At 59.9% G+C, this 53,270-nt stretch carries 58 protein-coding genes and 5 tRNA genes; 61 read left to right on the top strand and 2 right to left on the bottom strand.

What is annotated here, in order from left to right; all coding sequences use genetic code 11:
* Positions 1 to 129 precede the first annotated feature (129 nt).
* The 50 genes from birA to bfr all read left to right on the top strand — a co-directional run bounded on the left by birA (position 130) and on the right by bfr (position 36,636).
* Positions 130 to 1,089, top strand: coding sequence for a bifunctional biotin--[acetyl-CoA-carboxylase] ligase/biotin operon repressor BirA (gene birA, locus ACQ4OD_RS17820; protein ID WP_430944679.1), 960 nt, complete (start codon positions 130 to 132; stop codon positions 1,087 to 1,089).
* Entirely contained in the window at positions 1,079 to 1,828 is a 750-nt protein-coding gene (locus tag ACQ4OD_RS17815; RefSeq protein WP_139668113.1) for a pantothenate kinase, read from the top strand. The genes birA and ACQ4OD_RS17815 overlap by 11 nt, the downstream gene beginning before the upstream one ends.
* A gap of 11 nt (positions 1,829 to 1,839) precedes the next feature.
* Positions 1,840 to 2,265: a hypothetical protein gene (locus ACQ4OD_RS17810; protein ID WP_110703880.1), complete on the top strand. Its 426-nt coding sequence runs from the start codon at positions 1,840 to 1,842 to the stop codon at positions 2,263 to 2,265.
* 152 nt (positions 2,266 to 2,417) lie between these two features.
* Positions 2,418 to 2,501: transfer RNA gene (locus ACQ4OD_RS17805), tRNA-Tyr, on the top strand.
* Positions 2,502 to 2,525: 24 nt separating this feature from the next.
* Positions 2,526 to 2,599: transfer RNA gene (locus ACQ4OD_RS17800), tRNA-Gly, on the top strand.
* A 28-nt stretch (positions 2,600 to 2,627) separates the two neighbouring features.
* Positions 2,628 to 2,703, top strand: a tRNA-Thr gene (locus ACQ4OD_RS17795).
* A 79-nt stretch (positions 2,704 to 2,782) separates the two neighbouring features.
* Positions 2,783 to 3,976, top strand: a complete 1,194-nt coding sequence (tuf, locus tag ACQ4OD_RS17790; RefSeq protein ID WP_038707241.1) for an elongation factor Tu — start codon at positions 2,783 to 2,785, stop codon at positions 3,974 to 3,976.
* Between the two features lie 54 nt (positions 3,977 to 4,030).
* Positions 4,031 to 4,106, top strand: a tRNA-Trp gene (locus tag ACQ4OD_RS17785).
* 44 nt (positions 4,107 to 4,150) lie between these two features.
* The gene (secE, locus tag ACQ4OD_RS17780) at positions 4,151 to 4,519 is read left to right on the top strand and encodes a preprotein translocase subunit SecE (protein ID WP_023628745.1); all 369 of its coding nucleotides are present in this window, start codon (positions 4,151 to 4,153) and stop codon (positions 4,517 to 4,519) included.
* Positions 4,520 to 4,528: 9 nt separating this feature from the next.
* The gene (gene nusG, locus ACQ4OD_RS17775; protein WP_023628746.1) at positions 4,529 to 5,062 is read left to right on the top strand and encodes a transcription termination/antitermination protein NusG; all 534 of its coding nucleotides are present in this window, start codon (positions 4,529 to 4,531) and stop codon (positions 5,060 to 5,062) included.
* A gap of 119 nt (positions 5,063 to 5,181) precedes the next feature.
* Positions 5,182 to 5,613, top strand: a complete 432-nt coding sequence (gene rplK, locus ACQ4OD_RS17770) for a 50S ribosomal protein L11 (protein ID WP_011531881.1) — start codon at positions 5,182 to 5,184, stop codon at positions 5,611 to 5,613.
* Positions 5,613 to 6,308, top strand: coding sequence for a 50S ribosomal protein L1 (gene rplA / locus ACQ4OD_RS17765; RefSeq protein WP_023628747.1), 696 nt, complete (start codon positions 5,613 to 5,615; stop codon positions 6,306 to 6,308). The genes rplK and rplA overlap by 1 nt, the downstream gene beginning before the upstream one ends.
* A 198-nt stretch (positions 6,309 to 6,506) precedes the next feature.
* Positions 6,507 to 7,007, top strand: coding sequence for a 50S ribosomal protein L10 (rplJ, locus tag ACQ4OD_RS17760; RefSeq protein ID WP_023628748.1), 501 nt, complete (start codon positions 6,507 to 6,509; stop codon positions 7,005 to 7,007).
* 77 nt (positions 7,008 to 7,084) lie between these two features.
* A complete protein-coding gene (rplL, locus tag ACQ4OD_RS17755; RefSeq protein WP_003255496.1) occupies positions 7,085 to 7,450 on the top strand; it encodes a 50S ribosomal protein L7/L12 in 366 nt (121 codons plus the stop codon).
* A 220-nt stretch (positions 7,451 to 7,670) separates the two neighbouring features.
* A complete protein-coding gene (gene rpoB, locus ACQ4OD_RS17750; protein WP_430944678.1) occupies positions 7,671 to 11,744 on the top strand; it encodes a DNA-directed RNA polymerase subunit beta in 4,074 nt (1,357 codons plus the stop codon).
* A gap of 62 nt (positions 11,745 to 11,806) precedes the next feature.
* Entirely contained in the window at positions 11,807 to 16,006 is a 4,200-nt protein-coding gene (rpoC, locus tag ACQ4OD_RS17745) for a DNA-directed RNA polymerase subunit beta' (protein ID WP_046857349.1), read from the top strand.
* A 211-nt stretch (positions 16,007 to 16,217) separates the two neighbouring features.
* On the top strand, positions 16,218 to 16,589 hold the full coding sequence (rpsL, locus tag ACQ4OD_RS17740; protein WP_003255492.1) for a 30S ribosomal protein S12: 372 nt from the start codon (positions 16,218 to 16,220) through the stop codon (positions 16,587 to 16,589).
* 106 nt (positions 16,590 to 16,695) lie between these two features.
* A complete protein-coding gene (rpsG, locus tag ACQ4OD_RS17735; protein ID WP_023628750.1) occupies positions 16,696 to 17,166 on the top strand; it encodes a 30S ribosomal protein S7 in 471 nt (156 codons plus the stop codon).
* 30 nt (positions 17,167 to 17,196) lie between these two features.
* Complete coding sequence (fusA, locus tag ACQ4OD_RS17730) at positions 17,197 to 19,341, top strand: elongation factor G (RefSeq protein ID WP_139668115.1); 2,145 nt, start codon at positions 17,197 to 17,199, stop codon at positions 19,339 to 19,341.
* A gap of 31 nt (positions 19,342 to 19,372) precedes the next feature.
* On the top strand, positions 19,373 to 20,566 hold the full coding sequence (gene tuf, locus ACQ4OD_RS17725) for an elongation factor Tu (RefSeq protein ID WP_038707241.1): 1,194 nt from the start codon (positions 19,373 to 19,375) through the stop codon (positions 20,564 to 20,566).
* 141 nt (positions 20,567 to 20,707) lie between these two features.
* Complete coding sequence (gene rpsJ, locus ACQ4OD_RS17720; RefSeq protein ID WP_003186070.1) at positions 20,708 to 21,019, top strand: 30S ribosomal protein S10; 312 nt, start codon at positions 20,708 to 20,710, stop codon at positions 21,017 to 21,019.
* A gap of 80 nt (positions 21,020 to 21,099) precedes the next feature.
* Positions 21,100 to 21,735 carry a 50S ribosomal protein L3 gene (gene rplC, locus ACQ4OD_RS17715; RefSeq protein WP_011531887.1) on the top strand — a complete coding sequence of 212 codons (636 nt, stop codon included), beginning with the start codon at positions 21,100 to 21,102 and terminating at the stop codon, positions 21,733 to 21,735.
* A 12-nt stretch (positions 21,736 to 21,747) separates the two neighbouring features.
* Positions 21,748 to 22,350, top strand: coding sequence for a 50S ribosomal protein L4 (gene rplD / locus ACQ4OD_RS17710; protein ID WP_003255485.1), 603 nt, complete (start codon positions 21,748 to 21,750; stop codon positions 22,348 to 22,350).
* Positions 22,347 to 22,646, top strand: coding sequence for a 50S ribosomal protein L23 (rplW, locus tag ACQ4OD_RS17705; protein ID WP_003255484.1), 300 nt, complete (start codon positions 22,347 to 22,349; stop codon positions 22,644 to 22,646). The genes rplD and rplW overlap by 4 nt, the downstream gene beginning before the upstream one ends.
* 14 nt (positions 22,647 to 22,660) lie before the next feature.
* Complete coding sequence (gene rplB / locus ACQ4OD_RS17700) at positions 22,661 to 23,485, top strand: 50S ribosomal protein L2 (RefSeq protein WP_003255483.1); 825 nt, start codon at positions 22,661 to 22,663, stop codon at positions 23,483 to 23,485.
* A gap of 16 nt (positions 23,486 to 23,501) precedes the next feature.
* Positions 23,502 to 23,777: a 30S ribosomal protein S19 gene (gene rpsS, locus ACQ4OD_RS17695; protein WP_010486981.1), complete on the top strand. Its 276-nt coding sequence runs from the start codon at positions 23,502 to 23,504 to the stop codon at positions 23,775 to 23,777.
* A gap of 11 nt (positions 23,778 to 23,788) precedes the next feature.
* Entirely contained in the window at positions 23,789 to 24,121 is a 333-nt protein-coding gene (gene rplV / locus ACQ4OD_RS17690) for a 50S ribosomal protein L22 (RefSeq protein ID WP_003103908.1), read from the top strand.
* Between the two features lie 13 nt (positions 24,122 to 24,134).
* Complete coding sequence (gene rpsC, locus ACQ4OD_RS17685) at positions 24,135 to 24,821, top strand: 30S ribosomal protein S3 (RefSeq protein WP_011531889.1); 687 nt, start codon at positions 24,135 to 24,137, stop codon at positions 24,819 to 24,821.
* Between the two features lie 12 nt (positions 24,822 to 24,833).
* A complete protein-coding gene (gene rplP / locus ACQ4OD_RS17680) occupies positions 24,834 to 25,247 on the top strand; it encodes a 50S ribosomal protein L16 (RefSeq protein ID WP_009397508.1) in 414 nt (137 codons plus the stop codon).
* The gene (rpmC, locus tag ACQ4OD_RS17675) at positions 25,247 to 25,438 is read left to right on the top strand and encodes a 50S ribosomal protein L29 (RefSeq protein ID WP_002555481.1); all 192 of its coding nucleotides are present in this window, start codon (positions 25,247 to 25,249) and stop codon (positions 25,436 to 25,438) included. The genes rplP and rpmC overlap by 1 nt, the downstream gene beginning before the upstream one ends.
* Positions 25,439 to 25,440: 2 nt before the next feature.
* Complete coding sequence (gene rpsQ, locus ACQ4OD_RS17670; protein ID WP_003255478.1) at positions 25,441 to 25,707, top strand: 30S ribosomal protein S17; 267 nt, start codon at positions 25,441 to 25,443, stop codon at positions 25,705 to 25,707.
* Between the two features lie 23 nt (positions 25,708 to 25,730).
* Positions 25,731 to 26,099 (top strand): 50S ribosomal protein L14, encoded by a 369-nt coding sequence (gene rplN, locus ACQ4OD_RS17665; RefSeq protein WP_008089810.1) that lies wholly within the window; start codon positions 25,731 to 25,733, stop codon positions 26,097 to 26,099.
* A gap of 11 nt (positions 26,100 to 26,110) precedes the next feature.
* Positions 26,111 to 26,425: a 50S ribosomal protein L24 gene (gene rplX / locus ACQ4OD_RS17660; protein WP_023629180.1), complete on the top strand. Its 315-nt coding sequence runs from the start codon at positions 26,111 to 26,113 to the stop codon at positions 26,423 to 26,425.
* Between the two features lie 20 nt (positions 26,426 to 26,445).
* On the top strand, positions 26,446 to 26,985 hold the full coding sequence (rplE, locus tag ACQ4OD_RS17655) for a 50S ribosomal protein L5 (protein ID WP_003255474.1): 540 nt from the start codon (positions 26,446 to 26,448) through the stop codon (positions 26,983 to 26,985).
* A 13-nt stretch (positions 26,986 to 26,998) separates the two neighbouring features.
* Positions 26,999 to 27,304 (top strand): 30S ribosomal protein S14, encoded by a 306-nt coding sequence (gene rpsN / locus ACQ4OD_RS17650; protein WP_023629181.1) that lies wholly within the window; start codon positions 26,999 to 27,001, stop codon positions 27,302 to 27,304.
* 210 nt (positions 27,305 to 27,514) lie between these two features.
* Entirely contained in the window at positions 27,515 to 27,907 is a 393-nt protein-coding gene (gene rpsH, locus ACQ4OD_RS17645; RefSeq protein WP_046857345.1) for a 30S ribosomal protein S8, read from the top strand.
* A 12-nt stretch (positions 27,908 to 27,919) separates the two neighbouring features.
* Positions 27,920 to 28,453, top strand: coding sequence for a 50S ribosomal protein L6 (gene rplF / locus ACQ4OD_RS17640; RefSeq protein ID WP_046857344.1), 534 nt, complete (start codon positions 27,920 to 27,922; stop codon positions 28,451 to 28,453).
* 10 nt (positions 28,454 to 28,463) lie between these two features.
* Positions 28,464 to 28,814, top strand: coding sequence for a 50S ribosomal protein L18 (gene rplR / locus ACQ4OD_RS17635; RefSeq protein WP_023629183.1), 351 nt, complete (start codon positions 28,464 to 28,466; stop codon positions 28,812 to 28,814).
* A gap of 3 nt (positions 28,815 to 28,817) precedes the next feature.
* The gene (rpsE, locus tag ACQ4OD_RS17630) at positions 28,818 to 29,318 is read left to right on the top strand and encodes a 30S ribosomal protein S5 (RefSeq protein ID WP_046857343.1); all 501 of its coding nucleotides are present in this window, start codon (positions 28,818 to 28,820) and stop codon (positions 29,316 to 29,318) included.
* Positions 29,319 to 29,320: 2 nt separating this feature from the next.
* The gene (gene rpmD / locus ACQ4OD_RS17625) at positions 29,321 to 29,497 is read left to right on the top strand and encodes a 50S ribosomal protein L30 (RefSeq protein WP_011531895.1); all 177 of its coding nucleotides are present in this window, start codon (positions 29,321 to 29,323) and stop codon (positions 29,495 to 29,497) included.
* A 3-nt stretch (positions 29,498 to 29,500) separates the two neighbouring features.
* Positions 29,501 to 29,935 (top strand): 50S ribosomal protein L15, encoded by a 435-nt coding sequence (gene rplO, locus ACQ4OD_RS17620; RefSeq protein WP_011531896.1) that lies wholly within the window; start codon positions 29,501 to 29,503, stop codon positions 29,933 to 29,935.
* Positions 29,936 to 31,267, top strand: a complete 1,332-nt coding sequence (gene secY, locus ACQ4OD_RS17615) for a preprotein translocase subunit SecY (RefSeq protein ID WP_003257108.1) — start codon at positions 29,936 to 29,938, stop codon at positions 31,265 to 31,267.
* Positions 31,268 to 31,297: 30 nt separating this feature from the next.
* Complete coding sequence (gene rpmJ, locus ACQ4OD_RS17610) at positions 31,298 to 31,414, top strand: 50S ribosomal protein L36 (RefSeq protein ID WP_011531897.1); 117 nt, start codon at positions 31,298 to 31,300, stop codon at positions 31,412 to 31,414.
* Positions 31,415 to 31,545: 131 nt separating this feature from the next.
* Entirely contained in the window at positions 31,546 to 31,902 is a 357-nt protein-coding gene (rpsM, locus tag ACQ4OD_RS17605; protein WP_003255457.1) for a 30S ribosomal protein S13, read from the top strand.
* An 18-nt stretch (positions 31,903 to 31,920) separates the two neighbouring features.
* Complete coding sequence (gene rpsK / locus ACQ4OD_RS17600; RefSeq protein WP_012270237.1) at positions 31,921 to 32,310, top strand: 30S ribosomal protein S11; 390 nt, start codon at positions 31,921 to 31,923, stop codon at positions 32,308 to 32,310.
* Positions 32,311 to 32,325: 15 nt separating this feature from the next.
* Entirely contained in the window at positions 32,326 to 32,946 is a 621-nt protein-coding gene (gene rpsD / locus ACQ4OD_RS17595) for a 30S ribosomal protein S4 (RefSeq protein WP_023629185.1), read from the top strand.
* Positions 32,947 to 32,968: 22 nt separating this feature from the next.
* The gene (locus tag ACQ4OD_RS17590) at positions 32,969 to 33,970 is read left to right on the top strand and encodes a DNA-directed RNA polymerase subunit alpha (RefSeq protein WP_003255452.1); all 1,002 of its coding nucleotides are present in this window, start codon (positions 32,969 to 32,971) and stop codon (positions 33,968 to 33,970) included.
* A gap of 42 nt (positions 33,971 to 34,012) precedes the next feature.
* A complete protein-coding gene (rplQ, locus tag ACQ4OD_RS17585; RefSeq protein ID WP_003255451.1) occupies positions 34,013 to 34,399 on the top strand; it encodes a 50S ribosomal protein L17 in 387 nt (128 codons plus the stop codon).
* 170 nt (positions 34,400 to 34,569) lie between these two features.
* Entirely contained in the window at positions 34,570 to 36,009 is a 1,440-nt protein-coding gene (locus ACQ4OD_RS17580) for a catalase (protein WP_139668117.1), read from the top strand.
* A 162-nt stretch (positions 36,010 to 36,171) separates the two neighbouring features.
* The gene (gene bfr, locus ACQ4OD_RS17575; protein WP_028690240.1) at positions 36,172 to 36,636 is read left to right on the top strand and encodes a bacterioferritin; all 465 of its coding nucleotides are present in this window, start codon (positions 36,172 to 36,174) and stop codon (positions 36,634 to 36,636) included.
* A gap of 73 nt (positions 36,637 to 36,709) precedes the next feature.
* Here bfr and uvrA read toward each other — a convergent pair whose 3' ends face one another.
* A complete protein-coding gene (gene uvrA, locus ACQ4OD_RS17570) occupies positions 36,710 to 39,544 on the bottom strand; it encodes an excinuclease ABC subunit UvrA (protein ID WP_430944677.1) in 2,835 nt (944 codons plus the stop codon).
* A gap of 129 nt (positions 39,545 to 39,673) precedes the next feature.
* Here uvrA and ACQ4OD_RS17565 point away from each other — a divergent pair, with 129 nt between their 5' ends.
* The gene (locus ACQ4OD_RS17565; RefSeq protein WP_198754391.1) at positions 39,674 to 41,068 is read left to right on the top strand and encodes an MFS transporter; all 1,395 of its coding nucleotides are present in this window, start codon (positions 39,674 to 39,676) and stop codon (positions 41,066 to 41,068) included.
* 9 nt (positions 41,069 to 41,077) lie between these two features.
* On the top strand, positions 41,078 to 41,626 hold the full coding sequence (locus tag ACQ4OD_RS17560; protein ID WP_023629920.1) for a single-stranded DNA-binding protein: 549 nt from the start codon (positions 41,078 to 41,080) through the stop codon (positions 41,624 to 41,626).
* 88 nt (positions 41,627 to 41,714) lie between these two features.
* Here ACQ4OD_RS17560 and ACQ4OD_RS17555 read toward each other — a convergent pair whose 3' ends face one another.
* A complete protein-coding gene (locus tag ACQ4OD_RS17555; RefSeq protein ID WP_430944676.1) occupies positions 41,715 to 42,218 on the bottom strand; it encodes a GlcG/HbpS family heme-binding protein in 504 nt (167 codons plus the stop codon).
* Between the two features lie 337 nt (positions 42,219 to 42,555).
* Between ACQ4OD_RS17555 and ACQ4OD_RS17550 the strand changes: the two genes are divergently transcribed.
* From ACQ4OD_RS17550 to ACQ4OD_RS17510, 9 genes are all read left to right on the top strand, one after another.
* Entirely contained in the window at positions 42,556 to 42,699 is a 144-nt protein-coding gene (locus ACQ4OD_RS17550; RefSeq protein ID WP_430944675.1) for a hypothetical protein, read from the top strand.
* A 339-nt stretch (positions 42,700 to 43,038) separates the two neighbouring features.
* On the top strand, positions 43,039 to 43,908 hold the full coding sequence (locus tag ACQ4OD_RS17545) for a DMT family transporter (RefSeq protein ID WP_430944674.1): 870 nt from the start codon (positions 43,039 to 43,041) through the stop codon (positions 43,906 to 43,908).
* Between the two features lie 153 nt (positions 43,909 to 44,061).
* A complete protein-coding gene (gene fdnG / locus ACQ4OD_RS17540) occupies positions 44,062 to 47,130 on the top strand; it encodes a formate dehydrogenase-N subunit alpha (RefSeq protein ID WP_430944673.1) in 3,069 nt (1,022 codons plus the stop codon).
* Positions 47,130 to 48,080, top strand: coding sequence for a formate dehydrogenase subunit beta (fdxH, locus tag ACQ4OD_RS17535; RefSeq protein ID WP_038707246.1), 951 nt, complete (start codon positions 47,130 to 47,132; stop codon positions 48,078 to 48,080). Before fdnG ends, fdxH begins: the two co-directional genes overlap by 1 nt.
* Positions 48,077 to 48,733 carry a formate dehydrogenase subunit gamma gene (locus ACQ4OD_RS17530; RefSeq protein WP_102684367.1) on the top strand — a complete coding sequence of 219 codons (657 nt, stop codon included), beginning with the start codon at positions 48,077 to 48,079 and terminating at the stop codon, positions 48,731 to 48,733. Before fdxH ends, ACQ4OD_RS17530 begins: the two co-directional genes overlap by 4 nt.
* A gap of 4 nt (positions 48,734 to 48,737) precedes the next feature.
* On the top strand, positions 48,738 to 49,664 hold the full coding sequence (fdhE, locus tag ACQ4OD_RS17525) for a formate dehydrogenase accessory protein FdhE (RefSeq protein WP_430944672.1): 927 nt from the start codon (positions 48,738 to 48,740) through the stop codon (positions 49,662 to 49,664).
* A gap of 153 nt (positions 49,665 to 49,817) precedes the next feature.
* Positions 49,818 to 51,245 carry an L-seryl-tRNA(Sec) selenium transferase gene (gene selA / locus ACQ4OD_RS17520; RefSeq protein WP_430944671.1) on the top strand — a complete coding sequence of 476 codons (1,428 nt, stop codon included), beginning with the start codon at positions 49,818 to 49,820 and terminating at the stop codon, positions 51,243 to 51,245.
* Entirely contained in the window at positions 51,242 to 53,164 is a 1,923-nt protein-coding gene (gene selB / locus ACQ4OD_RS17515) for a selenocysteine-specific translation elongation factor (protein WP_430944670.1), read from the top strand. Before selA ends, selB begins: the two co-directional genes overlap by 4 nt.
* Before the next feature lie 6 nt (positions 53,165 to 53,170).
* Positions 53,171 to 53,266 (top strand) — tRNA-Sec (locus ACQ4OD_RS17510).
* Positions 53,267 to 53,270: the final 4 nt, after the last annotated feature.

Below are 53,270 nucleotides of genomic sequence, written 5' to 3'. Positions count from 1 at the left end.
TGTGCTTTTGGCAAGTCGATGCGCTCCCTTGTAGGAGCGCGTCGCCTGCAATGCCAACGGTAGCCCTTTTCCTATGCAAGCCCTCGGGGCGTGGCTATCATGCCAGCCTTATTTCGAGTCGAGATTGGCATGCTGAAGTTGTTGAACCTCCTCAAGGATGGCCGGTTCCATTCCGGAGAAGCCCTGGGGGCCGCCCTTGGGGTGAGTCGCAGCGCCGTTTGGAAGCAGCTGCAGCACCTGGAGAGCGAACTGAACCTGACCATTCACAAGGTCCGTGGCCGCGGCTATCAGCTGGCGGCGCCGTTGAACCTGCTCGAAGCGCAGGCGATCGCCAAGTTCTCCCAGGGCGAGCCATGGCCGGTGTTCATTCACGAAACCATCGACTCCACCAATGCCGAAGGGCTGAGGCTGGTCGCGCGAGGGCAGGCTGCGCCGTTTCTGGTGCTGGCCGAACGCCAGAGTGCAGGTCGCGGTCGGCGCGGGCGCCCGTGGGTCAGTCCTTTTGCCGAAAACCTCTATTACAGCCTGGTCTTGCGCATCGATGGTGGCATGCGTCAGCTCGAGGGTTTGAGCCTGGTGGTCGGCCTGGCGGTAATGCGTACACTGCAGGCGTTCGGGCTAAAGGATGTGGGGCTCAAGTGGCCCAACGATGTCCTTGCCGGCGGGCGCAAGATCACCGGGATCCTCCTGGAGCTGGTCGGGGATCCTGCGGACGTCTGCCATGTAGTGCTGGGTATTGGTATCAATGTAAACATGCAAGGCAACGAACAGATCGATCAGCAATGGGCCTCTATGCGCGGCGAAGCTGGGCAATTGGTGGATCGCAACCACCTGGTGGCGGTGCTCAGCCAGCAGTTGCAACACGAGCTTGGTCGCCATCGCCGCTATGGTTTCGCTGCGTTCCAGGAAGAATGGGAACAGGCGCATCTTTGGCAGGGGCGTAAAGTTTCACTTGTCGCGGGCACCTCGCGTATCGAAGGCGTCGCGCTGGGGGTGGATGGCCAGGGCGGCTTGCGTCTGGAGGTCGATGGTGTGGAGAAGAGCTTCAGCGGCGGCGAGCTGAGCCTGAGGTTGCGTGATGATTCTTGAGCTCGATTGTGGAAACAGCTTTATCAAGTGGCGCGTCATCCATTCAGCCGACGCCACCATCAATGGAGGTGGCATCGTGGACTCCGACCAGGCATTGGTCGCAGCTGTCGCGGGGCTCTCGAGCCTGCGTCTGACTGCTTGCCGCATGGTCAGTGTACGCAGTGAAGAGGAAACTTCATCGCTGTGTGCGCTGATCCAGGCCTCGTTCGGTGTCGAGGCAAACGTGGCCCAGCCTGTGAGGGAAATGGCTGGCGTGCGCAATGGCTATGACGATTATCAGCGCCTGGGCATGGACCGCTGGCTGGGGGCGCTGGGCGCCTATCACCTGGCCAAGCGTGCTTGCCTGGTCATCGATTTCGGCACTGCGGCCAAGGCCGATTTCGTCGCGGCCAATGGTGAGCACCTTGGTGGCTACATCTGCCCGGGCATGCCGCTGATGCGTAGCCAGTTGCGTACCCATACCCGGCGTATTCGCTATGACGATGCGTCGGCCGAGCGCGCCCTGAACAGCCTGGCGCCGGGGCGCTCGACCGTCGAGGCGGTCGAGCGTGGTTGTGTGCTGATGCTCCAGGGCTTCGCCCGTACCCAGGTCGAGCAGGCCAGGGCGATGTGGGGTGAGGACTTCACTGTCTTTCTGACTGGTGGAGATGCGCCCTTGGTGCAGGAGGCGGCGCCGAAGGCTCGGATCGTGCCGGACCTGGTATTCGTCGGTTTGGCCATGGCCTGTCCATTGAACTGAGGTGACTGACTATGCGCTGGTTGTTTCTGCTGTTGGTTGTGCTCAACGTCTTTTATTACGTGTGGCATCAGCAGGAAGCTCCCCTGAGGGTCAAGGAAGTCGCCCCGTTGGCTTTGTACAAAGGTTCCCAGCAGGAAATCCGCCTGTTGCGTGAAACCGGAGTTGCGGCGCCCGCCCGACGCCGTGACGAATGTCTGGTTGTTGGGGGGATGACTGCGCCCGAGCAACTCGAGGCCTTGCGTCAGCGGCTGGTCAGTCTGGATATCGCTGCCCTGCCAGTGGTTGGTCAGCTCCCGGGTGCCGAGGGGCTATGGCTCAAGGTTGCCCCGGAAAGCGAGCGTTTGCTGGACCCAGCTGTGCTCTCGACTCTTTCCAAGGATTTCAAAGACTTAAAACACAAAATTATTTTGTGCGAGGGTATTGCAACTGCTGAATAGCTTGATAGAATGGCGCCCGCTTCACAGGGAACATCACTTAGGTGGTAGATCTGGAGGCAGTGTCAAAGCAGCTAAGTTTCAGATTTGATTGAAAAAATTTGAAAAAACGCTTGACACTGGGGCGGCAGCCAAATAGAATGCCGGCCACATCTGGAGGGATTCCCGAGCGGCCAAAGGGGACGGACTGTAAATCCGTTGCGAGAGCTTCGAAGGTTCGAATCCTTCTCCCTCCACCAGTTTTAGCGAGAGCTGCAAGCTCCGCGGGTATAGTTTAGTGGTAGAACCTCAGCCTTCCAAGCTGATGATGCGGGTTCGATTCCCGCTACCCGCTCCAAGTTTGCTGTTGTTGCACAAAGTGTTTCGCTCTTGTAGCTCAGTTGGTAGAGCACACCCTTGGTAAGGGTGAGGTCAGCGGTTCAAGTCCGCTCAAGAGCTCCATATAAACAAGGCAGATATGAAAATATCTGCCTTTGTTTTATCAGCGGTATGACTATTTCTTCTGCGGAGGACTGTATCGATGGCTAAGGAAAAGTTTGATCGTTCGCTACCTCACGTTAACGTCGGCACTATCGGCCACGTTGACCACGGTAAGACCACTCTGACTGCAGCGCTGACCCGCGTCTGCTCCGAAGTTTTCGGTTCGGCCGTCGTTGAGTTCGACAAGATCGACTCGGCTCCGGAAGAAAAAGCTCGCGGTATCACCATCAACACCGCGCACGTCGAGTACAACTCGAACATTCGTCACTACGCTCACGTTGACTGCCCAGGTCACGCTGACTACGTGAAGAACATGATCACCGGTGCTGCCCAGATGGACGGCGCGATCCTGGTTTGCTCGGCCGCCGATGGTCCGATGCCACAAACCCGTGAGCACATCCTGCTGTCCCGTCAGGTTGGCGTTCCGTACATCGTGGTCTTCCTGAACAAGGCTGACCTGGTAGACGACGCTGAGCTGCTGGAACTGGTCGAGATGGAAGTTCGCGACCTGCTGTCCACCTACGACTTCCCAGGCGACGACACCCCGATCATCATCGGTTCGGCTCGTATGGCGCTGGAAGGCAAAGACGACAACGAAATGGGCACTACCGCTGTCAAGAAGCTGGTAGAAACTCTGGATGCCTACATCCCTGAGCCAGTTCGTGCCATCGATCAGCCGTTCCTGATGCCAATCGAAGACGTATTCTCGATCTCGGGTCGTGGTACCGTTGTTACCGGTCGTATCGAGCGTGGTATCGTCCGCGTTCAGGACGCCCTGGAAATCGTTGGTCTGCGTGACACCACCACCACCACCTGCACCGGTGTTGAGATGTTCCGCAAGCTGCTGGACGAAGGTCGTGCTGGCGAGAACTGCGGCGTTCTGCTGCGTGGTACCAAGCGTGACGACGTTGAGCGTGGCCAGGTTCTGGTCAAGCCAGGTTCGGTCAAGCCGCACACCAAGTTCACCGCAGAAGTCTACGTCCTGTCGAAGGAAGAAGGCGGTCGTCACACTCCGTTCTTCAAAGGCTACCGTCCTCAGTTCTACTTCCGTACCACTGACGTGACCGGTAACTGCGAACTGCCGGAAGGCGTTGAAATGGTAATGCCAGGTGACAACATCCAGATGACTGTCACCCTGATCAAGACCATCGCAATGGAAGACGGTCTGCGTTTCGCCATCCGTGAAGGCGGTCGTACCGTCGGCGCCGGCGTCGTAGCAAAAATTATCGAATAAGTAGTTGATTTACTTGATCAGGCCGGTATAATGGCCGGCCTGATACAGCGTTACAGGTCAGTAGCTCAATTGGCAGAGCGACGGTCTCCAAAACCGTAGGTTGGGGGTTCGATTCCCTCCTGACCTGCCATTCACCTCGGTGTGATTGGCTTTCTTCTTACAGGATCCTCCCCGATGACTCCCAAAACTGAAGCCCAAGAATCGCGTTTCGACTTGTTCAAGTGGCTGGCTGTAGTGGCTTTGGTGGTTGTCGCCGTTGTGGGTAATCAGTATTACTCCGCCTCGCCGATCCTGTACCGCGTTCTTGCACTTCTCGCCCTGGCTGCGGTTGCAGGCTTCGTTGCCTTGCAGACTGCGAAGGGTAAGTCGTTCTTCACGCTGGCGAAGGAAGCGCGGACCGAGATCCGTAAAGTCGTGTGGCCGACCCGCCAAGAAACCACTCAGACCACGCTGATTGTCGTGGCTGTTGTTCTGGTTATGGCACTGCTGCTGTGGGGTCTCGACTCCCTGCTCGGTTGGGCGGTCTCCTTGATTGTTGGCTAAGGGTGTCCCGTGGCTAAGCGTTGGTACGTAGTGCATGCTTACTCGGGTTACGAGAAGCATGTGATGCGCTCCCTGATCGAGCGCGTCAAGCTGGCTGGCATGGAAGACGAATTCGGCGAGATCCTGGTCCCGACCGAAGAAGTCGTTGAAATGCGTAACGGCCAGAAGCGCAAGAGCGAGCGCAAATTCTTCCCTGGCTATGTATTGGTCCAGATGGAAATGAACGAAGGGACTTGGCACCTTGTCAAGGATACCCCTCGGGTCATGGGTTTCATTGGTGGTACCGCAGACAAGCCTGCGCCGATCACTGATAAAGAGGCCGAGGCAATCCTCCGTCGCGTTGCCGATGGTAGTGACAAGCCGAAGCCGAAGACGTTGTTCGAGCCGGGTGAAGTGGTTCGAGTCGTTGATGGTCCGTTTGCTGACTTCAATGGCACCGTCGAAGAGGTTAACTACGAAAAGAGCCGCCTGCAGGTTGCAGTGCTCATTTTCGGTCGCTCTACTCCGGTGGAGCTCGAGTTCGGCCAGGTCGAGAAGGTCTAGCAGGACGAAGCATCCCATACCCCGCAGCCCTATGTGCTGCGGGGTTTTGTCGTCACTGGGATAAAACGCAAGTCATCCGGGGAGCCATCTGGCGTTTGTACCCGATTTTGGAGTAGCTCATGGCTAAGAAGATTCAGGCTTACATCAAGCTGCAAGTAAAGGCCGGCCAGGCCAACCCAAGCCCACCCGTTGGTCCAGCACTGGGTCAACACGGTGTGAACATCATGGAATTCTGCAAGGCCTTCAACGCCCGTACTCAGGGTCAAGAGCCAGGTCTGCCGACTCCAGTGATCATCACTGTCTACAGTGACCGTAGCTTCACCTTCGAAACCAAGAGCACCCCTGCCTCGGTTCTGCTGAAGAAAGCTGCTGGCCTGACCAGTGGTTCGGCTCGCCCGAACACCGTTAAAGTCGGTACCGTTACCCGCGCTCAGCTGGAAGACATCGCGAAAGCCAAACAGGCTGACCTGACTGCCGCTGACCTGGACGCTGCTGTACGCACCATCGCTGGCTCTGCCCGCAGCATGGGCCTGAACGTGGAGGGTGTGTAATGGCTAAGCTGACCAAGCGCCAAAAGGCAATCGCCGAAAAAATCGAAGCAGGCAAGGCCTACAACTTCGAAGAAGCGGCAACTCTGCTGGCCTCGCTGCCTGCTGCCAAGTTCGTCGAGTCCTACGACATCGCCGTCAACCTCGGTGTTGACCCGCGTAAATCCGACCAGGTCGTACGTAGCGCTACCGTGCTGCCGCACGGCACTGGCAAGACCGTACGTGTTGCCGTCTTCACCCAGGGCCCGGCTGCTGAAGCCGCTCTGGCTGCCGGCGCTGACCGCGTAGGTATGGACGATCTGGCTGCCGAAATGAAAGGCGGCGACCTGAACTATGACGTCGTCATCGCATCGCCTGATGCCATGCGTGTTGTAGGTCAGCTGGGTCAGGTTCTGGGTCCTCGCGGCCTGATGCCTAACCCGAAAGTCGGTACCGTTACCCCAGACGTAGCCACTGCCGTGAAAAACGCCAAGGCTGGTCAGGTTCGCTACCGTACCGACAAGAACGGTATCATCCACACCTCCGTTGGCAAGATCGGCTTTGAAGCTGGCAAGCTGAAGGAAAACGTTGAAGCCCTGATCGCTGATCTGAAGCGTATCAAGCCGGCTTCCTCGAAAGGTATCTACGTCAAGCGCGTTACCCTGAGCACCACCATGGGCCCAGGTCTGATCATCGATCAGAGCTCGCTGGACGTGTAAGACCATGCCGGCGGGTGTAAGCTCGCCGGCAGCAAAAATTGGGGTCCCTGCCTGGCGGGGGCTATCCAAGACCGTAGGCGGCGCAAGCCTTAAACAACCAGCCTACGCAGATGGTGCTCCCGGTTCCTTACCGAATCAGACACCAAAACGACATCCGGCTTCGGCCAGATGAAACGGTAACAAGCAGGAGTTTTACCCGTGGCAATTAAACTCGAAGACAAGAAGGCCATCGTCGCTGAAGTCAACGAGGCTGCCAAAGTCGCTCTGTCCGCTGTCGTGGCTGATGCCCGTGGTGTGACTGTAGGCGCAATGACCGGACTCCGTAAAGAGGCTCGTGAAGCTGGCGTATACGTACGTGTCGTACGTAACACCCTGCTCAAGCGCGCTGTTGCCGACACTGAATTCAGTGTCCTCAACGACGCCTTCACTGGCCCGACCCTGATCGCTTTCTCCAACGAACACCCGGGCGCCGCTGCTCGTCTGTTCAAGGAGTTCGCCAAGGGTCAGGACAAGTTCGAGATCAAGGCAGCTGCGTTTGACGGCAAGTTCATTGCAGCGAACCAGATCGACGTGTTGGCTACCCTGCCGACCCGCGACGAAGCCATCGCGAAGCTGATGAGCGTGATTCAAGGCGCTACCAGCAAGCTGGCCCGTACCCTGGCAGCCATTCGCGACCAGAAAGAAGCCACCGCTGCCTAAGGCACCGGAAACTCTTTCAAATCATACGTTTAATTTGATAGCTGCGTAGGCTGTCACCCCAATACAGGATTTAAGTCATGTCTCTGACTAACGAGCAAATCATCGAAGCAATCGGCCAGAAAACCGTTCTGGAAGTTGTTGAGCTGATCAAAGCAATGGAAGAAACCTTCGGTGTTACCGCTGCTGTTGCCGCTGCCGGCCCAGCTGCTGCCGCTGCCGTTGTTGAAGAGCAAACCGAGTTCAACGTTGTTCTGGTTGAAGCCGGCGACAAGAAAGTAAACGTGATCAAGGCCGTTCGCGAGCTGACTGGTCTGGGCCTGAAAGAAGCCAAAGAGAAAGTCGATGGCGCTCCTCAGGTTGTAGCTGAAGGCGTTTCGAAAGAAGCCGCTGAAGACGCTAAGAAGAAGCTGGAAGAAGCAGGCGCTAAAGTCGAGCTGAAGTAATTTCGACTTTGCGATGCCAGCCCGAGCGTCAAGCGAAGGGCTGATGGCTGGTGGCTTATGCCACCGGCCTTTTTCCGTTATTGGTGGCCGATCAGGTCGGCCCCGATAACGAGCTGCAAGACACCCAAGAGGGTGGCGCAAACCAAAGGGTTTGCACGATTTTCTGGCTGCTCCCGCCGGGAGATGCCAAACAAGCAGGTGACCAAGCTGGGGAATGCTGATGGCTTACTCATACACTGAGAAAAAACGTATCCGCAAGGACTTTAGCAAGTTGCCGGACGTCATGGATGTGCCGTACCTCCTGGCCATCCAGCTGGATTCGTATCGCGAATTCCTGCAGGCGGGAGCATCCAAGGATCAGTTCCGCGACGTCGGTCTGCATGCGGCCTTCAAATCGGTATTCCCGATCATCAGCTACTCCGGCAATGCTGCCCTGGAGTACGTCGGCTATCGCCTGGGCGAGCCGGCTTTCGATGTGAAGGAATGTGTCCTGCGCGGTGTGACCTTCGCGGTCCCGCTGCGGGTGAAGGTGCGCCTGATCATCTTCGACAAGGAATCGTCGAATAAAGCGATCAAGGACATCAAAGAGCAAGAAGTCTACATGGGTGAAATTCCCCTGATGACTGAAAACGGTACCTTCGTTATCAACGGTACCGAGCGTGTGATCGTCTCCCAGCTGCACCGTTCGCCTGGTGTGTTCTTCGACCACGACCGTGGCAAGACGCACAGCTCCGGTAAGCTGCTGTACTCCGCGCGCATCATCCCTTACCGCGGTTCGTGGCTGGACTTCGAGTTCGACCCGAAAGACTGCGTGTTCGTACGTATCGACCGTCGCCGCAAACTGCCGGCCTCGGTACTGCTGCGTGCCCTGGGTTACAGCACCGAAGAGGTTCTGAACATCTTCTACACCACCAACGTGTTCCACCTTTCCGGCGAGAAGCTCAGCCTGGAACTGGTGCCTCAGCGTCTGCGTGGTGAAGTTGCGGTCATGGATATCCATGACGACAGCGGCAAGGTCATCGTCGAGCAAGGCCGCCGTATTACCGCGCGCCACATCAACCAGCTGGAAAAGGCTGGCGTGAAAGAGCTCGACGTTCCGCTGGAGTACGTACTGGGTCGCACCACCGCCAAGGCGATCGTGCATCCGGCTACCGGCGAGATCATTGCCGAGTGCAACACCGAGCTGACCACCGACCTGCTGGTGAAGATCGCCAAGGCCCAGGTCGTTCGCGTCGAGACGCTGTACACCAACGACATCGACTGCGGTCCGTTCATTTCCGATACGCTGAAGATCGACACCACCAGCAACCAACTGGAAGCGCTGGTCGAGATCTACCGCATGATGCGTCCAGGCGAGCCGCCAACCAAGGACGCCGCCGAGACCCTGTTCAACAACCTGTTCTTCAGCGCCGAGCGTTACGATCTGTCCGCTGTTGGCCGCATGAAGTTCAACCGTCGTATCGGTCGCACCGAGATCGAAGGTTCGGGCGTGCTGAGCAAGGAAGACATCGTCGAGGTCCTCAAGACCCTGGTCGATATCCGTAACGGCAAAGGCATCGTCGACGACATCGACCACCTGGGTAACCGTCGCGTCCGTTGCGTCGGCGAGATGGCCGAGAACCAGTTCCGCGTTGGCCTGGTGCGTGTTGAACGCGCGGTCAAAGAGCGTCTGTCAATGGCTGAAAGCGAAGGCCTGATGCCGCAGGACCTGATCAACGCCAAGCCGGTTGCGGCGGCGGTGAAAGAGTTCTTCGGTTCCAGCCAGCTTTCGCAGTTCATGGACCAGAACAACCCGCTTTCCGAGATCACCCACAAGCGCCGCGTCTCCGCACTCGGCCCGGGCGGTCTGACCCGTGAGCGTGCTGGCTTCGAAGTCCGTGACGTACACCCGACCCACTACGGCCGCGTGTGCCCGATCGAGACTCCTGAAGGTCCGAACATCGGTCTGATCAACTCCCTGGCGGCCTATGCCCGCACCAACCAGTACGGCTTCCTGGAAAGCCCGTACCGTGTGGTGAAGGAAGGCGTGGTCAGCGACGACATCGTGTTCCTGTCCGCCATCGAAGAGGCCGATCACGTGATCGCCCAGGCTTCGGCCGCGATGAACGACAAGAAGCAGCTGATCGATGAGCTGGTAGCTGTTCGTCACCTGAACGAATTCACCGTCAAGGCGCCGGAAGACGTCACCCTGATGGACGTTTCGCCGAAGCAGGTAGTTTCGGTTGCCGCGTCGCTGATTCCGTTCCTCGAGCACGACGACGCCAACCGTGCGTTGATGGGTTCCAACATGCAGCGTCAGGCTGTACCGACCCTGCGCGCCGACAAGCCGCTGGTAGGTACCGGCATGGAGCGCAACGTTGCCCGTGACTCCGGTGTCTGCGTGGTTGCTCGCCGCGGTGGTGTGATCGACTCGGTCGACGCCAGCCGTATCGTCGTGCGCGTTGCCGACGACGAAGTCGAGACTGGTGAAGCAGGTGTGGATATCTACAACCTGACCAAATACACCCGCTCCAACCAGAACACTTGCATCAACCAGCGTCCGCTGGTCAGCAAGGGTGACAAGGTTGCGCGTGGCGACATCATGGCCGACGGCCCGTCCACCGACATGGGTGAACTGGCACTGGGTCAGAACATGCGCATCGCGTTCATGGCGTGGAACGGCTTCAACTTCGAAGACTCCATCTGCCTGTCCGAGCGTGTGGTTCAGGAAGACCGCTTCACCACGATCCACATCCAGGAACTGACCTGTGTGGCCCGTGACACCAAGCTTGGCCCAGAGGAAATCACCGCGGACATCCCGAACGTCGGTGAAGCTGCGCTGAACAAGCTGGACGAAGCCGGTATCGTCTACGTGGGTGCCGAAGTCGGCGCTGGCGACATCCTGGTCGGCAAGGTCACTCCGAAAGGCGAGACCCAGCTGACTCCGGAAGAAAAACTGCTGCGTGCGATCTTCGGTGAGAAGGCCAGCGACGTCAAAGACACCTCCCTGCGTGTGCCGACCGGCACCAAGGGTACCGTCATCGACGTACAGGTCTTCACCCGTGATGGCGTCGAGCGCGACAGCCGCGCCCTGGCCATCGAGAAGATGCAGCTGGACGAGATCCGCAAGGACCTCAACGAAGAGTTCCGCATCGTCGAAGGCGCGACCTTCGAGCGTCTGCGTTCGGCTCTGAACGGCCAGGTGGTTGACGGTGGCGCGGGCCTGAAGAAAGGCACCGTGATCAGCGACGACGTGCTGAACGGTCTGGAGCACGGCCAGTGGTTCAAACTGCGCATGGCCGAAGATGCACTGAACGAGCAGCTGGAAAAGGCTCAGCAGTACATCGTCGATCGCCGTCGCCTGCTGGACGACAAGTTCGAAGACAAGAAGCGCAAGCTGCAGCAGGGCGATGACCTGGCTCCGGGCGTACTGAAGATCGTCAAGGTCTACCTGGCAATCCGCCGTCGCATCCAGCCGGGTGACAAGATGGCCGGTCGTCACGGTAACAAGGGTGTCGTCTCGGTAATCATGCCGGTCGAAGACATGCCGCACGACGCCAACGGTACTCCGGTCGACGTCGTACTGAACCCGCTGGGCGTACCTTCGCGTATGAACGTCGGTCAGATCCTTGAAACCCACCTGGGCCTCGCGGCCAAGGGCCTGGGCGAGAAGATCGACCGCATGATCGAAGAGCAGCGCAAAGCCGCTGAACTGCGCACCTTCCTCACCGAGATCTACAACGAGATCGGTGGTCGTCAGGAGAACCTGGAAGAGTTCACCGACGAAGAGATCATCGCCCTGGCGAACAACCTGAAGAAGGGCGTGCCGATGGCCACTCCAGTCTTCGACGGTGCCAAGGAGCGTGAGATCAAGGCCATGCTGAAACTGGCAGATCTGCCAGAGAGCGGCCAGATGGTGCTGTTCGATGGCCGTACCGGCAACAAGTTCGAGCGTCCGGTGACCGTTGGTTACATGTACATGCTCAAGCTGAACCACTTGGTGGACGACAAGATGCACGCGCGTTCCACTGGTTCCTACAGCCTGGTTACCCAGCAGCCGCTGGGTGGTAAGGCGCAGTTCGGTGGTCAGCGTTTCGGGGAGATGGAAGTGTGGGCGCTGGAAGCATACGGCGCGGCATACACCCTGCAAGAAATGCTCACAGTGAAGTCGGACGACGTGAACGGCCGTACCAAGATGTACAAGAACATCGTGGATGGCGATCACCGTATGGAGCCGGGCATGCCCGAGTCCTTCAACGTGTTGATCAAAGAGATCCGTTCCCTCGGTATCGATATCGATCTGGAAACCGAATAACACGTGACGCGAGGGGAGTGGGCAGGTAATGCCCGCTCCCTGCTCCGCCAGGAGGAAAGGCCTTGAAAGACCTACTGAATTTGCTGAAAAACCAGGGTCAAGTCGAAGAGTTCGACGCCATCCGCATCGGTCTGGCGTCGCCTGAAATGATCCGTTCGTGGTCGTTCGGTGAAGTCAAGAAGCCGGAAACCATCAACTACCGTACGTTCAAGCCTGAGCGTGACGGCCTGTTCTGCGCCAAGATCTTTGGCCCAGTCAAGGACTACGAGTGCCTGTGCGGCAAGTACAAGCGCCTCAAGCACCGCGGCGTGATCTGCGAGAAGTGCGGCGTTGAAGTTGCCCTGGCCAAGGTTCGTCGTGAGCGCATGGCGCACATCGAACTGGCCTCGCCGGTTGCCCACATCTGGTTCCTGAAGTCGCTGCCGTCCCGTATCGGCCTGCTGATGGACATGACCCTGCGTGACATCGAGCGCGTGCTCTACTTCGAGAGCTACGTGGTGATCGATCCGGGCATGACCACCCTCGAGAAGGGCCAGCTGCTGAACGACGAGCAGTACTTCGAAGCGCTGGAAGAGTTCGGTGACGACTTCGACGCCCGCATGGGTGCCGAGGCTGTCCGCGAGCTGCTGCACGCTATCGACCTGGAGCACGAGATCGGCCGCCTGCGCGAAGAAATTCCGCAGACCAACTCGGAAACCAAGATCAAGAAGCTGTCCAAGCGCCTGAAGCTGATGGAAGCTTTCCAGGGCTCGGGCAACCTGCCTGAGTGGATGGTCCTGACCGTCCTGCCAGTACTGCCGCCGGACCTGCGTCCGCTGGTACCGCTGGATGGCGGCCGCTTCGCGACCTCCGACCTGAACGACCTGTATCGTCGGGTGATCAACCGTAACAACCGTCTGAAGCGCCTGCTCGATCTGTCGGCGCCGGACATCATCGTGCGCAACGAAAAGCGCATGCTGCAGGAAGCGGTCGACGCCCTGCTCGACAACGGCCGTCGCGGTCGCGCCATCACTGGCTCGAACAAGCGTCCGCTGAAGTCCCTGGCCGACATGATCAAAGGTAAGCAGGGTCGCTTCCGTCAGAACTTGCTCGGTAAGCGCGTGGACTACTCCGGTCGTTCGGTAATTACCGTAGGCCCGACCCTGCGTCTGCACCAGTGCGGTCTGCCGAAGAAGATGGCCCTCGAGCTGTTCAAGCCGTTCATTTTCGGCAAGCTGGAAATGCGTGGTCTGGCGACCACCATCAAGGCTGCCAAGAAGATGGTCGAGCGCGAGCTGCCGGAGGTGTGGGACGTGCTCGCCGAGGTGATCCGCGAACACCCCGTACTGCTCAACCGTGCGCCTACCCTGCACCGTCTGGGTATCCAGGCGTTCGAGCCTGTGTTGATCGAAGGTAAGGCGATCCAGCTGCACCCGCTGGTCTGCGCCGCGTACAACGCCGACTTCGACGGTGACCAGATGGCCGTTCACGTGCCGCTGACCCTGGAAGCCCAGCTCGAAGCGCGTGCGCTCATGATGTCGACCAACAACATCCTGTCGCCAGCCAACGGTGAGCCAATCATCGTTCCGTCGCAGGACGTGGTACTGGGTCTGTACTACATGACCCGTGAAGCCATCAACGCCAAGGGCGAAGGTCGCGTATTCGCCGACCTGCAGGAAGTCGACCGCGTATTCCGCGCCGGCGAAGCCGCCCTGCACGCGAAAATCAAGGTTCGTATCAACGAAACCGTGAAAGACCGTGATGGCAGCATCACCAAGAACACCCGTATCGTCGACACCACCGTCGGCCGTGCGCTGCTGTTCCAGGTAGTACCGGCCGGCCTGCCGTTCGACGTCGTCAACCAGTCGATGAAGAAGAAGGCGATCTCCAAGCTGATCAACCAGTGCTACCGCGTGGTGGGTCTGAAAGAGACCGTGATCTTCGCTGACCAGCTGATGTACACCGGTTTTGCCTACTCGACCATTTCCGGCGTTTCGATCGGCGTTAACGACTTCGTTATCCCGGACGAGAAAGCCCGCATCATCGGTACCGCTACCGACGAAGTGAAGGAAATCGAGAGCCAGTACGCCTCCGGCCTGGTCACCCAGGGCGAGAAGTACAACAAGGTCATCGACTTGTGGTCCAAGGCGAACGACGAAGTGTCCAAGGCGATGATGGCCAACCTCTCGAAAGAGAAGGTAGTCGATCGCGAGGGCAAGGAAGTCGAGCAAGAGTCCTTCAACTCGATGTACATGATGGCCGACTCCGGTGCGCGTGGTTCCGCCGCCCAGATCCGTCAGCTGGCCGGTATGCGTGGCCTGATGGCCAAGCCGGACGGCTCGATCATCGAGACGCCGATCACCGCGAACTTCCGTGAAGGTCTGAGCGTACTGCAGTACTTCATCTCGACTCACGGTGCTCGTAAAGGTCTGGCGGATACCGCGTTGAAGACCGCGAACTCCGGTTACCTGACTCGCCGTCTGGTGGACGTTGCCCAGGATCTGGTCGTGACCGAGATCGACTGCGGCACCGACCAGGGTCTGCTGATGACCCCGCACATCGAAGGCGGCGACGTTGTCGAGCCGCTGGGTGAGCGCGTACTGGGTCGTGTCATCGCCCGTGACGTATTCAAGCCAGGCACCGAGGACGTCATCGTTCCGGCCGGTACCCTGGTAGACGAGCAGTGGGTCGAGTTCATCGAGCTGAACAGCATCGACGAAGTCGTCGTGCGCTCGCCGATCAACTGTGAAACCCGCTACGGCATCTGCGCCAAGTGCTACGGTCGTGACCTGGCGCGCGGCCACCAGGTGAACATCGGTGAAGCTGTCGGCGTTATCGCCGCGCAGTCGATCGGTGAGCCGGGTACCCAGCTGACCATGCGTACGTTCCACATCGGTGGTGCTGCAAGCCGTACTTCGGCTGCCGACAGCGTCCAGGTGAAGAACGGCGGTATGGTGCGCCTGCACAACCTGAAACAGGTTGAGCGTGCCGACGGTAACCTGGTTGCCGTATCGCGTTCCGGCGAGCTGGCGATTGCCGACGAGTTCGGTCGTGAGCGTGAGCGTTACAAGCTGCCTTACGGTGCCGTGATTTCGGTCAAGGAAGGTGACAAGGTCGAAGCTGGCGCCATCGTCGCCAAGTGGGACCCGCACACCCACCCGATCGTTACCGAGCTGAAAGGTACCGTGACCTTCGTGGGCATGGAAGAAAACATCACCATCAAGCGTCAGACCGATGAACTGACCGGCTTGACCAACATTGAAGTCCTGGACGTCAAGGATCGCCCTGCCGCAGGCAAGGAAATCCGTCCGGCGATCAAGATGGTCGACGCCAACGGCAAGGACCTGTACCTGCCAGGTACCGACGTACCTGCCCAGTACTTCCTGCCGGCCAACGCCCTCGTCGGCGTGGCTGACGGTGCCCAGATCGGCGTCGGTGACGTTATCGCGCGTATCCCGCAAGAAACGTCGAAGACCCGTGACATCACCGGTGGTCTGCCACGCGTTGCCGACTTGTTTGAAGCGCGCCGTCCGAAAGAAGCCTCGATCCTGGCTGAAGTCAGCGGCACCATCGCGTTCGGTAAAGAGACCAAGGGCAAGCGTCGCCTGGTCATCACTCCGACCGACGGTAGCGATCCGTATGAAGAGCTGATTCCGAAGTGGCGCCACCTGAACGTCTTCGAAGGCGAACAGGTCAACCGCGGCGAAGTTATCTCCGACGGCCCGAGCGATCCGCACGACATCCTGCGTCTGCTGGGTGTGAGCGCGCTGGCGAAGTACATCGTCAACGAGATCCAGGACGTTTACCGTCTGCAAGGCGTGAAGATCAACGACAAGCACATCGAGACCATCCTGCGTCAGATGCTGCGCAAGGTCGAGATCTCCGAGTCGGGCGATTCCAGCTTCATCAAGGGCGACCAGATGGAACTGACTCAGGTCCTGGTAGAGAACGAGCGTCTCGCCGGCGAAGACAAGTTCATCTCCAAGTTCACCCGTGTGTTGCTGGGTATCACCAAGGCCTCGCTGTCCACCGAATCGTTCATCTCGGCGGCTTCCTTCCAGGAAACCACCCGTGTACTGACCGAGGCGGCGGTAACCGGCAAGCGTGACTACCTGCGCGGCCTGAAAGAGAACGTGGTCGTGGGTCGTCTGATCCCGGCCGGTACTGGTCTGGCCTATCACAGCGAGCGTAAGCGTCGCCGTGATGCCGACAAACCGCTGCGTGTGAGCGCCAGTGAGGTGGAAGCCGCACTGACCGAAGCGCTGAATTCCAGCGGTAACTAAGTACAGGGCAGGGCCCCGGCAAGCCTCGAGCGGGCATCGGCGACATGATTTGTTGCCGATGACCGGGCGAGGAGGGCCGGGGCCTCGTCTTGACTGGGTGCAAGATCCTCTTTAGACTTTTGTACCCTTAAATTTGGTGAGGCTCCGTCTCGCCAATTTTTGGCTTTCTTGCAAGACAATAGAGTCGCAAGACAATCAGTGGAGCTAGTAGATGGCAACTATCAACCAGCTGGTACGTCAGCCGCGTAAGCGTTCGGTCGAGAAGTCCGACGTTCCTGCGCTGCAGAACTGCCCGCAACGTCGTGGCGTGTGCACCCGTGTGTACACCACCACGCCGAAAAAACCTAACTCGGCACTGCGTAAAGTATGCCGTGTGCGTCTGACCAACGGTTTCGAGGTTTCCTCGTACATCGGTGGTGAAGGCCACAACCTGCAAGAGCACAGCGTCGTCCTGATCCGTGGCGGCCGTGTAAAAGACTTGCCAGGTGTTCGTTACCACACCGTTCGCGGCTCTCTGGATACTTCGGGCGTCAAAGGCCGTAACCAGGGTCGTTCGAAGTACGGTACCAAGCGTCCGAAGTAATCGGTCGTTTGCACATATCCATTTTTTTGAGTCGATAAGAGTAAGGTCGGGCAGGGGTCGAAGACCCACGTCCCGGGCTAACCTGAAGACCGTTTGAGGGCTTATCATGCCAAGACGTCGTGTAGCAGCAAAACGTGAGATCCTGGACGATCCGAAGTACGGATCCCAGATCCTCGCCAAGTTCATGAACCACGTGATGGAAAGCGGCAAGAAGGCTGTGGCCGAGCGCATCGTTTACGGTGCCCTGGATGCAGTCAAAGCACGCAAGAACAGCGACCCCCTGGAAATCTTCGAGAAAGCTCTCGACGCCATCGCTCCGCTGGTCGAAGTAAAGTCCCGCCGTGTCGGCGGTGCCACTTACCAGGTCCCGGTTGAAGTTCGTCCGTCCCGTCGTAACGCTCTGGCAATGCGCTGGCTCGTAGACTACGCCCGCAAGCGCGGCGAGAAGTCGATGGCCCTGCGCCTGGCCGGTGAGCTGCTGGATGCTGCCGAAGGCAAGGGTGCTGCAGTCAAGAAGCGTGAAGACGTGCACCGTATGGCCGAAGCCAACAAAGCGTTCTCGCACTACCGCTTCTAATTCAAGCATCAATTATTTTGCGAGGGCTTTATGGCTCGTACTACAGCAATTAACCGCTACCGTAACATCGGTATCTGCGCGCACGTTGACGCGGGCAAGACTACCACTACCGAGCGGATCCTGTTCTACACAGGTCTGAGCCACAAGATGGGCGAGGTGCATGACGGCGCCGCGACCACCGACTGGATGGTGCAGGAGCAGGAGCGCGGTATCACCATTACCTCCGCTGCCGTTACCACCTTCTGGAAAGGTTCTGTCGGTCAGTACGACAACTACCGCGTAAACGTCATCGATACCCCCGGCCACGTTGACTTCACCATTGAAGTTGAGCGTTCGCTGCGCGTACTCGACGGCGCGGTCGTTGTGTTCTGCGGTACCTCCGGCGTTGAGCCGCAGTCCGAAACCGTATGGCGTCAAGCCAACAAGTACGGTGTTCCACGTGTTGTCTACGTGAACAAGATGGACCGTGCCGGTGCCAACTTCCTGCGCGTCGTAGGTCAGATCAAGAACCGTCTGGGCCACACCCCGGTTCCGGTTCAGCTGGCCATCGGTTCGGAAGATAACTTCCAGGGTCAGGTCGATCTGATCAAGATGAAGGCTATCTACTGGAACGACGACGACAAAGGCACCACTTATCGCGAGGAAGAAATTCCTGCCGATATGCTGGAGCTGGCTCAAGAGTGGCGCTCCAACATGGTTGAAGCGGCTGCAGAGTCCAGCGAAGAGCTGATGAACAAGTACCTGGAAGGCGAAGAGCTGACCGTCGAAGAGATCAAAGCCGGTCTGCGCGCGCGCACCCTGGCCAGCGAGATCGTTCCGGCTGTCTGCGGTTCGTCGTTCAAGAACAAGGGCGTTCCCCTGGTTCTCGACGCTGTCATCGACTACCTGCCTGCTCCGACCGAGATCCCTGCAATCCAGGGCATCAACCCGGACGACAAAGAGCTGGACAAAGAAGATCCGGCTGTTCGTAAGGACGAGCGTCACGCAGACGACGACGAGCCGTTCTCGGCTCTGGCGTTCAAGATCGCGACTGACCCGTTCGTGGGTACTCTGACCTTCGTTCGCGTCTACTCGGGCGTTCTGGCCTCCGGTGACTCGGTCATCAACTCGGTCAAGGGCAAGAAAGAGCGCGTTGGTCGTATGGTGCAGATGCACGCCAACCAGCGTGAAGAGATCAAGGAAGTACGCGCTGGCGACATCGCGGCCCTGATCGGCATGAAAGATGTGACCACCGGCGAAACCCTGTGCAACATCGAGAAGCCAATCATCCTTGAGCGTATGGACTTCCCTGAGCCGGTGATTTCGCTCTCCGTCGAGCCGAAAACCAAGGCTGACCAAGAGAAGATGGGTATCGCTCTGGGCAAGCTGGCCCAGGAAGACCCGTCGTTCCGCGTCAAGACCGACGAAGAAACCGGCCAGACCATCATCTCCGGTATGGGTGAGCTGCACCTGGACATCCTCGTTGACCGCATGAAGCGCGAATTCAACGTCGAAGCCAACATCGGTAAGCCTCAGGTTTCGTACCGTGAGAAGATCACCAAATCCGGCGTTGAGATCGAAGGCAAATTCGTTCGTCAGTCGGGTGGTCGTGGTCAGTTCGGTCACTGCTGGATCCGTTTCTCGGAGCCAGATCAGGACGACAAGGGCAACATCACCGAAGGTCTGGTGTTCTCCAACGAAGTCGTTGGCGGTGTGATTCCTAAGGAATTCATCGCTCCGATCCAGAAGGGTATCGAAGAGCAGATGAAAAACGGCGTTGTTGCCGGTTATCCTCTGATCGGCCTGAAGGCCACGGTATTCGACGGTTCGTACCACGACGTCGACTCCAACGAAATGGCGTTCAAAATCGCTGCTTCGATGGCAACCAAGCAACTGGCCCAGAAGGGCGGTGGCGTGGTTCTCGAGCCGATCATGAAGGTCGAAGTTGTAACCCCGGAAGACTACCTGGGTGACGTGATGGGTGACCTGAACCGTCGTCGTGGTCTGGTCCAGGGTATGGATGAGTCGGTCTCTGGCCGCGTCGTCCGCGCTGAGGTTCCGCTGGGAGAGATGTTCGGTTACGCAACCGACGTTCGTTCCATGTCTCAGGGTCGCGCAAGCTACTCCATGGAATTCTCGAAGTACGCTGAAGCTCCGTCGAACATCGTCGAAGCTCTCATTAAAAAACAAGGCTGATTCAGCCCCTTTAGGCTAGGAGTTCACTGTCGTGGCTAAAGAAAAATTTGATCGTTCCCTTCCGCACGTCAACGTTGGCACCATCGGTCACGTTGACCACGGTAAAACCACTCTGACCGCAGCTCTGACCCGCGTCTGCTCCGAAGTTTTCGGTTCGGCCGTCGTTGAGTTCGACAAGATCGACTCGGCTCCGGAAGAAAAAGCTCGCGGTATCACCATCAACACCGCGCACGTCGAGTACAACTCGAACATTCGTCACTACGCTCACGTTGACTGCCCAGGTCACGCTGACTACGTGAAGAACATGATCACTGGTGCTGCCCAGATGGACGGCGCGATCCTGGTTTGCTCGGCCGCCGATGGTCCGATGCCACAAACCCGTGAGCACATCCTGCTGTCCCGTCAGGTTGGCGTTCCGTACATCGTGGTCTTCCTGAACAAGGCTGACCTGGTAGACGACGCTGAGCTGCTGGAACTGGTCGAGATGGAAGTTCGCGACCTGCTGTCCACCTACGACTTCCCAGGCGACGACACCCCGATCATCATCGGTTCGGCTCGTATGGCGCTGGAAGGCAAAGACGACAACGAAATGGGCACTACCGCTGTCAAGAAGCTGGTAGAAACTCTGGATGCCTACATCCCTGAGCCAGTTCGTGCCATCGATCAGCCGTTCCTGATGCCAATCGAAGACGTATTCTCGATCTCGGGTCGTGGTACCGTTGTTACCGGTCGTATCGAGCGTGGTATCGTCCGCGTTCAGGACGCCCTGGAAATCGTTGGTCTGCGTGACACCACCACCACCACCTGCACCGGTGTTGAGATGTTCCGCAAGCTGCTGGACGAAGGTCGTGCTGGCGAGAACTGCGGCGTTCTGCTGCGTGGTACCAAGCGTGACGACGTTGAGCGTGGCCAGGTTCTGGTCAAGCCAGGTTCGGTCAAGCCGCACACCAAGTTCACCGCAGAAGTCTACGTCCTGTCGAAGGAAGAAGGCGGTCGTCACACTCCGTTCTTCAAAGGCTACCGTCCTCAGTTCTACTTCCGTACCACTGACGTGACCGGTAACTGCGAACTGCCGGAAGGCGTTGAAATGGTAATGCCAGGTGACAACATCCAGATGACTGTCACCCTGATCAAGACCATCGCAATGGAAGACGGTCTGCGTTTCGCCATCCGTGAAGGCGGTCGTACCGTCGGCGCCGGCGTCGTAGCCAAAATCATCGAGTAATCACTCGACCGATTGAAAAAGCCCCCGCTCAGCGGGGGCTTTTTTTATTGGGTTGACACTAAATTGGGGCGTCTATAGAATCACGCCTCCTTTTAGCGGGCGTAGTGCGTCCGTTGGGAACAGCCTGGAGTCTGAAATCCAATGCAAAATCAGCAAATCCGTATCAGGTTGAAGGCTTTCGACCATCGCCTGATCGACCAATCCACCCAGGAAATCGTGGAAACCGCGAAACGTACTGGTGCACAGGTGCGTGGTCCAATTCCACTGCCTACCCGCAAAGAGCGTTTCACCGTTCTGGTCTCCCCGCACGTCAACAAAGACGCGCGTGACCAGTACGAGATTCGCACTCATAAGCGTGTTCTGGACATCGTCCAGCCAACGGATAAAACCGTTGACGCGCTGATGAAGCTCGATCTGGCGGCCGGCGTGGAAGTACAGATCAGCCTCGGCTAAGACTTCGGTCTGGTCGTGTAACGCTCTGAAATGGGCGGCCATAGCGGGTGAAAGCCCCGTACACTCATGAGGTTTACAACATGACTATTGGTGTAGTCGGTCGGAAAGCGGGCATGACCCGTATTTTCACCGAAGAAGGTGTCTCCATTCCGGTCACGGTCATTGAGATCGAGCCGAATCGCGTCACCCAGTTCAAAACCGAAGAAACTGATGGCTACCGTGCAGTGCAAGTCACTGTCGGCGAGCGTCGTGCTTCGCGTGTGACCGCCGCTCAGGCAGGCCACTTTGCCAAGGCCAACGTTGCCGCTGGTCGCGGTGTCTGGGAGTTCCGTCTTGAAGAAGGCGATTTCCAGGCTGGCGATCTGATCAAAGCTGAACTCTTCACTGCAGGCCAGCTGGTAGACGTAACCGGTCAGTCCAAAGGTAAAGGCTTCGCCGGTACCATCAAGCGCTGGAACTTCCGTGGTCAAGATAACACCCACGGTAACTCCGTATCGCACCGTGTCCCTGGCTCCATCGGCCAGTGCCAGACTCCTGGTCGTGTATTCAAGGGCAAGAAAATGTCCGGTCACATGGGCGCTGAGCGCGTGACTGTGCAGTCCCTGGAAGTAGTACGCGTAGACGCTGAACGCAACCTGCTGCTGATCAAGGGTGCCGTTCCAGGCGCTACTGGCGGCGACGTGGTTGTGCGTCCAGCTGTCAAGGCTCGCGGGTAAGGGGAAACTGACATGCAACTTAATGTAAATGACGCTCAGGCGATCGAAGTTTCCGAACTGACTTTCGGTGGCGAATTCAACGAGACGCTGGTACACCAAGCAGTCGTGGCCTACATGGCCGGCGGCCGTCAGGGCACCAAGCAGCAGAAGACCCGTTCTGACGTGGCCGGTGGCGGTAAGCGCCCATGGCGTCAGAAAGGTACTGGCCGTGCTCGTGCCGGTACTACCCGTGGTCCGATCTGGCGTGGCGGTGGTGTAACCTTCGCAGCTCGTCCTCAAGATCACTCGCAGAAGCTCAACAAGAAGATGTACCGCGCAGCCCTGCGCTCCATCCTCGCCGAGCTGGTGCGTAGCGACCGTCTGGTCGTGGTTCAGGACTTCGCTGTTGAAGCACCGAAAACCAAAGATCTGCTGAACAAGCTGAACGGCATGGGTCTGAGCGACGTACTGATCGTTTCGGACGCTGTTGATCAGAACCTGTACCTGGCTGCTCGTAACCTGCCGCACGTCGATGTACGTGACGTTCAAGGTTCCGACCCGGTCAGTCTGATCGCATACGAGAAAGTGTTGATCACTGTCTCGGCCGTGAAGAAATTCGAGGAGCTGCTGGGATGAACCAGGAACGCGTATTCAAAGTCCTCCTTGGCCCGCACGTTTCCGAGAAGGCTACCGTTCTGGCTGAGAAAAAAGGCCAGTTCGTATTCAAGGTTGCTACCGATGCAACCAAGCTGGAAATCAAGAAAGCTGTCGAAGGCCTGTTCAACGTAAAAGTTGAAAACGTGTCGACTGTTAACGTTCTGGGTAAAACCAAGCGTACCGCACGTGGTCTGGGCAAGCGTAATGACTGGAAGAAGGCGATCGTCTCCCTTCAGCCAGGCCAAGATCTCGATTTCAGCAGCAGTGCTGAGTAAGGAAGGGGTGCATCATGGCAATCGTTAAATGCAAACCGACTTCCCCTGGCCGCCGTTTCGTGGTCAAGGTGGTCAACAAGGAGCTGCACAAAGGCGCTCCTCACGCACCGCTGATCGAGAAGAAATCGAAGTCTGGTGGTCGTAACAACAATGGCCGCATCACCACGCGTCACGTGGGTGGTGGTCATAAGCAGCACTACCGTCTGGTCGACTTCCGTCGCAACGACAAAGATGGCATCCCAGCCACTGTCGAGCGTATCGAATACGATCCAAACCGTACTGCTCACATCGCCCTGCTGTGCTACGCAGACGGCGAGCGTCGCTACATCATCGCCCCTAAAGGCGTGAGTGCTGGCGACCAGCTGATCGCAGGTGCCCTGGCCCCAATCAAGGCCGGTAACTCCCTGCAACTGCGCAACATTCCAGTAGGTAGCACCATTCACGGCATCGAACTGAAGCCGGGTAAAGGTGCTCAGATCGCTCGTTCCGCTGGTGCTTCGGCTCAGCTGATCGCTCGCGAAGGTGTCTACGTGACCCTGCGTCTGCGCTCTGGTGAAATGCGTAAAGTCCTGGCTGAGTGCCGTGCGACCCTGGGCGAAGTCTCGAACTCCGAGCACAGCCTGCGTTCGCTGGGTAAAGCTGGTGCCAAACGCTGGCGCGGCGTTCGCCCAACCGTTCGTGGTGTTGCCATGAACCCGGTTGACCACCCACATGGTGGTGGTGAAGGTCGTACCTCCGGTGGTCGTCATCCGGTATCGCCATGGGGCTTCCCAACCAAGGGTGCCAAAACCCGTGGTAATAAGCGTACCGACAACATGATCGTCCGTCGTCGCAAGTAACTAGAGGGATACGACAGTGCCACGTTCTCTGAAAAAAGGTCCTTTTATCGATCTTCACCTGCTGAAGAAGATCGAAGTGGCGGTGGAGAAGAACGATCGCAAGCCAGTTAAAACCTGGTCGCGCCGTTCGATGATCCTGCCACAAATGGTCGGTCTGACCATCGCGGTACACAACGGTCGCCAACACGTCCCAGTTCTCGTGAACGAAGACATGGTCGGCCACAAACTGGGCGAGTTCGCCGGTACCCGCACCTACCGCGGGCACGTGGCTGACAAGAAAGCCAAGCGTTAAGGGGTAAGGAAATGGAAGTAGCCGCTAAGTTGTCGGGCGCTCGCATCTCCGCCCAGAAAGCCCGCTTGGTCGCCGACCAGATCCGCGGGAAGAAGGTGGGCGAAGCGCTCAACCTGTTGGCCTTCAGCAGCAAAAAAGCCGCTGAAATCATGAAGAAAGTCCTCGAGTCGGCCGTTGCCAACGCCGAACACAACGAAGGCGCAGACGTTGATGACCTGAAGGTCTCCACCGTCTTCGTCAACGAAGGGCGTTCGCTGAAGCGCATCATGCCACGTGCCAAAGGCCGTGCTGATCGCATCGTCAAGCGGTCTTGCCATATCACTGTCAAGGTTGCGGACAAGTAACGGAGTCGATCAGATGGGTCAGAAAGTACATCCCACTGGCATTCGCCTGGGAATCGTCAAGGAGCACACCTCCGTCTGGTACGCAGACGGCGCGACTTACGCAGATTACCTGCTGAAGGATCTGCAAACTCGCGAGTACCTCCAAGACAAACTAAAAAGCGCGTCCGTTAGCCGTATCGATATTCATCGTCCGGCTCAAACTGCACGCATCACCATCCACACCGCTCGTCCCGGTATCGTTATCGGCAAGAAAGGTGAAGATGTTGAGAAGCTGCGTCAGGACCTGACCAAGCAGATGGGTGTGCCTGTGCACATCAACATCGAAGAGATCCGCAAGCCGGAACTCGACGCCATGCTGGTTGCTCAGAGCGTAGCCCAGCAGCTGGAACGCCGCGTAATGTTCCGTCGCGCCATGAAGCGTGCCGTGCAGAACGCCATGCGTATTGGTGCCAAGGGCATCAAGATCCAGGTGAGCGGTCGTCTCGGCGGTGCCGAGATCGCACGTACCGAGTGGTATCGCGAAGGTCGTGTGCCCCTGCACACCCTGCGTGCCGATATCGACTACAACACCTACGAAGCTCACACCACCTACGGTGTGATCGGTGTGAAGGTTTGGATCTTCAAAGGCGAAGTTATTGGTGGTCGCCAGGAAGAGCTGAAGCCGCAAGCACCAGCGCCTCGTAAAAAAGCTGCTAAGTAAGGGGTACGCCAAATGTTGCAACCAAAGCGTACAAAATTCCGCAAGCAGATGACCGGCCACAACCGTGGTCTGGCACTGCGCGGTAGCAAGGTCAGCTTCGGCGAGTTCGCTCTGAAAGCTGTCGCCCGCGGTCGTCTCACCGCTCGCCAGATCGAGTCGGCACGTCGTGCCCTGACCCGTCACGTTAAGCGTGGCGGCAAGATCTGGATCCGTGTGTTCCCGGACAAGCCGGTTACCAAGAAGCCTCTCGAAGTGCGGATGGGTAAAGGTAAGGGTTCCGTGGAATACTGGGTTGCCCAGATTCAGCCAGGCAAAGTCCTGTACGAGATCGAGGGTGTTTCTGAAGAGCTGGCGCGCGAAGCTTTCGCCCTGGCTGCTGCAAAGCTGCCACTCGCCACCTCCTTTGTTAAGCGGACGGTGATGTGATGAAAGCGAATGAACTTCGTGAAAAATCCGCACAGCAACTGAATGAGCAACTGCTCGGCTTGCTGCGCGACCAGTTCAATCTGCGCATGCAGAAAGCAACTGGCCAGTTGGGGCAGTCGCACCTGCTCTCGCAAGTTAAGCGTGACATCGCTCGCGTGAAAACTGTGCTCAACCAGCAGGCAGGTAAGTGATCATGGCTGAAGCTGAAAAAACCGTCCGTACGCTGACTGGCCGTGTCGTCAGCGACAAAATGGACAAGACCATCACCGTTCTGATCGAGCGTCGCGTAAAGCACCCGATCTACGGTAAATACGTTAAGCGTTCGACTAAGCTGCACGCGCACGACGAAGCCAACCAGTGCAAGATCGGCGACAAGGTTTCCATCCGTGAAACCCGTCCGCTGGCCAAGACCAAGTCCTGGGCACTGGTTGAAGTCCTCGAACGCGCTGTTGAAGTCTAAGGGCTAGGGGTCGGAGAAATTTTATGATTCAGACTCAATCCATGCTCGATGTGGCCGATAACAGCGGCGCTCGTCGCGTCATGTGCATCAAGGTGCTCGGCGGTTCCCACCGTCGTTACGCCGGTATCGGTGACATCATCAAAGTTACCGTCAAGGAAGCAATTCCTCGCGGTAAGGTCAAGAAAGGCCAGGTGATGACCGCTGTTGTCGTCCGTACCCGTCACGGTGTACGTCGCGCTGACGGTTCCATCATTCGTTTCGACGGCAACGCTGCTGTTCTGCTGAACACCAAGCAAGAGCCGATCGGTACTCGCATCTTCGGGCCAGTGACCCGTGAACTTCGTACCGAGAAGTTCATGAAGATCGTTTCGCTCGCCCCTGAAGTGCTCTAAGGAGATCCGACATGCAAAAGATTCGTCGTGACGACGAGATCATCGTGATCGCCGGCAAAGACAAGGGTAAGCGCGGTAAGGTGCTGAAGGTTCTGGCTGATGACCGTCTGGTCATCGGTGGCGTGAACCTGGTCAAGCGTCATACCAAGCCTAACCCGATGGCGGGCGTTCAGGGCGGTATCGTCGAAAAAGAAGCGCCACTGCACGCTTCCAACGTTGCCATCTTCAACAGCGAAACCAACAAGGCTGACCGCGTTGGCTTCAAAGTAGAAGAAGGCAAGAAAATTCGTGTCTTCAAGTCGACCCAAAAAGCGGTTGATGCTTGAACACTGCTAGGTAGAAGACCATGGCACGACTGAAAGAGATTTACCGGAACGAAATCGCTCCCAAGCTTAAGGAAGAACTTAAGCTGTCGAACGTGATGGAAGTTCCGCGCGTTACCAAAATCACCCTGAACATGGGTCTGGGCGAAGCGATCGGCGACAAGAAAGTCATCGAGCACGCTGTTGCCGACCTGGAAAAGATCACCGGTCAAAAGCCGGTCGTGACTTTCGCTCGTAAATCCATCGCGGGCTTCAAAGTCCGTGAAGGCTGGCCGATCGGCGTCAAGGTGACCCTGCGTAGCGACAAGATGTACGAATTCCTGGACCGCCTGCTGGCGATCTCCCTGCCTCGGGTTCGCGACTTCCGCGGCCTGAATGCCAAGTCCTTCGATGGTCGTGGCAACTACAGCATGGGCGTGAAAGAGCAGATCATCTTCCCGGAAATCGACTACGACAAGATCGATGCTCTGCGCGGTTTGGACATCACCCTGACCACCACTGCTCGTTCGGACGACGAAGGCCGCGCTCTGCTGCGTGCTTTCAAGTTCCCGTTCCGCAACTGATTGGAGTAGGAAAATGGCCAAGAAGAGCATGAAGAACCGCGAGCTGAAGCGTCAGCTCACGGTAGCCAAGTACGCCAAAAAGCGTGCCGAGCTGAAAGCGACCATCGTCAACCTGAACGCCTCTCCAGAAGAGCGTTTCGCTGCCGTTGTCGCCCTGCAGAAGCAACCACGTGACGCCAGCGCTTCGCGCATGCGTAACCGTTGCCGCATCACCGGTCGTCCGCACGGCGTGTACCGCAAGTTCGGCCTCGGCCGTAACAAGCTGCGCGAAGCTGCCATGCGTGGTGACGTGCCGGGTCTGGTCAAGGCCAGCTGGTAATCCCGGTTGGCGTGACCGCCGGTGGAAGGGGAGCGATCTTCCGACCGCCGGTGACCTCGCATTGAAACAAGCCCCTATATGGGGCTTGTTTCGTTTCTGCCTTGTGTCTAGAATGACCGGCTCACCTGAGCCCGGGTTTTTTGCCCTGCCTGTTCGGGTGGTTGTGATAGCCGCAAGGCTAATAATTCTTGTATCAGGAGCATCTAGCCCATGAGTATGCAGGACCCGTTAGCGGACATGCTAACTCGCATCCGTAATGCCCAGATGGCTGAAAAGTCTGTCGTAAGCATGCCTTCTTCTACCCTGAAGGTCGCGGTTGCCAAAGTACTGAAAGACGAAGGCTACATCGCTGGCTACGAAGTCAACGGCGAAGCCAAGCCTTCCCTGTCGATCGAGCTGAAGTACTTCGAAGGCCGTCCGGTCATCGAGGAACTGAAGCGTACCAGCCGTCCTGGCCTGCGCCAGTACAAGGCCGTCACTGAGCTGCCGAAAGTACGTGGCGGCCTGGGCGTGTCTATCGTCTCCACCAACAAAGGTGTGATGACTGACCGCGCTGCGCGCGCTGCCGGTGTCGGCGGCGAAGTTCTGTGCACAGTGTTCTAAGGGGAGATAGGCATGTCTCGCGTCGCTAAGAACCCCGTTAAGCTGCCAGCAGGCGTCGAAGTCAAATTCGCCGGCCAGCAGCTTTCGGTGAAGGGTGCCAAGGGCACTCTCGAACTGAACGTTCACTCGTCTGTTGAAGTTACCGAAGAGTCTGGTGAGCTGCGTTTCGTCGCTCGCAACGGTGACCAGCAAGCTCGCGCCATGGCCGGTACCACCCGCGCCCTGGTGAACAACATGGTCCAAGGCGTAAGCCAAGGCTTCGAGCGCAAGCTCCAGCTGGTCGGTGTTGGTTACAAAGCTCAGGCCAAAGGCACCGTCCTGAACCTGGCTCTGGGCTTCTCGCACCCAGTGGATTACGAACTGCCAGCCGGTATCACCGCTGAAACCCCAAGCCAGACCGACATCCTGATCAAGGGTATCGACAAGCAGCTGGTAGGTCAGGTGGCCGCTGAAGTCCGCGGTTTCCGTCCGCCAGAGCCTTACAAGGGCAAGGGTGTGCGTTACGCGGACGAAGTAGTCCGTCGTAAAGAAGCCAAGAAGAAGTAGGGCCTAGCAAATGACCGACAAAAAAGTTATTCGACTGCGTCGCGCTCGCAAAGCACGCCTGAAAATGCACGAGCTCGAAGCCGTGCGTCTGTGCGTGTTCCGCTCCTCGCAGCACATCTATGCCCAGGTCATTTCGGCCGACGGCAGCAAGGTTCTGGCAAGCGCCTCTACCTTGGACAAAGAACTGCGTGATGGCGCCACTGGCAACATCGACGCGGCCACTAAGGTTGGCAAGCTGGTAGCTGAGCGCGCGAAAGCCGCCGGTGTATCTCAAGTTGCCTTTGACCGTTCCGGCTTCAAGTACCATGGCCGCGTCAAAGCGCTGGCTGATGCTGCTCGTGAAGGCGGGCTGGAGTTCTAAGTTATGGCAAATAACGATCAAAAGCGCGACGAAGGCTACATCGAGAAGCTGGTTCAAGTTAACCGCGTAGCCAAAACCGTTAAAGGCGGCCGTATCTTCACCTTCACCGCGCTGACCGTGGTAGGTGATGGCAAGGGTCGTGTTGGCTTTGGCCGTGGCAAATCGCGCGAAGTACCTGCCGCGATCCAGAAAGCCATGGAAGCTGCTCGTCGCAACATGATTCAGGTTGACCTGAAGGGCACCACCCTGCAGTACGCCACCAAGGCCGCCCACGGCGCCTCGAAGGTCTACATGCAGCCTGCCTCGGAAGGTACCGGTATCATCGCCGGCGGCGCAATGCGTGCCGTCCTGGAAGTTGCTGGTGTTCAGAACGTCCTGGCCAAGTGCTACGGTTCGACCAACCCGGTGAACGTGGTTCACGCCACCTTCAAGGGTCTGAAAGCCATGCAATCCCCTGAGTCCATTGCTGCCAAGCGCGGCAAGACTGTTGAGGAGATCCGCTGATCATGGCAACCGTCAAAGTTACGCTGATCAAGAGCGTCTCGGGCCGCATCCCTAACCACAAGCTGTGCGTGAAGGGTCTGGGTCTGCGTCGTATCGGTCACACTGTAGAAGTCCAGGATACTCCCGAGAATCGCGGGATGATCAACAAGGCTTACTACATGCTGAAGGTCGAGGGTTAATCAATGAAACTCAATGATCTGAGTCCAGCGCCGGGTTCCCGTCGCGAGAAGCACCGTCCGGGCCGTGGTATCGGTAGCGGTCTGGGCAAGACTGGTGGCCGTGGTCACAAAGGTCAGACTTCCCGTTCCGGTGGCTCCATCGCTCCAGGCTTCGAAGGCGGTCAACAGCCGCTGCACCGTCGCCTGCCGAAGTTCGGCTTCGTTTCCCTGAAAGCCATGGACCGCGCCGAAGTGCGTCTGTCCGAGCTGGCCAAGGTGGAAGGCGATCTGATCACCGTTCAGTCCCTGAAGGACGCCAACGTGATCGGTCAGCACGTACAGCGTGTGAAAATCATGCTGTCGGGCGAAGTCACTCGCGCAGTCACCCTCAAGGGTATCGCCGTCACCAAAGGTGCACGTGCGGCTATCGAAGCAGCTGGCGGCAAGTTCGAGGAATAAATGGCTAAGCAAGGTGCTCTCTCTTCGCTCGGTAAGGGCGGGATGTCGGAACTCTGGGCTCGTCTGCGTTTTCTGTTCATGGCGATCATCGTCTATCGGATTGGCGCGCACATCCCGGTACCAGGCATTAACCCGGACCGTCTCGCGGATCTGTTCCGGCAGAATGAGGGGACCATTCTTAGCTTGTTCAACATGTTTTCCGGCGGCGCGCTGGAGCGCATGAGCATCTTTGCACTGGGGATCATGCCGTACATCTCGGCATCGATCATCATGCAGCTCATGACCGCTGTCAGCCCGCAGCTGGAGCAGTTGAAGAAGGAAGGTGAAGCTGGCCGTCGCAAGATCAGCCAGTACACCCGCTACGGCACCGTTATCCTGGCGCTGGTTCAAGCCATTGGCATGTCCATTGGCCTGGCCAACCAGGGCGTGGCGTTTTCTGTTGGCCTCGGCTTCCATGTCGTCGCCGTCTCCACCTTCGTGGCGGGCGCGATGTTCATGATGTGGCTGGGTGAGCAGATCACCGAGCGCGGTGTGGGCAACGGTATCTCGATGTTGATCTTCGCAGGTATCGTTGCCGGTCTTCCGAGAGCAATCGGGCAGTCTTTCGAGTCTGCACGCACAGGCGATATCAACATCTTCGCCCTGGTCGCAATCGGTTTGCTGGCAGTAGCGATTATCGGCTTCGTGGTGTTCATCGAGCGTGGTCAGCGTCGTATCGCCGTTCACTACGCCAAGCGTCAGCAGGGCCGCAAGGTCTTCGCTGCGCAGACCAGCCACCTGCCGCTGAAAGTGAACATGGCGGGCGTAATTCCGGCCATTTTCGCGAGCAGCATCTTGCTGTTCCCGGCTTCGCTGGGTGCCTGGTTCGGTCAGTCTGAAGGTATGGGCTGGCTGCAGGACATCTCGCAGTCGATCGCTCCTGGTCAGCCGTTGAACATTCTGCTGTTTAGTGCAGGGATCATTTTCTTCTGCTTCTTCTACACAGCGTTGATGTTCAACCCGAAAGACGTAGCGGAAAACCTGAAGAAGTCCGGTGCCTTTATTCCGGGTATCCGTCCTGGTGAGCAGTCGGCGCGCTACATTGATGGCGTTCTGACCCGTTTGACCATGTTCGGTGCTCTTTACATGATGGCCGTGTGCCTTCTGCCCCAGTTCCTGGTGGTAGCAGCAAACGTGCCGTTCTACCTTGGCGGGACCTCGTTGCTGATTGTGGTAGTGGTTGTGATGGACTTCATGTCCCAAGTACAATCGCACCTCGTTTCGCACCAGTACGAATCCCTGATGAAGAAAGCCAACCTGAAAGGCTACGGCGGCAGCGGTCTGCTGCGCTGATTTAGCCCCTTAAGGTTCGAGGAGTCGGTAATGAAAGTTCGTGCATCGGTGAAAAAGCTGTGCCGCAACTGCAAGATCATTCGTCGCGAAGGTATCGTGCGCGTGATCTGCAGCGCGGAACCGCGTCACAAGCAGCGCCAAGGCTGAGTGTGATCCGCGCTTCAAACCCAGCAGCTAGTGTGCTGCTGGGTTGATTATTCGTTTCTACAGCGATATTATCTCGCGCCCTATTTCTTGGCTTCCGGGGCGTAGGTAGCTGTCAATTGGAGTCCCACTGAATGGCCCGTATTGCAGGCGTCAACATTCCAGATAACAAGCATACTGTTATCTCGCTGACCTACATCTATGGTGTCGGTCGCACAACTGCACAGAAAATCTGTGCGGATGCTGGTGTAAACCCAGCCGCTAAGATCAAGGATCTGAGCGACGAGCAAATCGAAACCCTGCGTGGCGAAGTCGCGAAGTTCACCACCGAAGGTGACCTGCGCCGTGACATCAACATGAAGATCAAGCGCTTGATGGACCTGGGTTGCTACCGCGGCCTGCGTCATCGTAAAGGTCTGCCGGTTCGCGGTCAGCGCACCAAGACCAACGCACGCACCCGTAAGGGCCCGCGTAAGCCGATCCGCAAGTAATCGCCCAGGAATATAGACATGGCAAAACCTGCTGCTCGTCCTCGTAAAAAAATCAAAAAGACAGTGGTTGATGGCATCGCCCACATCCATGCGTCTTTCAACAACACCATCGTGACCATCACCGACCGTCAGGGCAACGCACTGTCCTGGGCTACTTCCGGTGGTTCGGGTTTCCGTGGTTCGCGCAAATCCACCCCGTTCGCAGCACAGATCGCTGCTGAGCGTGCTGGTCAAGCTGCGCTGGAATACGGTCTGAAGAACCTCGACGTGAACGTCAAGGGTCCAGGTCCAGGTCGTGAGTCCGCCGTTCGTGCACTGAACAGCTGCGGCTACAAGATCGCCAGCATCACCGACGTGACGCCAATCCCGCATAACGGGTGCCGTCCGCCGAAGAAGCGTCGCGTGTAATCAGGAGACAGATAAATGGCACGTTACATTGGTCCAAAATGCAAACTGTCTCGCCGTGAAGGCACTGACCTGTTCCTGAAGAGCGGCGTTCGCGCTCTGGAATCGAAGTGCAACATCGAAGCAGCCCCAGGTATCCACGGCCAGCGCCGTGGCCGTCAGTCCGACTACGGTACCCAGCTGCGCGAGAAACAAAAAGTCCGTCGTATCTACGGTGTTCTGGAGCGTCAGTTCCGCGGTTACTACCAAGCTGCTGCCTCGAAAAAAGGCGCAACCGGTGAGAACCTGCTGCAACTGCTCGAGTGCCGTCTGGATAACGTCGTTTACCGTATGGGCTTCGGCTCGACTCGTTCCGAGTCCCGTCAGCTGGTTTCGCACAAAGCGATCAGCGTCAACGGTAAGACTGTAAACATTCCATCCTACCAAGTTCGTCCGGGTGACGTGGTCTCGGTTCGCGAGAAGTCGCTGAACCAGCTGCGCATTGTTCAAGCCCTTGAACTGTGCGCCCAGCGTGGCCGCGTTGAGTGGGTTGATGTGGATGCTGCTAAAAAGTCGGGCGTTTTCAAGAACGTTCCTGCTCGCAGCGACCTGTCCGCCGACATCAACGAAAACCTGATTGTCGAGCTCTACTCCAAGTAAGGGCTAGAAAATAGGTGCATCCATGCAGATTTCGGTAAATGAGTTTCTGACACCCCGTCACATCGACGTGCAGGTTGTCAGTCCAACCCGCGCCAAGATCACGCTCGAGCCTCTCGAGCGTGGCTTCGGCCATACCCTGGGCAACGCGCTGCGCCGCATCCTGTTGTCCTCCATGCCTGGCTGTGCAGTAGTCGAGGCCGAGATCGATGGCGTACTCCACGAGTACTCCGCGATCGAAGGTGTACAGGAAGACGTCATTGAAATCCTGTTGAACCTGAAAGGCCTGGCTATCAAACTGCACGGTCGTGACGAAGTTACGCTGACCTTGTCGAAAAAGGGTTCGGGGGTGGTTACCGCTGCCGATATTCAGCTGGATCACGATGTCGAGATCGTCAACCCCGATCACGTAATCGCGAACCTGGCGTCCAACGGCGCCCTGAACATGAAGCTCACCGTAGCTCGTGGTCGCGGTTACGAGCCGGCCGACTCCCGTCAGACTGACGAAGACGAAAGCCGCAGCATTGGCCGTCTCCAGCTGGACGCCTCGTTCAGCCCGGTGCGTCGTATCGCCTACGTGGTCGAGAACGCCCGTGTTGAGCAGCGTACCAACCTGGACAAGCTGGTCATCGATCTGGAAACCAACGGTACCCTGGATCCTGAAGAGGCTATCCGTCGTGCCGCGACCATCCTGCAACAGCAGCTGGCCGCGTTCGTCGACCTCAAAGGTGACAGCGAGCCGGTTGTGGTCGAGCAGGAAGACGAGATCGATCCGATCCTGCTGCGCCCGGTTGACGACCTGGAACTGACTGTACGTTCGGCCAACTGCCTCAAGGCGGAGAACATCTACTACATCGGCGACCTGATTCAGCGTACCGAAGTAGAGCTGTTGAAGACTCCTAACCTGGGCAAGAAGTCCCTGACTGAAATCAAGGACGTCCTGGCCTCCCGTGGTCTGTCTCTCGGCATGCGCCTCGACAACTGGCCGCCTGCAAGCCTTAAGAAAGACGACAAGGCGACTGCCTGATCGTCGTAATCACCGAACGTTGTGTTTGGTAAGGAATGAATCATGCGTCATCGTAAAAGTGGACGTCACCTGAGCCGTACCAGCTCTCACCGCAAAGCTATGTTCCAGAACATGGCTGTGTCGCTGATCGAGCACGAGCTGATCAAAACCACCCTGCCGAAAGCCAAGGAACTGCGCCGCGTTGCCGAGCCGCTGATCACCCTGGCCAAGGAAGACAGCGTTGCCAACCGTCGTCTGGCCTTCGACCGTACCCGTTCGAAGTCCGCCGTTGGCAAACTGTTCAACGACCTGGGCAAGCGTTACGCCACCCGTCAGGGCGGCTACCTGCGTATCCTGAAGTGCGGTTTCCGCGCTGGCGACAACGCGCCTATGGCGTACGTCGAGCTGGTTGATCGTCCGGTCGGTGGTGCTGTAGAAGCTGCCGAGTAAGACGTTCTGTCTGCTACAAGAAACCGGGCCTAGGCCCGGTTTTTTGTTGTCTGGTGAATTGTTATTTTCTATTGATATAAGTCACTTAATGAATTTGTCCTTGTAACCTCGCTCGACAATACTCTCCTCAAGCCGATTAGCCGGCAATTCAAGACCGATCAGGAGAGCCCATGAGCAAGATTCTCACTACCGCCAGCGGTGCACCCGTAGCCGACAACCAGAACTCCCGTTCCGCAGGCCCTCGTGGCCCGCTGCTGCTCGACGACTTCCACCTGCTCGAGAAGCTTGCCCACTTCAACCGCGAGAACATCCCGGAGCGTCGCGTGCACGCCAAGGGCTCCGGCGCCTACGGTACCTTCACCGTCACCCGCGATATCACCGAGCTCACCAGTGCCAAGCTGTTCGACAGCATCGGCAAGCAGACCGAAACGTTCCTGCGGTTCTCCACCGTGGGCGGCGAACGCGGCTCTGCGGATACCGAACGCGACCCGCGTGGTTTTGCGGTTAAGTTCTACACCGAGGAAGGCAACTGGGACATTGTTGGCAACAACACACCTGTGTTCTTCATTCGCGACCCGCTGAAGTTCCCTGACTTCATCCACACCCAGAAGCGCCACCCGCAGACCAACCTGAAGAACGCGCAAATGATGTGGGACTTCTGGTCGCATTCGCCCGAGGCACTGCACCAGGTCACCATCCTGTTCTCCGATCGCGGCATTCCCGATGGCTACCGCCACATGCACGGCTTCGGCAGCCACACCTACAGCCTGATCAACGCCCAGGGCGAGCGGAGCTGGGTCAAATGGCACTTCAAGACCCAGCAAGGCATCAAGAACCTGGCGCCGGCTGATGCCGCCCGTCTGGCCGGGAGCGACCCGGACTACGCCCAGCGTGACCTGTTCGAGGCCATCGAGCGCGGCGATTTCCCGCGTTGGACCGTGTGCATCCAGGTGATGAGCGAGGCCGAGGCGGCCAGCCGTGACGAAAACCCGTTCGATGTAACCAAGACCTGGTCGCAGAAGGACTACCCGTTGATCGAAGTCGGTGTGCTGGAGCTCAACCGCAACCCGCTCAACTACTTCGCCGAGGTTGAGCAGGCGGCGTTCGGGCCCAGCAACATGGTCCCCGGGGTTGGCCTGTCGCCAGACCGCATGCTGCAGGGGCGTGTGTTCGCCTATGCCGATGCGCATCGCTACCGCGTAGGCACCAACCACCAGCAACTGCCGGTCAATGCGCCGCGCAGCCCGGTGAACAGCTACCAACGCGACGGCTCCATGGCCATCGGCGCATACGGCGGCGCTCCTAACTACGAGCCCAACAGCCATGCAAGCGCGCCGAAGCAATCGCCGCGGCATGCCGAGCCCGCACTGGCCCTGAACGGCTCGGCGGATCGTTACGATCACCGTGAGGACAACGATTACTACAGCCACGCCGGGGCACTGTTCCGTCTGATGAGCGATGAGCAGAAGGCGCTGTTGATCAACAACATCGCCGGGACCATGGCCGGTGTCAGCGACGATGTCATCCAGCGTCAGCTGCAGTACTTCTACAAGGCTGATCCGGCCTACGGCGAAGGGATTGCCAAGGCATTGGGCGTGAATCTCGGCTAAGTCGAAGTGATAAGAAGAACCGCCCTCATTTGGGCGGTTTTTCAATGAATATCACTACTGTTTAGCCGATTTTTTGCTTCTAATTGCGCGTTTTTCAGTGACCGCGAGCAAAACCTGGTTCACACTAGCCCTATTGACGTATTCACACGGAGAAGCAGGGCGATGCAAGGTCACCCGGACGTAATCAACTATCTCGTCACGTTGCTGAAGGGCGAACTGGCAGCACGCGATCAGTACTTCATTCACTCGCGCATGTACGAAGACTGGGGCCTGACCAAGCTCTATGAACGTATCAACCACGAGATGGAAGAAGAGACGCAGCACGCCGATGCCCTGATGCGCCGTATCCTCATGCTCGAAGGTACTCCGGACATGCGCGCCGACGACCTGGAAGTGGGCAGCACCGTGCCGGAGATGATCGAGGCCGACCTCAAGCTCGAGTACAAGGTACGTGCCGCGCTGTGCAAGGGCATCGAGCTGTGCGAACTGCACAAGGACTACATCAGCCGCGACATCCTGCGCGCGCAGCTGGCCGACACCGAAGAAGATCATACCTACTGGCTGGAGAAGCAGCAGGGTCTGATCAAGGCGATCGGCCTGGAGAACTACCTGCAGTCGCAGATGTAAGTTTATCCACAGCTCTACGAAAAAGCCCCTGGCACCGACGGTACTAGGGGCTTTTTCATGTCAGCGACTCCACTCAGGCCCGGTCACGCTCCAGCAGTGGCTTGAGGTAGTGGCCGGTGTACGACTGCTTCATCTTGCTCAGCTCTTCTGGCGTGCCACAGGCAATGATCTGGCCGCCTTTGGACCCACCTTCCGGCCCCAAATCCACCAGCCAGTCGGCGGTCTTGATCACATCCAGGTTGTGCTCGATGACCACCACGGTGTTGCCGTGGTCACGCAGGCGGTGCAGCACGTCCAGCAGTTGCTGGATATCGGCGAAGTGCAGGCCGGTGGTCGGCTCGTCGAGGATGTACAGGGTCTTGCCTGTGTCGCGCTTGGACAGCTCGCGGGACAGCTTGACCCGCTGCGCTTCGCCGCCCGACAGCGTGGTCGCCGATTGCCCCAGCTTGATGTACGACAGGCCCACATCCATCAGGGTCTGCAGCTTGCGCGCCAGGGCCGGCACCGCGTCGAAGAACTCGCGGGCATCCTCGATGGTCATTTCCAGCACCTCGTGGATGTTCTTGCCCTTGTACTTGATCTCCAGGGTTTCGCGGTTGTAGCGCTTGCTCTTGCACACGTCGCACGGCACGTAGATGTCCGGCAGGAAGTGCATCTCCACCTTGATCAGGCCGTCGCCCTGGCAGGCCTCGCAGCGCCCACCCTTGACGTTGAACGAGAAGCGCCCTGGGCCGTATCCGCGCGAACGCGATTCCGGCACGCCAGCGAACAGCTCGCGGATCGGCGTGAAGATGCCGGTGTAGGTAGCCGGGTTCGACCGTGGCGTACGGCCGATCGGGCTCTGGTCGATATCGACCACCTTGTCCAGGTGCTGCAGGCCATCGACGCTGGCGTGCGGCGCCGCTTCCAGGCTGCTTGCCCCGTTTAGCGCAGTGGCGGCCAGGGGGAACAGGGTGTTGTTGATCAGCGTCGATTTGCCCGAGCCGGACACACCGGTCACGCAGGTCAGCAGGCCGATCGGCACTTCCAGGTCGACGTTCTGCAGGTTGTTGCCGCGCGCGCCCTTGAGTTTGAGCGACAGCTTCTTGTTGCGCGGGGTGCGCTTGGCCGGCACGACGATCTTCTTGCGTCCGGACAGGTATTTGCCAGTCAGCGAGTCGGGATGCGCCATCACCTCCTCGGGTGAGCCCTCGGCGACGATCTGCCCGCCATGCACGCCAGCGCCCGGGCCGATGTCCACCACGTAGTCGGCCAGGCGGATGGCGTCCTCGTCGTGCTCGACCACGATCACCGTGTTACCCAGGTCGCGCAGGTGGTTGAGCGTTGCCAGCAAGCGGTCGTTATCCCGCTGGTGCAGGCCGATCGAGGGCTCGTCGAGGATGTACATCACGCCCACCAGGCCTGCGCCGATCTGGCTGGCCAGGCGGATACGCTGGGCCTCGCCGCCAGACAGGGTATCGGCGCTGCGGTCCAGGGTCAGATAGTCGAGGCCGACGTTGACCAGGAACTGCAGGCGTTCGCAGATTTCCTTGAGAATCTTCGCCGCGATCTCGCCACGGCGGCCGGTGAGGCTCAGCGCGCTGAAGTAATTGCTGGCTTCGCCGATCGGCAGGTTGGTCACTGCCGGCAGGGTCTTCTCACCCACCCAGACGTGGCGCGCTTCGCGGCGCAGGCGGGTGCCGCGGCAATCAGGGCAGGGCTGGGTGCCGAGGAACTTGGCCAGCTCTTCACGCACGGTGGCCGACTCGGTCTCGCGATAGCGACGCTCAAGGTTCGGCACGATGCCTTCGAATGGGTGCGAGCGCTTTACGATGTCGCCACGGTCGTTGAGGTACTTGAAGTCGACACTCTGCTTGCCACTGCCTTGCAGGATGACCTTCTGGTGCTCGGCGGACAGCTCGCCGAATGGTTCTTCCAGGCTGAAGCCGTAATGCGCGGCCAGCGAGCCGAGCATCTGGAAGTAATAGACGTTGCGTCGGTCCCAACCGCGAATCGCGCCTTCGGCCAAGGTCAGCTCGGCGTTGACCAGGCGTTTGGTGTCGAAGAACTGCTTCACCCCCAGGCCATCGCAGGTCGGGCAGGCGCCAGCTGGGTTGTTGAAGGAGAACAGCTTCGGCTCCAGCTCGCTGATCGCATGGCCGCACACCGGGCAGGCGAAGCGCGCCGAGAAGATCACTTCTCCGCCTTCCTCGTCGTCCATCGGCGCCACCAGGGCGATGCCGTCGGCCAGCTTGAGCGCGGTCTCGAAGGACTCGGCCAGGCGCTGCTGCAGGTCGGCGCGGACCTTGAAGCGGTCTACCACCACATCAATGCTGTGTTTCTTCTGTTTGTCGAGCTTGGGCAACTCGTCGAGCTCGTAGAGCTTGCCGTTGACCCGGGCGCGCACGAAGCCCTGGGCGCGCAGTTCGTCGAACACCGCCAGGTGCTCGCCCTTGCGCTCGCGGATCACCGGCGCCAACAGCATCAGCTTGCTGCCTTCGGGCTTTTCCAGCACCAGGTCGACCATCTGGCTGATCGTTTGCGCCTCAAGCGGGATGTCATGGTCCGGGCAGCGTGGGGTGCCGACGCGGGCATAGAGCAGGCGCAGGTAGTCGTAGATCTCGGTGATGGTGCCGACGGTCGAGCGCGGGTTGTGCGAGGTCGACTTCTGCTCGATGGAGATGGCCGGCGACAATCCTTCGATGGTGTCGACGTCGGGTTTTTCCATCATCGACAGGAACTGCCGGGCATAGGCCGACAGCGACTCGACATAGCGGCGCTGGCCTTCGGCGTACAGCGTGTCGAACGCCAGCGAGGACTTGCCGGACCCGGACAGGCCGGTGATCACGATCAGTTTGTCCCGGGGCAGGGTCAGGTCGATGTTCTTCAGGTTGTGGGTACGCGCCCCACGGATCAGGATCTTGTCCACTACGGCCTCGCTCGGCGGGCATAAACAAAGCAGTATACGGCGCGCTGCCAGTACGCGGCAAAGCGTCGCGTATATGCCGTCAAGGCGTCGGACTGATAGAATCGCCGCCGGTTCACACGAGGTTAATCCATGCACGACACCCACAACGAGCGCATGAGTGGCAGCGAAACCCGCGCCGCGAGCGGCCTGGCCCTGGTCTTTGCCTTTCGTATGCTGGGCATGTTCATGGTGCTGCCGGTGCTCGCCACCTACGGCATGGACCTGGCCGGCGCCACGCCTGCACTGATCGGCCTGGCCATCGGCGCCTATGGTCTGACGCAAGCGGTGCTGCAGATTCCGTTCGGGGTGATTTCCGACCGCATCGGTCGCCGGCCAGTGATCTATGTGGGGCTGGTGATCTTCGCCCTGGGCAGTGTGCTGGCGGCCCAGGCCGACTCGATCTGGGGGGTTATCGCCGGGCGCATCCTGCAGGGCGCGGGGGCGATTTCCGCGGCGGTCATGGCGCTGTTGTCCGACCTGACCCGCGAACAGCACCGGACCAAGGCCATGGCCATGATCGGCATGAGCATCGGCTTGTCGTTCGCCGTGGCGATGGTGGTCGGCCCGCTGTTGACCCGCGCCTTTGGTTTGTCAGGATTGTTCCTGGCCACTGCAGGACTTGCCCTGGTCGGCATCGCGCTGATCGCCTTCGTCGTGCCCAGCTCGCACAGTGTGCTGAGTCATCGCGAGTCCGGTGTCGCCCGTCAGGCCCTCGGCCCGACCCTGCGCAATCCGGACCTTCTACGCCTGGACATCAGTATTTTCGTGCTGCACGCGATCCTGATGGCCAGCTTCGTGGCGCTGCCGCTGGCCTTCGTCGAGCGCGGCGGGCTGCCCAAGGAGCAGCACTGGTGGGTGTACCTGACCGCGCTGCTGGTTTCATTTTTTGCAATGATCCCCTTCATCATCTACGGGGAAAAGAAGCGCAAGATGAAACGCGTGTTGCTCGGCGCGGTCAGTGTCCTGCTGCTGGTGGAGGTGTTCTTCTGGCAGTGGGCTGACAACTTGCGCGGACTGGTGATCGGCACCGTGGTATTCTTTACTGCATTCAACCTGCTGGAGGCATCCTTGCCTTCGCTGGTCAGCAAGGTGTCGCCTGCCGGCGGCAAGGGCACGGCGATGGGGGTGTACTCCACCAGCCAGTTCCTTGGCGCGGCACTGGGTGGCATCCTCGGTGGCTGGTTGTTCCAGCACGGTGGCTTGAGCATGGTGTTCCTCGGCTGCGCTGGCTTGTGCGCCTTCTGGCTGCTGACGGCGTTGCGCATGAACGAGCCGCCGTACGTGACCAGCCTGCGCATGCCGCTGACGCCGGAAGCGGTCCGGGAAGCCGGGCTGACCGAGCGCCTGATGGCCGTGCCGGGTGTGACCGACGCTGTGGTGGTGGCAGAAGAAGCCGCCATCTATATCAAACTGGATACGAAAATTTTGGACCGTGCGACCCTCGAGCGTCTGGTGAACCCAGCCTCTTCGGCGTGCGAAGCCTAGGAGAACGTTATGGCCCGTGGGGTTAACAAAGTCATTCTGGTCGGTACTTGCGGTCAGGATCCCGAAGTCCGCTACCTGCCCAACGGTAACGCCGTGACCAACCTGAGCCTGGCCACCAGCGAGCAGTGGACCGACAAGCAGTCGGGCCAGAAGGTCGAGCGCACCGAGTGGCACCGTGTCTCGCTGTTCGGCAAGGTCGCCGAAATCGCCGGCGAATACCTGCGCAAGGGTTCGCAGTGCTACATCGAGGGCAAGCTGCAGACCCGCGAGTGGGAAAAGGACGGCATCAAGCGCTACACCACCGAGATCATCGTCGACATCAACGGCACCATGCAGCTGCTCGGCGGTCGTCCGCAGGGCCAGCAGGGCGGTGGCGACCAGTACAACCAGGGTGGTGGCAACAACTACAACCAGGGCGGTCAGCAGCAACAGTACAATCAGGCCCCACGCCAGCAGGCCCAGCGCCCGCAACAAGCGCCGCAGCGCCCCGCGCCGCAACAGCCGGCTCCGCAGCCTGCCGCTGACTTCGACAGCTTCGACGACGATATTCCGTTCTGATCCTTTCCTGTGGGCACTAGGTGCCACAGGAGAACGGAGCTGTGACAAGAAACCCGCTTCAGGCATGAAGCGGGTTTCTTTTTGCCAGTCAGTTTTCTTCGAGCGCCGCCTGGGCAAATTGTGCATCAAGCTCTGGTGTTGCTCCGCTGACGCCTATACCGCCGACATGCCTGCCGTTCACATCCATGATTGGCAACCCGCCTTCCAGCAAAGTGAAACCGGGCAGCGAAGCGTAGGGATTGGCTGGCAACCCAGCGCTGCGTTCACCCAGTGAACGGGATGAAAGTGGAAAGCGCGCAGATGTAGCGGCTTTGAGCTGCGCTACCTGGACACTACCGCTGCTGGTGCCGTCCATGCGGTGGAAATGCTTCAGGTTGCCGTGGTTGTCGACGATGCTGATGACGATGGCGAAGCCTTGGGCACGGGCGGCACGTTCAGCGGCATTAGCGATGGCGCGTGCTTGTTCGGCGGTGACTTGAGGCGCGGCGCCACTGTCCAGAGAGGCTGCCACGGTGAGGGAGGGGAGTATCGCGGCGCCGAGCAGAAGGCTGCCGAGTGAGCTTTTCACGTTCATGATAAATACCTCGTCCATGTGTACTACCAACCTAGCAAGCAAGTTACAGCACTTGGTGTAAGGCCTTTCCTAATGTTGTGTAGGGTATTTTTCTCTGCTGCTGCTTGCGCCATCTCATCCTGTTTAAAGGTGACCGCTCAGCTACTCGGCGATTAAGCACCGTCACTCTGGTAGTTTTGTGTGTTTCCAAGGGGTGAGATTGATTTGAGATGTTGGTTTGGCATTTTGAAATGCATGGTGGATAAGCGAAATATTTAGTGGATAGCAATGTAGGACTGTTCTGAATTTACTTTTTGGGGTGGCCAGGATAGAGGCGTGGTTTAAGCTATTGGACTTTCGCAGCTGGGGTGTAAAGATGAGCGCTGAAGATAAGCAGAAAATCGACATACAGTTGAACTCTATTCCCGGAGACTATTGCGTAGAGGGTTTGGAAGACGCCTACGCCACCTATCTTGAGGGTGAGGCAGGTGATAAGGCTTACAAAGGCTGGGTTGTTTGATCCAACGGTATGATAGTCGCGGCAGTAGGTGTTGTGACGCTGATCTTCGGGCCGGAAACCATTACATATGATCGGGGAATTGGGCCGAGTCTAATTAAATATGTACAGAATTATCCGGGCTCTATTACAGCTATTGGCAACTTTATAGTTGTGGTAGGCATTTAAGATGATCTGCCTTGCAGGCAGGCCTGATAAAGGGTAATTATAGCCATGCAGTCGAACTCTGATTGCGATGCAGTACCTTGCCATTGCCGATTCAAGACTGCCCTTAAGTACCTGAACTTTAATTGGGGAGAAGCGATGGCTATCGTCACACCCCTTCCATTCAGGAATTGAGACATGGATGTACTAATGGGACTGCTGGCTGCCGCACTCTGGGGGGCCACCGACTTTCTGGTTGGCATGAATGCCCGGGCGGTCGGCGTAAGGCGGGCGGTATTCTTCGGGCAGTTGTTGGGCCTGTTGTTGATGGGGCTCATCATTGCCGGATCTTCTCAGCAGCTCACCAAGATGGTCGCGGCCCCGACAAGCGTGCTGCTGTTCGCCTGTATGGCGGCACTGTGTACCCTGATCGGCGCATTGGCGCTTTCGAAGGCGTTCGCGATCGGCCAGACATCGGTGGTGGCGCCGTTGGTGACTGCCTATGGCGTGTTCACCACGCTGCTGGCGTGGTTGGGCGGCGAGGTGCTGGGCACCTGGCAGATCTTCGGATTGCTGACCTGCTTTCTGGGCGTGGTCCTGGCCAGCCGTGAGGCAAAGGGCGGCAGTGGGCAAGCGCCTGCGGGCAGTCGTCTGTCAGTCGGTTTCGCCCTGCTGGCCGCGCTGCTGTATGGCATCAGCTTCTGGGTCCAGGGAAAATACGTATTACCGGTGCTGGGGCCAGTGAACATGCTGGCGCTCGGCTATGGGGTGGGGGTTCTGTTCCTGCTGCCCGCAGCGCTGCGAATGTTTCGAGGCCTGATTACGGTCAGGCTCAAGACCTGGGGGACCTTGTGTGGTGCCAGTCTTTTCAATCTGGGAGGTTTCTCGGCGTTTTCCTGGGGCGCGCTGCATGGCTCGATCGCAGTCGTTACGGTGATCAGCACCTTGTCCGGAGGCATTGCCGCCATTCTTGGCTTCCTGTTCTACCGCGAGCGTCTGTCCCTGCTACAGGTCGTCGGGGTGGCCCTGGTGCTGGCGGGCGCTGTACTTCTGCACCTGTATGAATAAGGTGGCGATTTACTTACAACCTGATCCATATCACCCCACTTCCCAGATTCTTGACTAGGCTTAACAGTTGGCGGTCTCTACCCACCGCCACCGTGAAGTCCCTGAGGCGCCGGCCAAGTCCCGTGCGCCCGAGAACCTGATCAGGAGTGCACGATGGACCTCAACCGTCGGCAATTCTTCAAGGTCGCCGCCGTCGGCCTTGGAGGCTCGAGCCTCGCGGCGTTGGGCATGGCCCCGACACCGGCATTCGCCGAGCAGATACGCCACTTCAAGCTGGCGCATACCAAGGAAACCCGTAACACCTGCCCCTACTGCTCGGTCGGCTGCGGCCTGATCATGTACAGCCAGGGTGACACGGGCAAGAACGTCAAACAGAACATCATCCATATCGAGGGCGACGCGGACCATCCGGTCAACCGCGGCACCCTATGCCCGAAAGGCGCGGGCCTGCTGGACTTTATCCACAGCCCGAGCCGCCTGCAGTACCCTGAGGTGCGCAAGCCGGGCAGCAACGAGTGGACCCGCATCGAGTGGGACGAAGCCCTCGACCGCATCGCCGACCTGATGAAACAGGACCGCGACGCCAACTTCATCGAGAAGAATGCCCAGGGCCAGACGGTCAACCGCTGGCTCACCACCGGATTCCTCGCCGCGTCTGCCGCTTCCAGCGAAGCGGGCTACCTGACGCACAAGGTGGTCCGTGCGACCGGCATGCTGGGGTTCGATAACCAGGCGCGTGTCTGACACGGCCCGACGGTGGCAAGTCTTGCCCCGACGTATGGCCGTGGCGCGATGACCAATCACTGGTCCGATATCGCCAACGCAAACCTGGTCCTGGTGATGGGCGGCAACGCCGCTGAAGCGCACCCGTGCGGCTTCAAGTGGGTGACCGAAGCCAAGGCGCACAACAAGGCGCGGCTGATCGTGGTCGACCCGCGGTTCACCCGTACCGCCTCGGTGGCCGATTACTACGCGCCGATCCGTACCGGCAGCGACATCGCCTTCATGGGCGGGCTGATCAACTACCTGCTGAGCAACGACAAGATCCAGCACGAGTACGTGCGCAATTACACCGATGTGTCGTTCATCGTCAAAGAGAGCTATGGCTTCGAGGACGGGCTGTTCAGCGGCTACGACGCGGCCAAGCGCGTGTATGCCGACAAGTCCGGCTGGGGCTATGAGCTGGGCGAGGACGGCTTCGCCAAGGTCGATCCGACCCTGCAGCACCCGCGTTGCGTCTATCAGCTGATGAAGCAGCACTACAGCCGCTACACGCCGGAACTGGCGAGCATGACCTGTGGCATGCCCCAGGACCAGATGATGAAAGTCTGGGAAGAGATCGCCACCTGTTCGGTGCCGGGCAAGACCATGACGATCCTCTATGCCCTGGGCTGGACCCAGCACTCGATCGGCGCGCAGATCATCCGCAGCGCGGCGATGGTGCAGTTGCTGCTGGGCAACGTCGGCATGCCCGGTGGCGGGGTCAACGCCCTGCGCGGACACTCCAACATCCAGGGCCTGACCGACCTGGGCCTGCTGTCGAACTCGCTGCCGGGCTACCTCACGCTGGCCGGCGACGCCGAGCAGGACTACGCCAGCTACATCGACAAGCGTGCCTCCAAACCGCTGCGCCCCGGGCAGCTGTCGTATTGGCAGAACTACGGCAAGTTCCACGTCAGCCTGATGAAGGCCTGGTACGGCGCCAATGCCACGGCGGAGAACAACTGGGGCTATGACTGGCTGCCCAAGCTCGACGTACCGGCCTACGACGTGCTGCGCATGTTCGAGATGATGGGCCAGGGCAAGGTCAACGGCTACATGTGCCAGGGCTTCAACCCGATCGCCGCGTTGCCGGACAAGAACCGCGTCACCGCCGCGCTGGCCAAGCTCAAGTGGCTGGTGATCATGGACCCGCTGGCTACCGAAACGTCCGAGTTCTGGCGCAACGCCGGCCCGTTCAACGACGTCGACACGGCCAACATCCAGACCGAGGTGATCCGCCTGCCCACCACCTGCTTCGCCGAAGAGGACGGTTCGCTGGTCAACAGCAGCCGCTGGCTGCAGTGGCACTGGAAGGGCGCCGATGGCCCGGGCCAGACCCGTACCGACGTGCACATCATGAGCGAGCTGTTCCTGCGCCTGCGCAAGCGCTATCAGGCCGAGGGCGGCGCCTATCCGGACCCACTGCTCAACATCAGCTGGCCGTACAAGGTCCCTGAGGAGCCATCCCCCGAAGAGCTGGCCAAGGAGATGAACGGCTGGGCGGTCAGTGATCTCACCGATGCCAGCGGCGCGATGCTCAAGGCTGGGCAACAGCTCGCCGGCTTCGCGCAGTTGAAGGATGACGGCAGCACCGCGTCGGGCTGCTGGATCTTCGCCGGCAGCTGGACCGAGCAGGGCAACCAGATGGCCCGTCGTGACAACAGCGATCCCTATGGCATGCACCAGGTGCAGAACTGGGCCTGGGCCTGGCCGGCCAACCGCCGCATCCTCTACAACCGCGCCTCCAGCGACCCGCAAGGCAAGCCATGGGACCCGGAGAAGAAGCGCCTGGTGTGGTGGAACGGCAAGGCCTGGACCGGCACCGACGTGCCCGACTTCAAGGTCGACTCGCCGCCGGAAGCGGGGATGAATCCGTTCATCATGAACCCCGAGGGTGTGGCGCGCTTCTTCGCCATCGACAAGATGGCCGAGGGCCCGTTCCCCGAGCATTACGAACCTTTCGAGACACCGATCGGCATCAACCCGCTGCACCCGCAGAACAAGAAGGCCACCAGCAACCCGGCCGGGCGGATCTTCGATTCGGTGTGGGACACCTTGGGTACCCACGACGAGTTCCCGTACGCCGCGACCACCTACCGGCTGACCGAGCATTTCCACTTCTGGAGCAAGCATTGCCGGCTCAACGCCATCGCCCAGCCCGAGCAGTTCGTCGAGATCGGCGAGGTGCTGGCGAACGAGAAGGGCATCAAGGCCGGTGACCGGGTAAGGGTGTCGAGCAAGCGCGGGCACATTGATGCGGTGGCGGTGGTGACCAAGCGGATCCGTCCGCTGCAGGTCAACAACCAGACCGTGCACCAGATCGGCATCCCGCTGCACTGGGGCTTCACCGGCGCCACGCGGCACGGCTACCTGACCAACACCCTGGTGCCGTTCCTCGGGGATGGCAACACGCAGACGCCGGAGTCCAAGTCGTTCCTCGTCAAAGTGGAGAAACTCTGATGGCCAGCCAAGACATCATTGCCCGCTCGGCCACCACCACCGTGCCGCCCTCGGTACGCCAGCAGCAGGAAGTCGCCAAGCTGATCGACACCACCAAGTGCATCGGCTGCAAGGCCTGCCAGGTGGCGTGTTCGGAGTGGAACGAACTGCGTGACGAGGTTGGCCACAACCATGGCACCTACGACAACCCCCAGGACCTCAGTGCCGAAACCTGGACCCTGATGCGCTTCACCGAGCACGAGCGCGACGACGGCAACCTGGAGTGGCTGATCCGCAAGGATGGCTGCATGCACTGCGCCGATCCGGGTTGTCTGAAAGCGTGCCCGAGCCCGGGCGCGATCATCAAGCATGCCAACGGTATCGTCGACTTCAACCAGGACCACTGCATCGGTTGCGGCTACTGCATCACCGGCTGCCCGTTCAACATCCCGCGCATTTCGCAGAAGGATCACAAGGCGTACAAGTGCACCCTGTGTTCCGACCGCGTGAGCGTGGGCCTGGAGCCGGCCTGCGTGAAGACCTGCCCGACCGGGGCGATCGTCTTCGGCAGCAAGGAGGAGATGAAGGTGCACGCCGACGAGCGCATCGTCGACCTGAAGTCGCGGGGCTACGACAACGCCGGGTTGTACGACCCGGACGGTGTCGGCGGCACCCACGTGATGTACGTGCTGCACCATGCCGACACGCCGCGGATCTACGCCGGTCTGCCGGACCAACCGGTGATCAGCCCGCTGGTCGGGCTGTGGAAGGGCTTCAGCAAGCCGCTGGCGCTGCTGGCCATGGGCGCGGCGGTGCTGGCCGGGTTCTTCCACTACGTACGTGTCGGCCCGCAGCGGGTCGAGGAAGACGAGCATCCGGCACCTGTGGATAACGATGTCCACCAGGTGGACCCGGCGGTGCATGTCTATGATCCGAACCGCCCGGGCGGGCAGGGGGAGCAGCGGCCATGAACGACAACAAGCCTATCCTGCGCTACAACGCCAACGAGCGGAGCAACCACTGGATCGTCGCGATCCTGTTCGTGCTGGCCGGCCTGTCGGGGCTGGCGCTGTTCCACCCGGCGCTATTCTGGCTCAGCCACCTGTTCGGCGGTGGGCCGTGGACACGGATCCTCCACCCGTTCATCGGCGTGGCGATGTTCGTGTTCTTCCTGGGCCTGGTGCTGCGCTTCTGGCGCGCCAACTTCATCACCGCCAACGACCGCCTGTGGTTGCGCCGCATCGACCGGGTGATGCTCAACAAGGAGGAGGGCGTGCCGCCGATCGGCAAGTACAACGCCGGGCAGAAGCTGCTGTTCTGGACCTTGCTGGCGTGCATGCTGGTGCTGCTGGTCAGCGGCGTGGTGATCTGGCGAGCCTGGTTCAGCCATTACTTTGATATCGGTGCTATCCGACTGGCGACCTTGCTGCATGCCCTGGCGGCGTTCGTGCTGATCCTGAGCATCATCGTGCACATCTACGCCGGGATCTGGATCAAGGGCTCGATCGGCGCGATGCTGCATGGCTGGGTCAGCCGCGCCTGGGCGCGCAAGCACCATGAACTGTGGTACCGGGAAGTCACCGGCGACAAGACGCCGCACAATCACGGTAGAAAAGAAGGATGAGCGTTTGAGCACGATTCTCGAACCCGGGCAGATCGAAGCGTCGGCGGTAATGCCGCCGTTCCTGCATCTGCCGCCCGCCAATCTGTTCGCAGTGCGGGCCGCGCGCCTGGAGCACCTGGCCGAGGGCAATGCCCTTGGCGAGTATCTGCATCTGGTCGCGCGCCTGTGCCGGATCCAGCAGCAGCTTGTGGATAACCCGCCCGGTGGCTTGCCGGTAGCCGAGGAGCGTCAGCGCCTGTGCATAAGTCATGGCCTGCCACCCCTGGCATCGGACGGCCTGGTGCGCGAAGGGCAGTGGCTGGTGTGGCTGCAAGCGCTGCTCGATCACTTCGAGCCGGCGCCCGAAGGGCCACTGGCAGCGGCGCTGGGCAGCCTGCGCGAGAGCGGTGACGAACAGCGCAAGGGCTGGGCCATCGCGCTGCTCGGTGGCCAGTACGACGCCGTACCGGCGGCCTTGGTGCCCTTCCTGGGCGCGGCGTTGCAGGCCGCCTGGTCGAGTTGGTTGCTGACGCTGCCAGAGCCTGAGCTCAAGCCCGCTGGCAGCCTGGCCCAGTGCCCGGCCTGCGGCTCGCCGGCCATGGCCGGTGTGGTGCGCAATCGCGGCAAGCACAACGGCCTGCGCTACCTGGCCTGTTCGCTGTGTGCCTGCGAATGGCATGTGGTGCGGGTCAAGTGCGTGTACTGCGAGTCGAGCAAGGGCCTGCGCTACAGCAGCCTCGAGGATGACCGCCATGCGCCGGGCAAGGCACCGCTGCGCGCCGAGTGCTGTCCGGGGTGCCAGGGCTACCTGAAGCAGAGCTACCTGGAGAACGACGCGGCGGCCGAGCCGTTGGCCGATGACCTGGCGAGCCTGGCGCTGGATATGCGGCTGGACGAGGAGGGCTTTCATCGGCTGGCGCCGAACCTTATGTTGGCACCGGGTGGTGGGTGAGTGTCTACACTTCGCTATCGAGTTGCCCCCATCGCCGGCAAGCCGGCTCCCACAGGTACAGCGCAAGCCTCGAGTCTGGCGCTGGAGCTGTGGGAGCTGGCTTGCCAGCGATAGGGCCCGAACAGACAACGGATCAGTCACAGGTAGTACCGCATGTCTCCAAGCCCCGCCAGCGACACCCCACGCTTGCCCTCCATCGACACCCTGCTGCGCCATCCGGCCTGCCAGCCGCTGCTCGACCGTCATGGCCGCGACGCTACTCTGGCCACCCTGCGCCAGCTCCTCGACGACCTGCGCGAACCAGCTCGCCTGGGTCAGCTTGGCGCCGTGGAACTGAGCGCCGACGTCCTGCTCGGGCGCACGGGCGAGCGCCTGGCCATCCAGCAGCGCAGCCAGGTGCGCCGGGTCTTCAACCTCACCGGTACGGTGCTGCACACCAACCTCGGCCGCGCCCTGCTGCCGGAGGAGGCGGTGGAGGCGATGCAGGTCGCCGCCCGCTATCCGCTGAACCTGGAGTTCGACCTGGCCACCGGCAAGCGGGGTGACCGCGACGACCTGATCGAAGGCCTGATCCGCGAGCTGACCGGCGCCGAAGCCGTCACCGTGGTCAACAACAATGCCGCCGCCGTGCTGCTGGCGCTCAACAGCCTGGGCGCACGCAAGGAGGGCATCATCTCCCGCGGCGAGTTGATCGAGATCGGCGGTGCGTTCCGCATCCCCGACATCATGGCCCGCGCCGGGGTGAAGCTGCACGAGATCGGCACCACCAACCGCACCCACGCCCGCGACTACGAAGGCGCGATCAACCCGCGCACAGGGCTGCTGATGCGCGTGCATTGCAGCAACTACAGCATCCAGGGCTTCACCACCCAGGTACCCACCGCCGAGCTGGCGCGCATCGCCCACGATCATCAGTTGCCGCTGCTCGAAGACCTGGGCAGCGGCAGCCTGCTTGACCTGACCCGCTGGGGCCTTCCGGCCGAGCCGACGGTGCGCCAGGCGCTGGCCGACGGCGCCGACATCGTCACCTTCAGCGGCGACAAGCTGTTGGGCGGCCCGCAGGCGGGGATCATCGTCGGGCGCAAGGAACTGATCGCGAAGATCAAGAAGAACCCGCTCAAGCGTGCCCTGCGGGTCGACAAGATCACCCTTGCCGCGCTGGAGGCGGTGATGCAGCTCTATCGCAACCCCGATCGCCTGGCCGAACGCCTGCCCAGCCTGCGCCTGCTGACCCGTGCGCAAGCCGAGATCGCCGCCCAGGCCGAGCGCCTGGCGCCCGAGTTGGCTGCTCGTCTCGGCGCGCAATGGGTGGTGAGCGTCGAGCCGGCACTGGGCATGATCGGCAGCGGCAGCCAGCCGGTGGCGCGGCTGCCCAGCGCGGCGCTGTGCCTGCGCCCGCAGGTGTCGAAGAAACTGCGCGGGCGCAGCCTGCATGTGCTCGAGCGTGCGTTGCGCGACCTGCCGGTGCCGGTGCTCGGTCGTATCGACGACGATGCCCTGTGGCTTGACTTGCGCCAGCTGGACGACGAGGCCCAGTGGCTGGCGCAACTGCCGGCGTTGCAACTGGGGGCGGTGCAGTGATTGTCGGGACTGCCGGCCACATCGACCATGGCAAGACCGCGCTGCTCCAGGCCCTGACCGGCCAGGCCGGCGACACCCGCCGGGAGGAGCGCGACCGGGGCATGACCATCGACCTCGGCTATCGCTACGCGGCGCTGGCGCAAGGGGCGCCGCTGACAGGCTTCATCGATGTGCCGGGCCACGAGCGGTTTATCCACAATATGCTGGCCGGTGCCCATGGCATCGACCTGGTACTGCTGGTGGTGGCCGCCGACGATGGGGTGATGCCGCAGACCCGTGAGCACCTCTCGATCATCGAGTTGCTGGGGATTCCCCAGGCGCTGGTGGTGATCAGCAAGTGCGACCGGGTCGAGCCGTCGCGGTTGAGTGAAGTCCGGGCCCAGATCATCGAACTGCTCGCGCCCGGCCCCTACGCCGGGGCCAGGCAGTTTGCGGTTTCGAGCCTGTCCGGCGAGGGCATCGACGCCCTGCGCGAGGCTTTGCTGGCGGCTGAAGCGCATGTTCGCCAGCGCAGCGTGCGTGGCGGTTTCCGTCTGGCGGTAGACCGAGCTTTCGCGGTTTCCGGAGCGGGAGTCGTGGTCACCGGCACGGCGCTGGCCGGGCAGGTCAGCGTCGGCGATACCTTGCTGCTCGGCAAGGCCGGCAAAGCGGTGCGGGTGCGTGGCCTGCATGCCCAGAACCAGGCAGCCCTGGTCGCCGCAGCCGGGCAGCGGGTGGCCTTGAACATCAGCGCGGAAAAGCTCTCGGCCGAGCAGGTGCATCGTGGCGACTGGCTTGTGCCGGAGTGGCTGCATGCGCCCAGCGTGCGGGTCGATATCGACTTCACCCTGCTGCCGGGTGAAACCCGCGCCTTCGAGCATTTCAGCGCAGTGCACGTGCACCTGGGCACACAGGATGTCACCGCCCGGGTTGCCTTGCTCGAAGGTGAGCGGCTCGCCGCCGGCCAGCGCATGTTTGCCCAGTTGCTGCTCAATGCCCCGCTGCAGGCGGTGCATGGGGATCGTCTGGTGCTGCGTGACCAACGCGCCCAGCGCACGCTGGGTGGTGGGCGTGTGCTCGACCCGTTCGCCCCGAGCCGGCAACGGCGCAGCGAAGCGCGCTTGCGTCAGTTGCAGGTGCTGCGCGACGCCGACAATCTCGAGCAAGCGTTGTCGGCCCTGCTCGAGGCGGCCCCCGGCGGTCTCGAGCCCCGGCGTCTGGAGCGCCAGTTCAACCGCCTGCGCGAGAGCTGGCAGTTGCCGGATTCGGTGCTGGTGATTGCCACCCGTCAAGGGCAGCTGTTATTCGATCACTTACAGTGGCAGGCACTCAAGCGACAGGTGCTGGAGCGTCTGGCGCAGTTCCATGCGCAAGAGCCCGACCAGCTTGGCCCGGACCGGGACCGCTTGCGCCGCTTTACCGCCTTGCCATTGGAGCGCCCCGCGTTTGTCAGCTTGCTCGATGAGCTGCTGGGCGCAGGTGCGATCAGCAGCAGCGGCCCCTGGTTGCACCTGCCGGACCACCGGGTCCAGTTGAGCGACGCGGACAGCGCATTGTGGGAGCGTCTGTTGCCGCGCTTGTTGGCAGGTGAGTTCGACCCGCCCTGGGTACGGACCCTGGCCGGCGAGGAGGGTTGCGAAGAGGCTGATGTCCGGCTGTTGTTGCGCAAGCTGGCCCGGTTGGGCCTGGTGCATCAGGTGGTGCGTGACCTGTTCTACCCGGAGACGACGCTCAGGCGCATGGCAGAGCTGCTGTTGCGCCAGGCTGCGACTTCGCCGATAGTGCAGGTCGCGGCGTTTCGCGATGGTTTGGCCATCGGTCGCAAGCGCAGTGTGCAGATACTCGAGTACTTCGACCGCATCGGCCTGACTCGACGGGTCGGTGACCTGCGGCAGGTTCGTGCCGACAGCGCCCTGGCCCAACCGCAACACGGGCCCTGATTTCAAGGAAGGCAATCGCGCCCGGTGGCGCGGCCGGGCTTCAAACCCGGTTGGGGACGGCAGCCGTTCCCGGGCAGGTTCGACTCCCGCTGCCTTCCGCCACTTT

It is taken from the genome of Pseudomonas sp. WC1 (assembly GCF_050586565.1).
Lineage (GTDB): Bacteria > Pseudomonadota > Gammaproteobacteria > Pseudomonadales > Pseudomonadaceae > Aquipseudomonas.
The sequence above is the reverse complement of the archived record's forward strand: the minus strand, read 5'-3'. Positions and strand labels throughout refer to the sequence as shown.

Excerpts from the sequence above, each read along its gene's own strand:
- rpsJ (WP_003186070.1), top strand. The coding sequence starts at position 20,708 with ATGCAAAATCAGCAAATCCGTATCAGGTTGAAGGCTTTCGACCATCGC.
- rpsG (WP_023628750.1), top strand. The coding sequence starts at position 16,696 with ATGCCAAGACGTCGTGTAGCAGCAAAACGTGAGATCCTGGACGATCCG.
- rpsD (WP_023629185.1), top strand. The coding sequence starts at position 32,326 with ATGGCACGTTACATTGGTCCAAAATGCAAACTGTCTCGCCGTGAAGGC.
- rplD (WP_003255485.1), top strand. The coding sequence starts at position 21,748 with ATGCAACTTAATGTAAATGACGCTCAGGCGATCGAAGTTTCCGAACTG.
- rpmJ (WP_011531897.1), top strand. The coding sequence starts at position 31,298 with ATGAAAGTTCGTGCATCGGTGAAAAAGCTGTGCCGCAACTGCAAGATC.
- ACQ4OD_RS17555 (WP_430944676.1), bottom strand. The coding sequence starts at position 42,218 with ATGGACGAGGTATTTATCATGAACGTGAAAAGCTCACTCGGCAGCCTT.
- rplL (WP_003255496.1), top strand. The coding sequence starts at position 7,085 with ATGTCTCTGACTAACGAGCAAATCATCGAAGCAATCGGCCAGAAAACC.
- ACQ4OD_RS17580 (WP_139668117.1), top strand. The coding sequence starts at position 34,570 with ATGAGCAAGATTCTCACTACCGCCAGCGGTGCACCCGTAGCCGACAAC.
- bfr (WP_028690240.1), top strand. The coding sequence starts at position 36,172 with ATGCAAGGTCACCCGGACGTAATCAACTATCTCGTCACGTTGCTGAAG.
- rpsH (WP_046857345.1), top strand. The coding sequence starts at position 27,515 with ATGAGTATGCAGGACCCGTTAGCGGACATGCTAACTCGCATCCGTAAT.
- ACQ4OD_RS17545 (WP_430944674.1), top strand. The coding sequence starts at position 43,039 with ATGGATGTACTAATGGGACTGCTGGCTGCCGCACTCTGGGGGGCCACC.
- rplP (WP_009397508.1), top strand. The coding sequence starts at position 24,834 with ATGTTGCAACCAAAGCGTACAAAATTCCGCAAGCAGATGACCGGCCAC.
- selA (WP_430944671.1), top strand. The coding sequence starts at position 49,818 with ATGTCTCCAAGCCCCGCCAGCGACACCCCACGCTTGCCCTCCATCGAC.
- rplN (WP_008089810.1), top strand. The coding sequence starts at position 25,731 with ATGATTCAGACTCAATCCATGCTCGATGTGGCCGATAACAGCGGCGCT.
- rplQ (WP_003255451.1), top strand. The coding sequence starts at position 34,013 with ATGCGTCATCGTAAAAGTGGACGTCACCTGAGCCGTACCAGCTCTCAC.
- rpsN (WP_023629181.1), top strand. The coding sequence starts at position 26,999 with ATGGCCAAGAAGAGCATGAAGAACCGCGAGCTGAAGCGTCAGCTCACG.
- secY (WP_003257108.1), top strand. The coding sequence starts at position 29,936 with ATGGCTAAGCAAGGTGCTCTCTCTTCGCTCGGTAAGGGCGGGATGTCG.
- rplA (WP_023628747.1), top strand. The coding sequence starts at position 5,613 with ATGGCTAAGCTGACCAAGCGCCAAAAGGCAATCGCCGAAAAAATCGAA.
- ACQ4OD_RS17590 (WP_003255452.1), top strand. The coding sequence starts at position 32,969 with ATGCAGATTTCGGTAAATGAGTTTCTGACACCCCGTCACATCGACGTG.
- rplW (WP_003255484.1), top strand. The coding sequence starts at position 22,347 with ATGAACCAGGAACGCGTATTCAAAGTCCTCCTTGGCCCGCACGTTTCC.
- ACQ4OD_RS17565 (WP_198754391.1), top strand. The coding sequence starts at position 39,674 with ATGCACGACACCCACAACGAGCGCATGAGTGGCAGCGAAACCCGCGCC.
- ACQ4OD_RS17560 (WP_023629920.1), top strand. The coding sequence starts at position 41,078 with ATGGCCCGTGGGGTTAACAAAGTCATTCTGGTCGGTACTTGCGGTCAG.
- ACQ4OD_RS17815 (WP_139668113.1), top strand. The coding sequence starts at position 1,079 with ATGATTCTTGAGCTCGATTGTGGAAACAGCTTTATCAAGTGGCGCGTC.
- fusA (WP_139668115.1), top strand. The coding sequence starts at position 17,197 with ATGGCTCGTACTACAGCAATTAACCGCTACCGTAACATCGGTATCTGC.
- rplB (WP_003255483.1), top strand. The coding sequence starts at position 22,661 with ATGGCAATCGTTAAATGCAAACCGACTTCCCCTGGCCGCCGTTTCGTG.
- fdxH (WP_038707246.1), top strand. The coding sequence starts at position 47,130 with ATGGCCAGCCAAGACATCATTGCCCGCTCGGCCACCACCACCGTGCCG.
- rplK (WP_011531881.1), top strand. The coding sequence starts at position 5,182 with ATGGCTAAGAAGATTCAGGCTTACATCAAGCTGCAAGTAAAGGCCGGC.
- rplF (WP_046857344.1), top strand. The coding sequence starts at position 27,920 with ATGTCTCGCGTCGCTAAGAACCCCGTTAAGCTGCCAGCAGGCGTCGAA.
- birA (WP_430944679.1), top strand. The coding sequence starts at position 130 with ATGCTGAAGTTGTTGAACCTCCTCAAGGATGGCCGGTTCCATTCCGGA.
- ACQ4OD_RS17550 (WP_430944675.1), top strand. The coding sequence starts at position 42,556 with ATGAGCGCTGAAGATAAGCAGAAAATCGACATACAGTTGAACTCTATT.
- ACQ4OD_RS17810 (WP_110703880.1), top strand. The coding sequence starts at position 1,840 with ATGCGCTGGTTGTTTCTGCTGTTGGTTGTGCTCAACGTCTTTTATTAC.
- rpsL (WP_003255492.1), top strand. The coding sequence starts at position 16,218 with ATGGCAACTATCAACCAGCTGGTACGTCAGCCGCGTAAGCGTTCGGTC.
- tuf (WP_038707241.1), top strand. The coding sequence starts at position 2,783 with ATGGCTAAGGAAAAGTTTGATCGTTCGCTACCTCACGTTAACGTCGGC.
- rpmC (WP_002555481.1), top strand. The coding sequence starts at position 25,247 with ATGAAAGCGAATGAACTTCGTGAAAAATCCGCACAGCAACTGAATGAG.
- rpsE (WP_046857343.1), top strand. The coding sequence starts at position 28,818 with ATGGCAAATAACGATCAAAAGCGCGACGAAGGCTACATCGAGAAGCTG.
- rplO (WP_011531896.1), top strand. The coding sequence starts at position 29,501 with ATGAAACTCAATGATCTGAGTCCAGCGCCGGGTTCCCGTCGCGAGAAG.
- rpmD (WP_011531895.1), top strand. The coding sequence starts at position 29,321 with ATGGCAACCGTCAAAGTTACGCTGATCAAGAGCGTCTCGGGCCGCATC.
- rplE (WP_003255474.1), top strand. The coding sequence starts at position 26,446 with ATGGCACGACTGAAAGAGATTTACCGGAACGAAATCGCTCCCAAGCTT.
- rplV (WP_003103908.1), top strand. The coding sequence starts at position 23,789 with ATGGAAGTAGCCGCTAAGTTGTCGGGCGCTCGCATCTCCGCCCAGAAA.
- rplC (WP_011531887.1), top strand. The coding sequence starts at position 21,100 with ATGACTATTGGTGTAGTCGGTCGGAAAGCGGGCATGACCCGTATTTTC.
- rpsK (WP_012270237.1), top strand. The coding sequence starts at position 31,921 with ATGGCAAAACCTGCTGCTCGTCCTCGTAAAAAAATCAAAAAGACAGTG.
- rplR (WP_023629183.1), top strand. The coding sequence starts at position 28,464 with ATGACCGACAAAAAAGTTATTCGACTGCGTCGCGCTCGCAAAGCACGC.
- rpsC (WP_011531889.1), top strand. The coding sequence starts at position 24,135 with ATGGGTCAGAAAGTACATCCCACTGGCATTCGCCTGGGAATCGTCAAG.
- rpsM (WP_003255457.1), top strand. The coding sequence starts at position 31,546 with ATGGCCCGTATTGCAGGCGTCAACATTCCAGATAACAAGCATACTGTT.
- secE (WP_023628745.1), top strand. The coding sequence starts at position 4,151 with ATGACTCCCAAAACTGAAGCCCAAGAATCGCGTTTCGACTTGTTCAAG.
- rplX (WP_023629180.1), top strand. The coding sequence starts at position 26,111 with ATGCAAAAGATTCGTCGTGACGACGAGATCATCGTGATCGCCGGCAAA.
- rpsQ (WP_003255478.1), top strand. The coding sequence starts at position 25,441 with ATGGCTGAAGCTGAAAAAACCGTCCGTACGCTGACTGGCCGTGTCGTC.
- rpoB (WP_430944678.1), top strand. The coding sequence starts at position 7,671 with ATGGCTTACTCATACACTGAGAAAAAACGTATCCGCAAGGACTTTAGC.
- ACQ4OD_RS17530 (WP_102684367.1), top strand. The coding sequence starts at position 48,077 with ATGAACGACAACAAGCCTATCCTGCGCTACAACGCCAACGAGCGGAGC.